Origin of the sequence: Empedobacter sp. UBA6745, from assembly GCF_002453775.1 — a bacterium.
Lineage (GTDB): Bacteria > Bacteroidota > Bacteroidia > Flavobacteriales > Weeksellaceae > Empedobacter > Empedobacter falsenii_C.
The window spans coordinates 187,534-235,833 of record NZ_DKHL01000032.1; the positions used below are offsets into that span (position 1 = coordinate 187,534).

A 48,300-nucleotide genomic window follows, 5' to 3' on the forward strand; every position below is an offset into this window, starting at 1 on the left:
TAAAAGAATTGATTTACTATCAGGATTAGGCGAAAATTGGTCTTATTTAAAAAATAGATTTCCAAACGCAGAATTTTATGCGTTAGATTTTTCAGAAGAAATGGTTGACAAATCAAGAAAAAAAGGTAAAATAATTTTCCAAAATAAGATAGAAATCTTTCAAGATGATATTTTAAAAAATGAATTAAAATCAGAAGAATATGATATTATCACGTGTGCTTTCGGTCTGAAAACTTTCAATGAATCTCAAATTGATTTATTAGCGAAACAAGTTTATCGTTTGCTAAAAAAAGATGGACAATTTACATTTATAGAAATATCAAAACCTCAAAATAGTATACTCTATTTCTTATATTCTTTTTACTTAGGTAAAATAATTCCTATTCTTGGCAAACTATTTTTAGGAAATCCAGATGATTATAAAATGTTATGGTTGTNNTGTAAAAAAGTAGAAGCTATTTTTAAGAAAAATAATTTAAATGTTCAATACAAAGAATACTTTTTTGGATGCGCTTCTGGAATTTATGGAGCAAAAAAAGCTTAGATAATTCTAAGCTTTAGTTATTATTGATTATCCTTCCAATCTATTATTTTATCACGGATAAATTCTGCTAATTTCACTTTACTTTGATGTGTCCAACCAGCAATATGTGGTGCTAAAACAACATTATCTGCTTGAATTAAATACTGAAATTCTTCTGGTAATTCAGATGCAACTAATTTCTCGAAACTCGATTTTTCAAATTCTAAAACATCTAAAGCAGCGCCTAAAATTTTTCCTGTTTTAATTGCTTCGACCAAATCTTTTGTTACAACAGATTTTCCACGAGCTGTATTCACAAAATAAAATGGTTTTTTGAAGTTAGAAATAAATTCTGCATTAATCATTTGCATCGTTTCCGGCGTTTGTGGCGTATGTAAACTTACAACATCAGCTTGCTCAAAAAATTCTTCTAACGAAACTTGTTTCGCAAATTCATTTCCTTTGTTTGGCAAAATATCATAGCAAATCACATTGACTTCAAAGCCTTGTAAGCGTCTCGCAAAAGCATTTCCCATGTTTCCGTAACCAATAATTCCAACCGTTTTTCCTTTCAATTCATCTCCACGATTTTCTTCGCGTTTCCAAATTCCATTACGAACTTCGTTATCAGCTCTACGCAAATGATGCATCAACATCAACAACATACCAATCGCATGTTCACCAACAGAATCACGGTTTCCTTCGGGAGAATTAAATAAAACAATGTTATTTTCGGCAGCAAACTCTTCGTCAATATTCTCCAAGCCTGCCCCTACTCTACCAATAAACTTTAAATTCGTTGCTTTTGCCAAAAAATCTTTATCAATTGGAAATCTACTCCTTACAATCATTCCATCATATTCATTGATCTTTTGTTCGATGATTTCTTTGGGCGAAGTATAATCTTCATCAACAATAAAACCTACTTCGCGAAGTCCATTATTCAGACATTCATGATTAGAATCGATTGCTAAAATTTTATAAGGCGTATTCATTGCAAAAATTTTAATCAAAGTTACAACGAATGCGAAGATTAATAAATAAATTGATGATGAAATTGGTTACAAACAAATCGTTTATAACTACGTTAATAACATTTTAATTGATTGAAAATGTACAATTTATATTGTTAATTAAATAGATAATTAAGGTTTAAAAAATGATTTTTAAAGCATTTGGTAATACCTTAACTTTTACTTGAAGTGAATCGGTTTTATGAATCTCTCCATCAAGCTGATACGTAATCGGATTATGATCTAAACTTTCAATCTTAAATTTCTTAACTTTTCGATACTTTGCTTTGTTCAAAAAATCAATCTTTTTGGCTAAAACCAATACCGAAAAATAAAACTGCTCGAAAACATCTAAATCTTCTATCATCAATAAATCCAATTCACCATCAGACAAATCAGCTTTGGGTGTAAAAGAGATCCCATAACCAGCAATGTTAGAATTAGAACAGAAAAGATAATAAAAACTCTTCTCGATAATTACATCATCTATATAAAGACGAAACAATTTCGATTTATAATTCAACAAGGTTTTCACAGAAGCATCAACATATCCAGTAATCGTACGCTTTTGATTCTCTTCATACGTTTTGATGACTTCTGCATCAATCCCAAAACCTAAATTGCTAAAAAAATACTTGTCCTCTACTCTACCAACATCAATTTTGTGAATAGCATTTGATTTGATAATTTCAATCGCTTTGTTAGCATCTTTCGGAATATTAAGATTTGTTGCCAAACCATTTCCAGATCCAGCAGGAATTATTCCCAACGGAATATTTTTTTTCACCAAAGCACTCGCCACTTCATTGATTGTCCCATCACCACCACATGCTACAATCACATCCGAATTTTCTGCAATCGCCTCCTTCACCAATTCTTTTGCATGAAATTGATAAGCAGTTTCTTTCAAAACAATTTCGTCTGAAGAATCAAATTTTGATTGTAAAAAATCGAGCGAAATATCGTGTTTTGCGTTTCCAGAATTTGGATTAACAATGAAAGTGTACTTCATTTTTTGGGAATTGAAATTTATCAAAACACAAAAATAAGAAATCTAAAAGAATCAAGCTATTTAACGTCTTTTTTTGAGGAAAAACTATCAAAAACTTTCTAACTTTGTAGTATGAAAATTAAAGAAATTCAAAACGAAATAGTAGACGAATTCTCATTTTTTGAAGATTGGGAACAACGCTACGAATATTTGATCGAGTTAGGAAAAAGCTTAAATACTTTGCCAGAGGAAGCAAAAACAGATGATAAAATCATCAAAGGTTGTCAATCTTCTGTTTGGTTAGATGCAGAATTGGACGGTGATACAATCGAATTTAAAGCTGATTCTAATGCTATTTTACCAAAAGGAATTGCGGCATTATTGGTGAGAATGTACAATCATCAAACGCCAAAAGATATTTTAGAATCGGATACAGATTTTATCAACGAAATTGGTTTATCAGAATTTTTATCTCCAACACGTGCAAACGGATTATTGGCGATGATAAAACAATTCAAATTTTATGCGATTGCATTTCAATCAAAACAAAATAATAGTTAGACGCATCATCTAATCAACCTTATAAAATAATGAACGACTTTTTAGGCCAAGCATTTATTTTTCTTTTTTCCGCTGTAATCTGCGTTCCTATTTCCAAAAAATTAGGAATGGGTTCAGTTTTAGGTTACTTAATTGCAGGAGTTTTAATTGGACCTTATGTGCTGAAATTTGTTGGCAATGACGGAACAGACATTATGCACGCCACAGAATTTGGTGTAGTAATGATGCTTTTTTTGGTCGGATTAGAACTTGATCCAAAGGAATTCTGGAAGATGAAAAATAAAATCATCAACCTTGGTGGAATGCAAGTTTTGGGGACGATAATTATTGCAACTTTAGTCGGAATGTTTGCCTTGAAAATGGATTTTTCTTTGGCTGTTTCTATAGCTTTTGCAATAACCATGTCTTCAACAGCCATTATTATGCAAACACTTAGCGAGAAAGGATTGACCAAAACAAGCATTGGAAAATCAACTTTTTCTGTTTTGTTATTTCAAGATATTATGGTAATTCCAATCTTGGCAATTATTCCACTTTTAGTCGGAGATTCTTTGATTCAATCCATTGGAGATGATTCTAAAAGTTTGTTAGTTGGTGGACCAGCATTCATGAAAACCTTAGTTATTGTTGGTGCAATTACATTTATTTACGTAATTGCAAAGTACATTATTACACCTTATTTTAAGTATGTTGGACAATTACAAGTTCGAGAAATTTACACCGCTTCTGCCCTACTTTTAGTGATTGGAGTTTCAATTTTGATGCAAAAAGTTGGAATTTCTCCTGCTTTAGGAGCATTTATAGCAGGTGTTGTTTTGGCGAATAACGAATACAAACATCAATTAGAAAGTGATATAGAGCCGTTCAAATCATTATTATTAGGAATCTTTTTTATTGCGGTTGGATCGACGATTAACTTCAAATTAATTGCAGATAAACCTTTTATGATTCTTGGATTAACATTTGGAATAATGTTAATAAAATCATTAGTTTTATGGTTTATTGGAATCAAACATAAATTTGATTTTGATCAAAAATGGCTGTTCATTTTACTTTTATCGCAAGTCGGAGAATTTGCTTTTGTTATCTTATCATTGACTCGAAATTTAGATATTCTAAACAAAGAATGGTACGATCTGATGTTAGCAACAACAGCTATTACAATGGTGATTACGCCTTTACTTTTAGTATTGAATGAGAAATTAATTCTAAAATATTTTGGTGTAAAAACAAAAGTAAAAACAATCATTGAAAACGATAAAATAAATCCAAATTCAGCTGATGGACAAATTATCATCGCAGGTTTTGGAGATTTTGGAAATACAATTAGCCGTGTATTGAAAAGTACTGGAATAAAATCAATTGTTTTGGATAACGATAGCGAGCGTGTAGAGAAAATGCGCAAACAAGGTTTTAATGTATTTTATGGTGATGCAACAAATGTTAACTTACTAAAATCGGCTGGTGCTGAACATGCAAAATATTTTGTAGCTGCTTTGGATCCTCCAGAAATTAATCAAAAATTAGTTTATATTGTTCGTAAAAACTTTCCGAATTTAGAAATTATTGTTCGTGCAAAAAATCGTAGTTATGCGTATAATTATTTGAAAGATGGTATAGACGAAGTTTATCGAGAAAACTTTTTCTCATCTGTTTACGTTGGTAGACAAATCTTAATAAAATACGGTTTTTCTCATGAAGAAGCATCTAAAATTGGTGAAATTTTCATAAAAAGTGACCGAAAGTCGTTACGTAAAATTGCAAAACATGCCGAAAATTCTGATCAATATTTTGAAGCATCTAAGCAAGAATTTGAAAAGCAAATGAAAATGGTTGCAAAAGAAATTAACAATAGGAATAATGGAGAAAACGAATCATAAAAAACTATTAGTTTTACGTTTTTCTGCTTTGGGCGATGTCACAATGATTGCTCCTGTTTTACAAGAGTTTATTGAACAAAATCCTAATGTCGAAGTTTATGTTGCTTCGCGTCCTTTTATGGGAAATATTTTCAAGCAATTTCCTCAAATCAAATTTATTTCAGTTGATTTGAACAAAAAATACAAAAGCTTTTTTAGCTTGTTCAAATTATACAAAGAATTAAAACAATATAATTTTAATTATGTTGCTGATTTTCATAATGTAATCCGATCAAAAGTAATTACAACATTGTTTCAACTTAATGGAACAAGAACCGCTACTTTAGACAAAGGTCGTACAGAGAAAAGAGCTTTAATCAATCAAAAAAATCGCGTTTTTAAGCAATTAAAATTAACAACTGAACGCTATGCTGATGTTTTACGTCAACTTGGTTTTAACGTCGATTTAAAGCATAAAATCGAACCAAAATCGATTAAGGAACCAAAATCAATTGGAATTGCTCCTTTTGCAGCCTTTACAAGTAAAATGTATCCAATAGAAAAGATGAAAATCGTAGCGAAGAAATTAACTGAAAATGGGTACAAAATTTATTTGTTTGGCGGTGGAAAACCTGAAATTGATGAATTAAAAACATGGGAAAATTTCAATCCAAACATCAAATCTTTAGCTGGAACCATCTCTTTTGAAGAAGAATTACAAGCAATTGCTAAATTAGAAGTAATGATTTCTATGGATAGCGCAAATATGCATTTAGCTTCGTTGATGGGAACGCGCACGATTTCTATTTGGGGTGGAACGCATCCGTTTGCCGGATTTTTGGGATATGGACAATCTATGAATGATGTGATACAAGACGAATCGATGAAAATTCGTCCGACTTCTATCTTCGGAAAAGATCCAAAAAAGTTTAAAAACTATGATTATTTTCAAAATTTGAGCGCCGAAGAAGTTTATCAACAAATCGTTGATAAGTTAGAAAAATAATATTTTTAAAAGCATCATATCGATGCTTTTCCTATTTTTATAAGAAATTAAAATCACATGAAGTATACATTTCTTATTCTTGCCTTCTTCTCAAATTTTTTATTTGCTCAAGAACCGAAAGTTATTTTGGTTACGTTGGATGGTGTTCGTTGGAAAGAAGTTTTTCGTGGAGTTGAAAAATCAATTTTAAATGATAAAAAATACAACTCACTTATTGTTCAAACTAATGAAAAATATTGGACAGAAGATTCTATAAAACGTCGCGAATTATTGATGCCATTTACATGGAAAACAATTAAAGAAAAAGGAGTTATTTTAGGAAATCGTGATGAACAAAATTTTGTTAATCTTACCAACAAAAGATTATGGTCTTATCCTGGATACAACGAAATAATTACAGGAAAATCTGATGATGAGCGAATTAAAAATAACAAAGATATTCCGAATCCTAATGTTTCAGTTTTTGAAATTGCAAATCAGCAAAAGAATTTAAACAATAAAGTAATGGCTTTTGGAAGCTGGAGAATGTATACTAATATTTTCAATCAAGAGCGTTCTAAATTGTTTGTAAATGCTGGATATCAAAATAGTTTTAATCAAAATAAATCTGAACGAGAATTGCTTATCGAACGTTTTCAGTTAGAAACGCCAAAACAATGGTGGGGAACTAGATTTGATATTTTTACGCACGAATTTGCCTTAGAAGCCATGAAAAATCAGAAACCTAAATTACTTTTTATAGGTTATGGAGAAGCTGATGATTACGGACATGATGAAGATTACGATCAATATATCACTTCGATAAACCGCAACGATCGTATGATTGAAGAATTATGGAATTATGTCCAAAGCGATCCATTCTATAAAGATCAAACAACTATTATTATAACAACTGATCACGGGCGTGGAAATGGAAACGAGTGGACTGATCACAATGATGAAGTAAAAGGTTCTGACGAAGGATTTATTTTGCTGATTGGAAACGGAATTAATCCTAAAAATTTCAAACAAAAACAAACTTATCTCAATCAAATTGCCTCTACAATTGCTGATTTAATGAAAGTAAAAACATGGAATTATAAGGATTCTGGTAAATCATTACTATAAGGAAAATATAAATACAGAAAGATAAATTAGTATTAATACTTCTTTTAGCATTCCTAAAATTAAATGTTAAATGAAGTATTAATAATGAATCTTCACGTTTTCAAATAAACGATAAAAAAACATCGAAAGAATTCTAAAATCGAAAAATCAGAAAAAGAAGATAAATTTCTTGTGAAAATTGTAAACGATTTTTTAATATTCTATCTTTTTTAATTGATTTTGTAATTACCAACAAACAAATCTTTTAAAAGAGAGAAAAAAGTAGCTAATAAAATTATGTTGAGTAACCGAATTTTATGTTAATATTTTCTTAATTAAGAACCTTTGTGTAAATTTTATTCATTTTAAATCAACTACATAGGTTTATTCTCTAAATTAATACCTCACTATTTTTTTTATAATTTTTAATCTTAATTTAGATAAACATTAAAACATTAAAAATGAAAAAAAAATTACTCGCTACAAGCTTAGTCTTCGGACTATTTTACACAAATGCAAATGCACAAAGTAATTCTCTAAATGAAGTTTTAACGGCAGGTTTTCCTACAAGCAAAATCAAAACCGTAAATCTATCAAGATTAGAAACTCAACTACAAGGTACGTTACAAAACAAATCGAAATCTTTCGAAGTAAGCATCCCTGGTTTGAACAAAACGCAAAAAACTTTTACTATTGTTGAAAATCAGGTATTATCTCCAGAATTACAAGCAAAATATCCTAACATCAAAACTTATGTAGGATATTCTTCAGATAATTCTCAAGACAAAATTGTTTTATCTTATTCTCCTTCTAAAGGAGTAACAGCATTAGTTCTTTCTCCTAACAATAATTATTCTATTGAAAAAAAGAATGGAAATTACGAAATTCTAACATCTAAGGAAAGTAGTATTTTAGGAAATTTTGAGTGTGGTTCTGAAGAGAATTTAAAAACATTCTTAGCAGCAAAAACAGCTAACTCTAGCAACAACAATCCTCTAGGAGTAAGAAAATATAAAATAGGTGTAGTTACAGATTTTGATTTTAATAAATCTCAAGTAGCAGAAGGTGAAATACCTACTAAAGAAACTTCTATGCTAGCTATCGCAAATGTTCTTAATGTTGTGAATTTTGTATATGGTATAGATTTAGCCATAGAATTAGAATTAGTTGATGGTACAGATGAACTTTCTATTCTAACAAAAGAAGATGATAAATATTATTTTTTCAATTTTCTGGGAATAGAAGTAACAAACTTAAATGATTTGACCCAAAAAATATTAGACGACAAAATAGGTTCTGCAAATTATGACGTAGGGATTGTTTTGACAGGAAAAACAAATGGCGGTAAAGCAGGATTAATAGGAAGTGTTTGTAATAATAGTGTAAAAGGTTCTACTTACGCAGGAAATGTAGGTCATTCAGCGTACAAGGCGGCTATGATAGTTGCACATGAGTTAGGTCATCAATTTGGAGCAAATCACGTTCACGCAAGAGCAGAGGAAACTGGAGCTAATGTAGAAACAGGAAGTGGCGTTACTGTAATGGGATACCCAGGTGTTACTGGAACTCATGATGTTGTACCTGATTTTGTTTCTCAGTTTAATCACCATAATCTTAAACAAATTAATGATTATTTAGCAACAACTTCTTGTGGTGTTTTTACACCTAATAATAATACACCTCCTGTAGTTACAGTAGAAAAAAGCGAATATAATATTCCTAAAGGAACAGCATTTAAGTTAAAAGGAACAGTATCTGATGCAGAAAGTCCTGATTTTCTTATTTCAAATTCTTGGGAACAATCAGACCCTTTATTAGGAAAATATACAGGTAATTGGGTTGATACAAGCAGAAACAACACAGAAGGAGCAAACTTTAGAGTTTATCAACATCAAAGTTCACCAATAGCTTATTTCCCACCAATATTAAATGTTGCAGAGGGACAGTTATATTCTACTTGGAATACAGTATCTGATATTGCAAGAGATATGAATTTTACATTACAAGCAAGAGATCTGATAGATTTTGGCACGTCGAAGCTTAAAGGACAAATCGCATCTGAGAAAGTAAAAGTTTCTGTAAAAGAAGAAGGACCTTTTAAAATTACAAATATTGACCTTAATCAATCTATAAAAGCAGGAACTCCTTTTGAAGTGAAATGGGACGTCGCAGGAACAGACAGTGGTAATATTAATGTCAAAAATGTAGCTATTAAATTACTTAATTTTGAAGCGAATGTTAACACAATAGAAGATGCATATACAATATTAGCAAGTAATGTACCTAACACAGGTTCTGCAATTGTAACAATTCCTGAAGGAACTGAGACATCTAAAGCAAATATTATTGTAGAAGCTGTAGATAATATATTCTATGCAGCAAGTCCTAACGTTGCTGTTAATAGATCAATAGAATTGGTATGTAAAACATATGATGTAATTTCTTCTCCATTAACAATACCTGATATGACAGGGCAAAATGCAGGAATTCTAAATTTACCAGCTCTTACAATTGACAATTATAATGGAAATATTGAAAATTTCTCTATCCACACAGATATTACACACGCAAACCAAGGTGAACTTGCTTTTTTGATGGGAAAAGAAAATGTTGATAAAGGATATCAATTCTTGAATTATGCGAATTGTTCAGGAAAGCCAAATATGACTTATGAATACAATAGCTATGGAGGAAACACTTTCGAAAACTGTGGTGTAGCAGGTGCAAAAATCACAGCTATTGGAACAGATTTAGCGAAGTATTATAATGAACCAGCAAATGGAACATATTATTTTAGATTAGCAGATATATCACCTTCTAACCAAGGAACAGTTAACAAATTAAGTGTTGAATTTTGTACAATAAAATCTGAAAAATTAAGTATTTCTAACATTCAAGCGAATAATGAAGTAAAAGTTTATCCTAATCCAAGTAATGGAAATTTCTACATTCGTTTAAGTGCTGGTGCATCAAAAGTAAATGTAAATATTTTAAACATTATAGGACAATCTGTATATAGCAAAGATTACACAACAAACTTCTCTAATGAGATAAAAGTAGAAGTAGGACATTTACCTAAAGGAGTTTATATTGTAAAAACTGATGATGGAAAACAACAACAAACTAACAAAATCATCATTAAATAATAATTTTTAACCAAACAACTTAAATCCAACTGAAAATAAATTTCAGTTGGAATTTTTTATCATATTTAGCTATGAGAAAAATATTTTTTTTACCAATATTGATAGTTCTTAATTTATTATCTTGTTCTGTAAACACTAAACAACAAAATTTTCAACAAAAAGAAATTCAATATGAATTAATTTTAATGCTCAAAGAAAATTCATTACAAACAGATCAAGAAATAGAAATTATAACTGACATACAAGATTTTACAAAAATTTATAAACAATTAAACTTAACCAGGTTTCCCGGAATTCCTATTCCTAAAATAGATTTTGAAGAAAATAGTATTCTCGTTATCAATAAGAAATTATCTGAAGATATAGAATTTACAGACATTGCGTTGGATAAAATTATTCAAAATAAAGAATGTATCAAGGTTTCTACCAAATTACACAATACAACTATGAATATTAGTAATAAAAATAGAGTATTAAAATTATATAAAATCCCTAAAATAGAAACATCTATTTGTAACTAAATTTAAACCAATATAAAAAATCATTTATTAAAAAATTACCTTTACAATTGCTGACTTGATGAAAGTAAGAACATGGAATTATAAGGATTCTGGAAAATATCTTCTATAAAAAAATCCGATCAAGAATCTCGATCGGATTTATATTTCTAACTTGTTTGTTCTTGGTTAATAAGCTGATTTTCTATTTTTTGATCGATTTCTTTAAAGAATCCGAAACCTTTTAGGATAATGATTAATCCAAAGATTAAAAGACAAATTCCGACTCCTTTTCGTACCATAAATACTTTTTGATCGGTAAAACGTTTTTGAAGCTTTCCTGCCAAAAATATTTTTCCCAGATCTATTACAAAATAGGTGGTCAAAACAACTCCCATATAGAGCATAAAATCGCTTGGATTTGGATATTGAATCATAATTGAAGAGACAATTACAAACCAAAAAACAATGACACCGATATTCAACAAATTCATGATAAATCCATTGATAAACGTTCTCAAATAATTGTTGCTTACAAATCCCGCTTCGCCTTCTATATGTAGCTTTGGTTTAGAGAAATACATAAAAATTCCGTAAATCAATACAAAGAAACCTGCAATGATATAAATGCGGTAAAACTTTGGATGATTGGTCACATAATCTGTAAAATCTTTACTTCCGTAATAGGCTGCTGCAATACACAAAATATCAGCTGCAATAACTCCTAAATCTAGAACTACAGCGGTTTTCCAACTTCTACGCAAACTGGTTTCAATAAGTAAGAAAAATACAGGTCCAATAAGAATTGTACTTAACAAAAAACCTATTAGTATGGCCGAAAATATTATTTCCATAACATAATTAAGGTCTGCAAGATAAGTCTAAAATATGAAACTTAAGCATCAACCAATTCAAAATCTAATTGCTTCTTGATTAAATCTGCATTTAAAACTTTGATTCTAACCGGACTTCCTAACTGATACTTCACTTTAGTTCTTTTTCCAACTAATGCATGATTTTTTTCGTCAAAAACAAAATGATCACCTTTCATAGCACGAGAACGAATCAAACCTTCGCAACGCGTTTCTGGAATTTCAACAAAGATTCCATAATCTTGTACACCTGTAATAAATGCATCAAAAGTTTCGCCAACAAATTGCTCCATGTATTTTACTTGCATGTATTTGATTGACTCACGTTCTGCTTCTGCCGCTATTTTCTCACGAGATGAACAGTGTTTTGCTTTGTCTTCGTAAACAGCCGCTGCAGGAGATTTTTTACCATCTAAATAATCTTGCAATAAACGGTGCGCCATCATATCTGGATAACGACGAATTGGCGATGTAAAATGTGTGTAATAATCGAACGCCAAACCGTAATGTCCAATATTTTCTGTTGTATATTTTGCTTTCGCCATTGTTCGCATAGCCAAAGTCTCAACCATATTTTCTTCTGGTTTTCCTTTCACTTCTGCTAACAATTTATTCATCGAATTAATAGTTGTTTTACGATCTCCAATTTCTAATTCGTAACCAAATTGACGAATAAAATTCTTAAGATCTAATAATTTATCTGGATTCGGATCATCGTGAACACGATAAATGTACGTGTTCGCATTTTCTTTTCCGTGTTTATCTAAACTGATGAATTCTGAAACTTTTTTGTTACATAACAACATGAATTCTTCAATCAATTTATTCGAATCTTTCGAAATTTTGAAGAAAATTCCTTGCGGATTATGCGCTTGATCTAAATCGAATTTTACTTCAACTTTATCAAAATTAACCGCTCCATATTTCATACGTTTTTGACGCATTGTTTTTGCTAATCGATCTAAAGTCAAGATTTCATCTTTAAAATCTCCGTCTTTTCCTTCGATAATTTCTTGTGCTTCCTCGTATGTAAAACGTCTGTCTGAATGCGTTACTGTACGGCCAAACCACGTTTTTACAATCTTCGCATTATCATCCATTTCGAACACACCGGAAAATGTATATTTATCTTCGTTTGGACGTAAAGAGCAAGCTACATTCGACAATACTTCTGGCAACATTGGCACTACTCTATCCACTAAATAAACAGAAGTTGCACGTTTGTATGCTTCTTGCTCAATCAACGAACCTGGACGAACATAATGCGTAACATCGGCAATATGAACACCAATTTCCCAATTTCCATTTTCTAATTTTCGGATTGATAAAGCATCATCAAAATCTTTGGCATCTTTCGGGTCGATTGTAAATGTCGTTACATTTCGCATATCTCTACGGAGCGCTGCTTCAGCTTCATCTATCGAAGTATCCAACTGATTTGCCTCTTCTTCTACTTCTTCTGGAAATTGAGCTGGCAAATCGTATTCTAACAAAATAGCATGAATTTCTACATCCGTATCATCTGGACTACCCAAAACTTGCGTGATTTCACCAAATGGTGAATTAGATCCTTCTGGCCAATTTGTTAATCGAACCACAACTTTTTCTCCTGGTTGAGCATTTTTAATTTTCTCTTTCGGAATAAAGAAATCATGATTACCATTTTGCATCGTTACAAAACCAAAATTTCCGTTTTTTCCTAACTCGAAAATACCAGTAAATTCAGTTTTATTACGCTCGACAATTTCTACAATTTCTCCTTCTGCTCTCGATTGATTGGCATGTTTTTTTGGATAAACATATACGCGAACCGTATCGCCCATTAAGGCATTTCGCGTTTTTCCTTTTTGTACAAAGACATCTTGTTCAAGACCATCAATCATAATATAAGCGCTTCCCGAAGAAGTCAAATCCGCAATCCCAACCATATAATCATTGGTCGCATTGATTTTGTATTTTCCTCTTTCTACTTCAGAAATCTTTTTGTCAGCTAATAAAACATTCAAATTCTTAATCAATAATTCTGTATCAATTCGATTTGTTAGGTTTAAAGCTGCTGCAATTTGTTTATAATTTAAAGGTTTATTCGGATTTTGAAATAAAACTTCGATGATAGACTTCGTAAACTTTGTTATGTTTTTGTCTTTTTTCGCCTTTGTATTTTTAAAATTTCTTCTTGGCATAATTTGTTTTCTGTAAAATCTCTTCTTGTTTTTTCGAGATTTATTTTAAAATAGTTAATAAATAAACATCTTAATTATTTGATTATCAAATTATTTTTAATAACTATTGATAAGATGTTAATAAACAACATAACCACTGCAAAGGTAATATATCCTTTTTCTAAAATAACAATTTACAGCCAATTCTATGTTACGGAAAGGATAAGATTACTTGTAACGTTTTGATTTATTGCGAAAATTGAGCCAAAAAAACTATTTTTGCATTGATAATTAATTGAATGAAAACTAAACCATTATACCAAACCTACTTAATTAACCTTGATCGAGCTATAGATCGGCTTGAATTGATGCAAAAAGAATTCGAAAAATGTGAGATTACTTACGAAAGAATTTCTGCTGTAGATGCCAAAACTTTGGATTCGTCAACCTATAAAGTAAAAAATAAATATGACCGCGATTTAGTTCCTGGAGAAATTGGTTGTTATTTGAGTCATGTGAAAACGCTAGAAACTTTTTTGACTTCTGAAAATGATTTTGCTTTGATTATAGAAGATGATGCAATTTTGGTTGATGATTTTAAATCTGCTGTAGAAAAAGCGATGAATCAATATGATGATCTAAAAGTAAAAGATCATTGGGATGTTTTGAAGTTGTTTAATAGAAAACGAAAACATATCAAAATAGCTGATGTTGACCAAAAATATATAATTGCAGCTTGTGGAACAAGTATTCCAATCACAACAATTGCTGCAATTTGGACAAGAAAAGCAGCAGAAAAATTTCTGAATAAAATTAAAACGCCGCTTCCTACAATTCAACGTCCTATTGATTGTGATTTACAGCATGCTTGGGAATTTGATTTAAGAATATATAATCTTCTTCCATCGCTTGTTAAACCAGCTCCAGTAGAAACGCAAATTCAGATTGATCGCAGTTTAAGAAAGTCTAAATTTCCAAGACAAATTCAATACGAATTGAATCGATTATTTCCTAAATATTTCTATTTAATCAATCATCATGGTTTCAAAAAATTCTATGATAGTTTTATTGCAAAGAAAAACGAACGTATTTCTTAGTTAACAATTTAAATGAAGTATAAATATTTTATTTAAAGTGAATTAACAACCATTATAAACAGTTATAAACATTGTTAATTTCAATATAAAACACAAAAAAAGCAGTTTCAAGACTTTGAAACTGCTTTTTCATTTATAATAATTCGATGCTTTCTTCTTTTAATTTTTCTTTTACTTTTCCGTCCCAAATACTTGCTTGTACTTCGCCAATATGTCGAGATTTTAACATAAACATACACATACGAGATTGTCCAATTCCACCTCCAATTGATTCTGTTAACTGATCATCTAACAACATTGAGTGAAATAATAAGTTCTTGCGATCCGAAGAATCTCTAATTTCTAATTGTTTCGTCAAAGCTTCTTTATCCACACGAATTCCCATCGAGGATAACTCGAAAGCAGATTCTAAAACAGGGTTCCAAACTAAAATATCACCGTTCAAACCTCTAAAACCAGCACTGTTTTCTGTACTCCAATCGTCATAATCAGCGGCACGTGCATCGTGTAATTCTCCATTACTCAATTCTCCTCCAATTCCATAAATAAAAACAGCTCCAAATTCTTTACAAATTGCATTTTCACGTTGTTTCGGCGTAAATGTTGGATACTTTTGTAGTAAATCTTCAGACGAAATAAATGTAATTTGTTCTGGTAAAACAGCTTTCAATTGTGGATATTTCGCCTCTACATTTTGCTCCGTTTGTTTAATAACTTCATAAATTGATTTTACTGTCGAAAAAAGATAATCCAATTGACGATCTTGTGGAACAATTACTTTTTCCCAATCCCACTGATCAACATAAATAGAATGAATTGGCGAATAATCCTCGTCCGGACGCAAAGCGTGCATATCTGTTATAATTCCTTCGCCTGGCTCAATTTCCAATTCTTTCAAACGAATACGTTTCCATTTTGCCAAAGAATGCACAACCACCGCATTTTTATCATTCAAAGATTTTATAGGGAACTTTACAGGTCTTTCGATACTATTCAAATCATCATTAATACCTGTTCCATCCAAAACTACCAATGGTCCAGAAACTGGAATAATGTTTAATTCTTTTTGTAATCCTTTCGAAAATTCTTCTTTTACAAAAGAGATTGCTTGTTCTCTACGTAATAATGCTCTGCTCATCTTTTAATCTTTAAATGATTTGTTTTTTTAACTGATGTAAAAGTAGAACAGCTACAATCAATAAATTTACTATTGACTTAAATTGGTTTAAAAATATTTAATTTAAAATCTAAAATATTATTTATACTTAACAATTTAAACTTTATAATAGTTTTAAATTTAATTTTTAAAATAAAAATCGGTCAACTCTTACGAATTGACCGATTTTGTATCTTATTATAGATGTATAAAATTATCCGTTGTATGAACAAGCAATTTTATCTACACGCCCTTGGTGACGACCACCTTCAAATTCTGTTGCTAAAAATGTATTTACAATTTCTTCTGCATATTCATACGCAATAAAGCGTGCAGGTAATGTTAACACATTTGCATTATTGTGTTGACGAGCTAACTTTGCAATATCAGTCATCCAACATAATGCAGCACGAATTCCTTGGTGTTTATTTGCAGTCATTGTAACGCCTTGCGCACTACCACAAATCAAAATTCCGAAATCTGCTTTTCCATCTTCTACAGCTTGTGCCGTTGGGTGTGCAAAATCAGGGTAATCAACACTCGCTGTTGAGAACGTACCAAAATCCTCAACCTCAAATCCTTGACTTGTTAAAAAGGGTACTAATTTCTCCTTATAATCGAACCCAGCATGGTCCGCTCCGATTGCAATTTTCATTTAATTAACAGGTGTTTTTGTTGTTTTTGTTTAAATAATTGTAAATCAAATGTTAAGTAAAAGTAACAACTTGTTAAAAGATGATTGAATAAAACTAATAACTTTTCGAGAGAAAAATTTGGAAATCTGATTCAAAAAATCAATTAGAAATAAATCAATACAAGTCAAGTAAAAGTTTTCATTTTGGCATAAAAGATTTACACACCGTTATGAATAGTTTTCACAAAACTTCTTTTTAACAAAAGTTGTTTATCAACCAAAATGATAAATTGTTGATAGAATATCTAACTCTTTCATTACAAAACAAAATTACAAATAATAGCTTGTTAATTGCTATTAAATAAAATTTATCTCACTTTAGTTATCCACATATTAACAGTGCTAATAATAATAACATATTTTTCTTTTTTAAAAATTTAAAAATTAATTAAACTATATATATTATTATGAATTGTTAATAGTTGAAAATTGTGTTGAATGATTTTAAGTCTCAAAATGAAAGTTTGATTACTTTTGTGTAGTTCAAAATTTCAAATCAAAATATGAAAACAATCAACGACTACAATTTCGAAAACAAGAAAGCATTGATTCGTGTAGATTTCAATGTTCCGCAAGACGAAAACTTAAATGTGACAGATGATACACGTATTAGAGCTGCAAAACCAACGATCGACAAAATATTGAAAGATGGTGGCGCTGTTGTATTAATGAGTCATTTGGGACGTCCAAAAGGCGAATTCAATGACAAATATTCATTAAAACATATTGCATCAAAAGTTTCAGAAATTCTTGGCGTTGAAGTAATCGTTGCAAATGATGTTATTGGCGATGATGCGAAACAAAAAGTTAGTAATCTAAAACCAGGCCAAGTTTTATTATTGGAGAATGTTCGTTTCCACAATGAAGAAGAAGCAGGTGATAAAGATTTTGCTAAAGCATTGGCTCAATTTGGAGATATTTATGTGAATGACGCTTTCGGAACTGCACACCGCGCACATGCTTCGACTGCAATTATTGCTGAATTTTTCCCGGAAAATAAATGTTTTGGTTTGTTAATGGAACAAGAATTAACAGCTATTAATAAAGTGTTAGCAGACGGAGAAAAACCTGTAACAGCGGTACTTGGAGGAGCTAAAGTGTCTTCTAAAATTACGATTATCAACAATATTTTACCAGTTATTGATAACTTGATTATTGGTGGTGGAATGACGTATACATTTGTAAAAGCAAATGGAGGAAAAATCGGAAATTCGTTGGTAGAAGATGATAAATTAGATTTAGCGAAAGAAATTTTGGCTGAATGTAAAAAACATAATGTAAAAGTTTATTTACCAGTTGACAATGTAATTGCTGATAATTTCAGTAATGATGCAAATACACAAACTGTTCCTTCTGATCAAATTCCTGATGGATGGATGGGAATGGATGTTGGTGTAGAATCGTCAAAAGTTTTTGCAGATGTAATTAACAATTCGAAAACAATTCTTTGGAATGGTCCTTTAGGTGTTTTTGAAATGTCAAATTTTGCAAAAGGAACTATTGCTTTAGGTGATGCAATTGCTGAAGCTACGGCAAACGGCGCTTTCTCGCTTGTTGGTGGTGGAGATTCTGTTGCTTTCGTAAAACAATTTGGTTACGATGACAAAGTAAGCTACGTTTCTACAGGAGGTGGCGCAATGTTAGAATCGTTGGAAGGTAAAGAATTACCAGGAGTTGCTGCAATTTTAAAATAAGAAAGGGAAAAAAATACTTAAAATAGTAGAAAAATTAAGCCGAGCATTTGCTCGGCTTTTTTTGTGACTTTTAAAGTCATCCTGAACTCGTTTCAGGATCACACCTTATAAGAAACTGAGTTTATTTCATTTTGATAATTGTTAATAGTAATTACTTGTTATTTAATAAATTAACTACTTTTCAACTGAGTTATAAAAAAAATGTTTATTGCTTGATTAATTACTCAAATTGTTAATAGTAAACTATTCAATATAAATGAATTAAAAAGTTATGAATAGACTTTATTAAAACTTGTGAATAATGATGATTTTAGAACTAAATTGATTTAAGAAAATTAAAATTGTTAATTATAAAATATTGCTAAACAATAAATTAAAAAGTAATTAAGATAGTTTATCAAAAATTGTTGAAACTGAAATCTCCCTACAATTAGCCATTTTATTTGTAGAAAAGGATTGTTATATTCGTAATGATTTAATAATCAATCTATGAATGAATTTAACCAACGACTAAACGAAGTAGAAAATCATTTGCAACACAATGATCTTGATTTGGGCTATCGCCGATTAATTGATTGTGTGTTGGATTTGGGTGAGAAATCTTTTTACAAAGAGATTATCTCCTATTCGGATCTTTATTATAACGAGAATTCTACGAACGAAAATAAAACAACGCAAGCTTTACAATTGGTGGTAAAGCTGAAACAAGCTCCTCCTCCGCCCTTTCAGAAAGAAGAAACGTTGATATCAACCAACAATGTTGAAAAAGCTTATCATCGTCGGAATTTTAAACTTCATCCGATTACTTTTGATTTGAAATCACGAGAAGTTGTTGGATTAGTTGGAGAAAATGGAAATGGAAAAACAACTTTATTACGTTTGATTTGTGGTGAATTGAAACCAACTTCTGGCGAAATAAATTATCATTTTTCTAAAGCAAAACCGTTTAGTTTCGAGCTGAAAACTAAGTTGGTTTATGTGCCGCAACGAATTGAGGTTTTATATGGTTCGTTGATGGAAAATCTACAGTTTACCTTGACATGTTATGATATTTACAGCGAAGAAAATTGGTTGTTGGCGAATGTGATGTTAGCGCGTTTGGGGCTTTGGCCGTACAAGGATTTGCAATGGCGACAATTGTCGTCTGGTTATAAAATGCGATTCGAGTTGGCGCGAACGTTATTGCGTCGTCCAAAAGTGTTGTTATTAGACGAACCTTTGGCGAATTTGGATATTTTGGCGCAACAAATTGTTCTCGAAGATTTGAAATTTTTATCACAATCTATTCGCAATCCTTTTGGTGTTATTTTGAGTTCTCAACAATTGTATGAAGTTGAAAAAGTATCGACAGAAGTTCTCTTTTTGGAGCAAGGAAAGCTTAAAATACAAGGAGATACAAATGATTTGGAAGGTGATTTTACGATTGTTGAAATTGATGTTGAAAACACAAAAGAAGAGTTATTAACAGCTTTATCTAATATCGAAATTAAGCAAATAAAATTCAATGGAGGTTCGTATATCGCGTATTTTGATGATAGAATTTCGATGAATATGATTTTATCCGAAATCGGAAATTCATCATTGAAGGTAAAATATATTCGAGATATTTCGAAATCAAGTCGTCGCTTTTTTGTCAATTAAAACTAACCAACTATGTTCAAAAAAATAAATCAAACTTTAATTACAAAATATCCGCTGATTTGGAATCTAAAATTTATTTGGATTTTGTTGACAGTTTTAGTTTTTAACTTGATTGCATTTATCAACGGATTTCTATTTTTTACTAAAAAATCTCAACTGCAAGAAAGTGGACTTTATGAAGTGTTTTTCAACTCAGGAATTATTATTTATTATCTATTAATTGGTGTCATTATTGGCGTTATTTGGCTGTATTTCTATATTAAAAATAATCGTTTCAAATCAAATTATCCAACCTCGAGAAATTATTTATTCAAAGAATTTTTGGCCGTTTTCTTCATCATATTTTTGATGTTTTATGTGCCAAATTCATTCAAAACTGGTCTTAAATTTCGAGTTTCAAATTATATGAGCGAAGAACAATATTTGAAAGATATAGACATTATCAACAGAACACAAGGTTTTACACTTCGATCAGAATTTGGTTACGATAATTATTCGAGAAATTTGCCTGTTCCAGCTTTTGATTCGTTGGTTTCGGAGAAAGAAACAAAAGAATTGTATGATAAAAATAAGAGAGAATATTTAAGAGAAAATCCACATGATTCGTATAATGTTTTTTTAGAACCGTATTTCAGAAATCCTGAATTTGAAACCTTATTAAGAGATTATTTTCCCGAGCGATTTAGTTATTCTAAAATTAATTTTAATCAAACATATCAACCTCTAAAAAAGAATAATTCGTCTACAAATCAGCTTTATGAAGAAGCGGCGTATCCCGATGCAGCAGCTGTAGATATGGCTTATGCAACAAGTATAGATTCTGTTTCGTATGCAAGTCCTGTAAACGCTTCAGAAAAACCACAAACGTATTTTAACTTAGCAAGTTTGTATAATTATAGTGTTTTGGCTTTTAACAACCCGAAAGATTCTACTTTAAATCATCAATTTTACGATGAACAATGGATTGCTTTGTTGCAAAAAAATGATCGAAAAGCAATTGAAAATCTATTGAATAATTATACCGATCTACTAAAAAAACAAGAAATTGGTTATCAATTCAAACATAAAAATTGGATTGATTATTTGCCTCATTATCCGTATTATTTTATTGATTCAAATTTAAATTACAAAGAAATAAATTATAAAAAACAAGATTACATCAACCAATCAAGTTTAAATAGAGTGTATGAAAATATTGAGCTTGCTAAATACAGTTCCACTTGGTTAGAACTTATTCAGTACTATTTACTCATTGCTTTAATCATTACTGTTTTGATTATAACGTTCAGATTTAGTTCGTTCAAAGTTTGGTTAATTTCATTAATTGGCGCAGGAATTTTGGCAATCTTAGGAAGCGTTTTCGGAATTTCTATCAATGCAAGTATCGGTTATACACAATTTGCACCTTATATTATTTTATTTGTTTTTTACATTGCATTTATAGCGATTACACTAATTGGTTTGCGTTCCAAAAAATATAAAGTTTTAACTGGTGTTAATCTTAATTGGTTTGTTGCTACTAATGTTTTTATTGGAATTGTGATGCTTAGTTTTTACACAGATTTACGTGCAGAAATGTTGTATGATCCAACCAATCAAATAAGTGTTTATGATTTGAGACAAACAAATAAAGAATTGTTGATGTTGCAAGAATTTGCAGAAATTTTTCTATACATCAATCCAATTTTATATTTAATAAGTTTTTATTTCATCATCAATCTTTACAAAAAATGGCAAGCAATGCCAGAAGAATAAAAAAGAAAAGCGAGCTAAATCGGCTCGCTTTTCACTTGATAATTGAATGAAAATGAATTTTAAAAACTACTTTAAAAAAACTTACTTATGAAATGAAATAACACATTGTGTTATTCAATAATAATTTTTAAACTCACACAAATTTTAAAATATTCTTTCAAAATTTAAATTAATAGAGGTTAACCTACAAAATTTGTAGGTTAACCTTATTCTTTATGATTTTATGCACTTTTAGACGAAAGTCTATTTCCTTTCGCATCACGTTTTTTGTGCATACTAAATTTATCAGATTTCATACGTTTTTCACGATCTTGTTTGTATTGATTGAACTGATTTTTGTCTAAAATTTTCTCTAATTTAGTATCAAAATCGTTTGTACCTTTTTCTGGTCGAGAACCTCTTTCTCCTTTTTGAGTAGAATTTTTGTCTCTGTTTGCAAACTCTTTTTTCATGTCAGAATCTCTACTTTCTAACAACGATTTTACTTTTTTCTTTTGAGCCGAACTCAAATTGTATTGATCAAACTCTTTCAATTGCTGATCTACAGTCGGGCGTTCTCTTTGCTCTTTTCTGTTTCCAGATTTTTCACCTTGTTGTGGTCTTTCCTGTGCCGATAATGTCATTACCATCATCATGCTTGCTAATAAAAATACTTTTTTCATTTTGTTTAAATTTTATTGTGTTTATTATTTATGTGTTTTTCTATTATCTGTTGATTTAGATTTTTGAGAAACATTTGGTTTGTTCGATGTATTTTTTTGATCTTTTATATATTGAGCATATTGTTTTTTACTCAAGATTTTCTCTAATTTTTTATTGAAATTTGATGTTGATAAATTACTTTCTAACAGAGATTTTACTTTCTTTTTCTGAGAAGTTGTTAAATTATATTGATCAAATTTTTTTAACTGTCTATCAACAGAATTTGTTTGCGTATGTTCTACTTTATCCTTTTGTTGTTGATTATTTCCTTGTGGTCTTTGTTGAGCAGAAACTGCCATCACCATCATCATACTTGCTAATAAAAATGCTTTTCTCATAATCTATGTTTTTGTTTACAACTAAATGTTAGAATTATATTCTTTTCATTTTTCTTGAAACAAAGTTGCAACACAAAAAAAAGACGTCAAAAATATTGAGGTAAACGAGTGTTAAGTATCGGTGAAATCAAGGATTTATTAAAGTTTTTAACAAAAATGTCAAATTTATTGAATAAAAAAATCCATTCTTTATCGAATGGATTTTGATATATTTTTTTGAAAGATTATTTCAATTCTTTTCCTAATAATTTTCCAGTTGATTCGTACGCAGAAGCAATTCGACCGTATTCCATAACAAAATCATTTTTACCAGAAGTTCCTTTTACTTTATCCGATTTTATAGAAAGTAAAATGTTAGAAGGATTTGCGGTTTCAACAAAATTTAAAGTTGTGCTTAGTTTTGCTGGCTCTACAACTATACCTGCATGATATCCAGGATAAATCCATTCAGAATTGATAATCAAAGTATATTTTGCAGCTGGATTTTTTACAAAATTTAATTTTTTAGATTTAGTAGTTCCTTTTATAAATTTATCCAAAAAGGTAACATTTCTATTTTCATTCCAATCTGCAAGCCATTGTTTCCAATAATTTTCTCCTCTTTTCGGATTATCTAAGACATCTTTTTCACGTTTCTCTAAATATTCAGTTTCAGTTTTATTTTCATCATAAAATTTGACATCATCAAATAATAGTTGAACATTAATTTCTTTTTGATCTTTTAAAAAATCAGTGTTTCCAGATACAACCTGAATCTTTTGAGCAAAAGTTAAAATGCTTGTCATAAAGCAAATCATCAGTAAATAATTCTTCATACAGTATTGTTTTTCAGTAAAAATATAAATATTCTTTAAATAGTTATTGTATAATGATTTAAAGAAATATTATTTAGAAACGTTTATTGTTTATAAATAGTTTGTAAGTCTTGGAAAAATTTTCCTGAAAATAATAATCAAATCGTTTGGTACACTACTTTTGTCTTAACAAAGTTTAACAATATTGTATGAAAGTTTTAATTTCTAAATCAATTGTATTTGTTAATTTTAGAGGAAATTTGAATCAATAATATAAACATTAATTTCAACGAAATTTTGGATATACAACAACTAAACCAACAAATAGAAGCAAAAAGCGAAAGCATTGCAAGGTTGACATCGGAAATCAATAAAGCGATTATTGGACAAGAAAAAATGATTGAAAGTCTATTAATCGGATTACTTGGAAATGGACACGTTTTATTAGAAGGTGTTCCTGGATTAGCAAAAACATTAGCGATTAAAACATTATCTGATGCTGTTGATGGATCTTTTTCTCGTATACAATTTACACCAGATTTGTTACCTGCAGATGTTGTGGGGACGCTTATTTACAATGTAAAAGAAAACGATTTTAGAATCAAAAAAGGGCCAATCTTTGCGAATTTTGTTTTGGCTGATGAGATTAACCGTTCGCCTGCAAAAGTGCAATCTGCCTTGTTAGAAGCGATGCAAGAGCGTCAAGTAACAATTGGTGATGAAACGTATCCGTTACAAAAACCTTTCTTGGTTTTAGCTACTCAAAATCCGGTGGAACAAGAAGGAACTTATCCTTTGCCAGAAGCGCAAGTTGATCGTTTTATGTTGAAAACTGTAATTACTTATCCAGAATTTGAAGCAGAACGTTTGATCTTGAGAAATTCGATTAATCAATCTTTCCCAAAAATTGAGAAAGTAATTTCTATTCAAGAATTGTTGGATGCGCGCGAAATGGTGAAACAAGTTTACATGGACGAAAAGATTGAAAAATATATTTTGGATATTATTTTCGCGACTCGTTTTCCCGAAAAAGTTGGATTAGAAAAATTGGTTCCAATGATTTCGTTTGGTTCTTCACCTCGTGGATCAATCAATTTGGCACAAGCTTCAAAAGTGTATGCATTTTTACGCAAACGCGCTTATGTTATTCCAGACGATGTACGTGCAATGGCAAAAGATGTGTTGCGTCACCGTATCGGAATTAGTTACGAAGCAGAAGCAGAAAATGTTACGCCAGAAGAAATTATCGACAATATTCTTAATGTTGTTCCAGTTCCTTAAACCATTATTCAAAATCATTTAAACTTTGGATGCAAAAGAAATCATCAAACGTGTAAAACGTATTGAGCTAAAAAGCAAGCGTAAAGCGAGCAACCTTTTTATGGGTGAATATCACAGTTCATTCAAAGGAAGAGGTATGATTTTTAGTGAAATTCGTCCTTATCAATACGGTGATGACGTTCGTAATATAGACTGGAATAAAACGGCTCGATATAGTGAACCTTATGTAAAAGTTTTTGAAGAAGAACGAGAATTAACCATGTTTTTATTGGTTGATGTTTCGAATTCTGAAAACTTTGGAACACGAAAACAAATTAAAATGGAAACGATTGCTGAATTGAGCGCTACATTGGCTTTTTCGGCAATTACCTATAATGATAAAGTTGGTTTGATTTTATATTCGGATCAAGTGGAGAAATTTATTCCGCCCAAAAAAGGAAAACAACATGTGTTGCGTTTGGTAAGAGAAATTGTTTCTTACGAACCCAAAAGCAAGAAAACTGATTTGGCAGCGACGTTGGAAACATTTATGAATTTGGTTCGCCGAAAATCAAATGTTTTTATTCTTTCAGATTTTATTGATTCTTCTGATTACGAAAAAGCGTTGCGAATCGTAGCAAAAAAACATGATGTGACTGGAATTAGAGTTTATGACGAAAAAGAGCAATCTTTTCCAGATGTAGGTTTGGTTCATGTGCAAGATAACGAAACAGGAGAAATCCGTTTGATAGATACTTCATCGAAGAAATTGCGTCAACAATATGCGCAATATTATCGTGATTTAGATCAACGTTATCAATCTATTTTCAAGAAAAATCATTCAGGCGCAATCAGTATTCGTACCGACGAAGATTATGTACGTCCATTGTTAAACTACTTTAAAAGTCATAAAGCCTAATGAAGAATTTATTGCTTTTAGTAAGTTTTTTTATCCTTCAATTTTCGTTTGCGCAAGAAATTACGCCAAAATTGGATCGCACGACAATCAAAATTGGCGAGCCAATTCAATATGAAGTAAAAATTGATTACAAAGAAGGAGATAAAGTTGTTTTTCCTACGATTTCAGATTCAATTAATCATCACATCGAAGTTTTAGGTCAAAAAATTGACACGGTAAAAACGGATGGAAAATCTGAAATTGTTCAACATTTAGAATTGACTGGATATGATGCAGGGAAATTTAATATTCCGTCATTTATTATTCAGAAAAATGGAAAAGATTTAAAAACAAAACAACTCGAAATTGATATTCAAGATATTGCAGTTGACACAACGAAAAATGCAATTTTTCCGATAAAACCTGTGATGGAAGAAGAATATTCTATTGGAGATTATTGGAATAAATATTGGTTGTACGGCATTATTGCCTTGATTTTATTTATCATCGGAATTGTTTTGGTTGTGTTATATGTTCGTGCAAAATCGAAATTATCTGGCAAAGATTCATACAAAACACCTTATGACGAAGCGAAAGCAAGTTTGAAAGCGTTGGATGCCAAAAAATATTTAAAACGTGGCGAACAAAAAGAATATTACACGCAATTATCATTTATTGTAAGAAGATATTTAGGACGTATTTATAACTTTTCGGCATTAGAAATTTTGTCGGATGATTTGGTAAAATATGTTGCGACAAAGCCAGATGTTTTGCCAGAAGATGTACAAAAATTTAAACAATTTTTGTTCGATGCTGATTTGGTAAAATTCGCAAAACAAGAGTTTGATGAACCGACAAATACTTCGCACCGAAATTGGGTAGATGAATTTGTAGATCGTGTAAAACCATTAGAAATTCCAGAGAATGAAGATTTGAAAAAAGATCAAGTGACGGGAGAAAAATATAAACAGTTTAATAACAATTAGGAATGCTAAATTTTGAGTTTCAAAATCCTTGGATCTTACTCTTATTGCTTGCTTTGCCTTTCTTTATTTTCAGAGAAATTCGCAAAACGAGCCAGAAAAAAGCATCCTTAAAATTACCTTCGCTCAAAGCATTTGGAGGTGCAAAAAGTTCGTTAGCGACGTACAAACCACTTTTATTTTTGATGCGAATTATCGCAATGGCTTTGTGCATTATAGCCTTGGCTCGTCCACGTTATGTAGATGTTACGACAAAAGTAAAATCGGATGAAGGAGTTGATATTTTATTGACTGTAGATACTTCGTTGAGTATGTTAGCGCGCGATTTGAAACCAGATCGTTTAACAGCGTTAAAAGAAGTTGCAAAAGACTTTTCACTTGGAAGAAAAACGGACAGAGTTGGTTTAGTAGAATATTCTGGTGAAGCTTTGACACGTGTTCCATTAACAACAGATCGTGATGTTTTGACGCAAGAAATCGAAATGTTACATTCAGGTAGTTTAGCTGATGGAACAGCAATTGGAGTTGGTTTAGCAACAGCTGTCAATCATCTCAAGAATAGTAAGGCAAAATCTAAAGTCGTTATTCTGATTACAGATGGTGTTGAAAGTGTAAATCCTTCTGGAGATTTGATGTATGTTTCGCCAAGACAAGCCGCTGATATTGCAGCAGAGAAAGGAATAAAAGTATATACAATTGGTATTGGAACAAATGGAATGGCGCCTATGCCTGTTGGTTACGATATGTTAGGTGATTATGTTTTTGAAATGCGTCCTGTACAAATTGATGAAAAACTGTTAGAAGAAGTTGCAGATAAAACTGGAGGTTTATATTTCCGTGCAACAAACAATGAAAGTCTAAAAAACATTTATGACGAAATTGATAAACTTGAAAAAACAGAGATTAACGAAGTCAAATATTATAATTATACCGAATTGTTTGCGCGATTCTTATTGCCTGCATTCATCATTTTGGTATTAGAAGCCATTTTACGTAGAACCGTTTTTAAAGAATTAATCTAATGCAGTGGGGAGAATTACATAATATTTGGTTGATGATTTTATTGTTTGTCGTTATTTTTCTATCGATAACAGTATTTCAGTGGCGCGAACGTGTAAAGAAAACATTTGCAGATAAAGAACTGTTTCCATTTGTTTTTCCAATCACATCTTCAAAGCGTTATGGTTTCAAAATCATTGCATTTTGTGTGGCTTTATTTTTAATGGTAATTGCATTGATGGACCCACTTTATGGTGAACGAGATGTACAAGTAAAGCGCGAAGGAATTGATATGGTTTTCTTGTTAGATTTATCAAGTTCTATGAATGCACAAGATGTCGCTCCTTCTCGATTAGAAAAAGCAACAAAATTAATCACAGAAACATTACATCAATTAGGTGGAGATCGAGCTTCTTTGGTTGCGTTTGCAGCGAATGCTTACACAATTTCTCCATTGACAAATGATTATGCAGCGATCGAAAGTTATTTGCAAAATGTTAATACTGAGTTAATTTCGAGCCAAGGAACAAATTACTTAAATGCGATTCAGGAAGCTGCAAAAACATTCAAAGGTTCGGCGAATACAAGTAAATTAATTGTATTAATTTCAGATGGAGAAGACAACGAAAATACAGTTAATCAAGCTTCTAAAATAGCAAAAGATAACGGAATTCATATTGTATCAGTTGGTGTTGGAACAGACAAAGGAGCTCCAATTCCGATGTACTACAATGGCTACGCAGAAGACTATAAAAAGGACGAAACAGGTTCTACAGTTATTACAAAATTAGAAGATAAAAATCTTCGCGAATTGGCACAAGATACAAACGGAACTTACATTCATTTGGATAATACACAAGATGCATTATCCGCATTATCAATGTATAAAGCCCGATTAGATAAAAACGAAATTGCTAACTCTACAACAAGAGATATGAATCACGTTTATCAGTGGTTTTTAGCGGTTGCGGTTTGTTTACTTTTTGTGGAATTATTAACATCTGAATATAAGATTTTTAACAAAAAGAAATAGTAAGTTTGTATGGTAAAATGATGTACTTTTTAAAACAAATAGGATTTTTAGGAATAATGCTTTTATCCGTTTTTGGTTATAGCCAATCGAAAGCGAAAAGCTACATTATTGAAGGTAATGAGTATTATCAAAAAGGAAAATTTGATAATGCAGAAGTTGCCTACAAGAAAGCTGCCATGGAAGATCCAACTTCTGTCAAAGCAAATTACAATTTAGGAAATGCCTTATTTCAACAAAAACGCTACAAAGAAAGTATAGCGCATTACAAACGTTCTGCTGAAGTATCTAAAACGAATAATGATAAACATTTGGCTTATCACAATTTGGGAAATGCTTTTATGCAGGAAAAAGATTATCAAAATGCTGTTGATAATTACAAACAAGCCTTACGAAATGATCCAAAAGATGATGCTACACGTTACAATTATGCATTAGCAAAGAAGATGTTAGAAAAAGAACGTGAGAAGCAAAAGGATCAGAATAATAAGGATAATAAAGATCAGAACAAACAAGATCAAAATAATCAGCAAAAACAACAACAGCAGCAAAACAAACAGAATCAGCAAAACCAAAATAACCAAAAGCAGAATCAGAATCAATCTCAACAACAACAATCTGATCAGCAAAAACAGCAAAATCAAGGAGGAAATCCGAAAGCTGGTGGTGAAAATGGAAATAATAAAGGACAAGGAAATAATCAATCTCCAGAAATCAAACAAGGAAATAATGGAGACGGTAAAGAACAAGATAATGCAAAGAATAATTTGGGAGACGGTTTGCTAAAAGCATTGCAAAATCAGGAAGCCAAAACCCAACGAAAAATTATTCAACAAAAAGCAGAAAAACAACGAACAACAACATCTAAGGATTGGTAATGACAACGACAAGCGTTTTAAATAGCTTTTTAGTGTTTGCCTTAACGTCTATCACAGCGTTAGCACAACAAATTTCTTTTAAATCTGATGCAGACAAAACGCAGGTCAGTTTAGGAGAAGCATTTAGCGTGGGCTTTTTTATCGAATCTAATACAGATAGTTATTCGATTGATCAACCAATGAAATATCCTCCACATAATGGATTACAAATTGTAGGTGAACAACGCTCGCAAAATGTTTCTTATGTGAATGGAAAAGGAGTGATAGAAGAAGGAATTATCCTTGCTTTTGTTGCTGAAAAAGAGGGTAAATACCGCATTGGAGCTGCTAAGATTGTAATTAATGGAAAAACCTATACATCGAAACCTGTCGATGTTGTAGTGAAAGGAACGGGATTGACGCACAATAATTTTAGAAGTAATACTTCTCAACCAGTCTTTCTGCAAAGTAAAGTTTCGAAAACGAATCCTTATGTGAATGAACAAGTTGGTTTATCAGTAAAATTATACGTAAAAGATTTATCTTATCTTAATCGTAAACAAAACTTTCGTCAAGGAAATTTAGATGGATTAAGCCCAAAAATAGTTAAAAGTTCTCCCGAAAATATCAAGCAAGAAATTGTAGGAGGAAAACAATATTTCTCTGAAGAAATTGCACGTTATTATGTTTTTCCTCAAAAACCAGGAAAGATAGAAATTGATCCGTTTTCGGTAGATGTCGTTTTGCCAACAACGTATGGAGCTGAGCCTGTAGAAGTGCGTAGTAATCCAGTTGTGATTAATGCAAAAGCGCTTCCAGAAGAAGGAAAACCAAAGAACTTTAGCGGCGCAGTTGGTCAATTTAAAATGAATGCTTCGGTTGATAAAAAAGAAGTTGCTACCAATGAAAGTGTAAATTTTGATGTCGAAATTATTGGAACAGGAAACTTTAATACCATTAATTTACCTGAAATTACAACGCCAAAAAATTTAGAAAAATTTGCGCCGAAAAAACGTGATGCATATAAAACATATGATACAGGAATGAAAGGAAAAGTTGCTGAGCAAACAGTTCTTGTACCAAATTTTGGAGGAGAATATACGATTTCGCCTGTAGAATTTAGTTATTTCGATCCTGTTAAAGAGAAATATGTAACCTTGAAATCAGATTCGATTAATTTGTCTGTTTCAGGTTCTAAAACTTCTTCTGCAACTGCTATGGCATCTAATTCACCAGATTCGACAATTTCTGATAAAATAGAAGAAATGACGAATGATGTAAAAGAAGGAAAAAGCGGTTGGTTGTGGTTAACTGGTGGTGTAATTGCATTGAGTGCCGGAAGTTTATTTTTGATGAGAAAGAAAAATAACCCGACACAAAAACAAAAAATTGAACCAAAAATAAAACCTCTTAACGAGCAAAATAATTTTGAATCATATCAACCAAAAACAGAAACCCAAAAGTTTACTTTGGTTGAAAAACCAACGATAAATTCTAGTCAAATTTCTGCTGAATTAGATGAGTTGAAGAAAAAAATAAACGCTGAAGACCAAAAAGATTTTTATCAATTACAAGAAAATATTTTGTGTAATGCAGCGCTATTAAAAACAAATACAGATTTAGCTCATTTTTCTGACGAGATGATTGCAAATAAATTGATTGAAAATGGTGTAAGCGAATTAGCCGTAGAACAATGGAAATTGTTGCTGAACAACGCACGACAAGCGAAATATGCCTTTGGTGGTTTGCATCAAAATTTAGAAGAAGTTTTCGAAGCAACGCAAAATATTTCCGAAGAATTATTACGAAAATAAATTTCAAGTTTTTTAGATAGTAAAAGGGACAATCTCAGTTTTTGAGTTGTCCCTTTTATTTTGAATATTTTTAAGCTTTACGTCCAACATATTGTATGCCAGAAAGCAACTTTTTTGCATCAACTTTCACTTCACTTCCTTTGATTTCTACTCCGTTTGTTGAGATTTTTCCGTTCGATCCAACTTTAGTTTTCCCTACAGAAACACCATCTTTTCCAACCGAAATATTTTCATAATCTTTTTGACTAATTCCAATGCAATCAACAGGATTATTCGCCGAAATTGTCAATTGATTTTCTTCGTTATCATATATAACACAACCTGTATTGATTTGATAATTCCCGACCAATTGTTTCGGAATTGTATAGATTACTTTTTCGTCACTTGCTAAATAAGAAATCGCATAAATACGCTTGTTTGGAATCAAATGATCGATCCAAATTTTCTTCGAAGATTGTTTGTCTTTTGTTATTTGCACATCATTTTCACTATCGCGCAATTCGTCTGGCGCAGTCAACGCAACTTGGCTGTAACGCCCTGTCACTTGCGCTTTCGTATTACTTGCAAAAGCCGTTACAAGTAAAGTAGCTAAAAAGAGTTTTTTCATATTCGATTGATTTAGTTTTGATTATGTTAATCCAAAAATGAAACCATTTTACAATTCGTCCTCGAAAATTGACAATTCGGTAACATATAATTTCAAACGAAAAGTGTTTGTAAGAACTTTGACTCAACAAATTAAAAAAAAACAAATGATGAAAACAATTTTCTTAACAATCGCAATTTTATTCGCTGTATCAACTTTTGCACAAAAGAATTTTGAATCAGATATGAATAAAACTTTAACGGAATGGAACAAAGGAAATCATTCTTCTGAAGCTAATTTTAAGCAATTAATAAATGATTATCCAAATGAATGGTTGCCTAAATATTACTTGACTTTTTCTGAAGTTTTGAAAACTTTCGAATCAAAAGATGTGGATAAAAACGAAGAAATTCTTTCGAATGTAAAAACTCAAATCGATGATCTAGTTAAAAATAATCCATTAAATATAGAAATTCTCAATTTGAAAGCGTTGTATTTAACAGCAGAAATTGTGCAGAATCCAATGCAAAATGGTGCAATTTATTATCCAGAAGTAGTACAAATCTATCAAAAATCGTTGATGTTAAATCCTAGTAATCCGCGTTCTGTTTTAGGTTTGGCTGAGTTTAATATCAATGCTGCAAAATATAGCGGAATGGATATTACACAAGATTGTAAAAATGTAAAAAAATCTTTAGCTTTATTTAATGCTGAAAAGCCAAAAAATAATGAACCGATATGGGGAAAAAATCGTGCCGAAGCCTTGTTGAATAACGAATGTAAAAACGTACTATAATGATAGCTTTAGTTGCACAATTTATTCACGAAATTATTTTTTGGTTAATTAATTTGATTGCTTGATATGGATAAGTATTATAAAGGATATTTGAGATTATTTTCATTTGTATTTTCATTTGCAATTTTAGTATATGTATTTGATTTTAGTACAATTAATTTTCAAAATAATTCAAATTTTGATTTAGGTGTAGAAGTAGGCTTGTTAACAGGAAACTTTCTAAAATTTGTTGCTTTAGGGTTGGTCTTTTTAAAATTCTTAGAAGGAATTATTGTTTCTGACAAAAAGTTAATTGTTCGTAATATTTTGATTCTATTTGTAATCAATGTTTTGATTTATAGCGTGATATTTTTTACATCTCCAAATGTATCATTCAATCAATTTTTTCATCCAGAAGCTATCAAATATTTTATCGGATATTTTTCGTTCAGTGTTGCAGCATCTTTTGTGAATACAAGCATTTTTAATGAATATAGAATAGATGTACCAGATTCGCCTAAACCAGAAAAAGTTTTAAGAAAGTATTTTTTACGTTCTATTATTTATACGTTGGTATTGTATTATGTATTCGTGGAGTTTGCGAATCTCCTTTTGCAGAAATATATTTTTTACGATCAATCGATCAATTATCTTTTAGTTGCAGTTATCACGGTTTTCTTTTTGTTTTTATTCTTTATTATCGATCGAAAGAAAAATAAATTAGAACGTAAAATTGTTATCGAATCAACAAAAGCAGAAACAGCAACTGCACAATTCGAAACCTTAAAAAGTCAATTAGACCCACATTTTTTATTCAATAGTTTGAATGTTTTAACTGGTTTGATTGAAGAAAATCCAGATAATGCGATAGATTTTACAACATCGCTTTCTAAGATTTATCGATATGTTTTAGAACAAAAAGACAAAGAAGTTGTGTCGATTCAAGAAGAAATAAATTTTGCAAAAACCTATGTCAACCTTCTAAAATTAAGATTTGAAAATAGCATCGATTTCGAAATTGAACAAATAACTTTCTCTGAAACCGAATTTATTGTGCCACTTTCTTTGCAGATTTTATTAGAAAATACAATCAAACACAATATTGTATCTGATCAAAAACCTTTGAAAATTAAAATTTATAAAAAAGATAATTATTTGATAATTGAAAATTCTTTCCAACCAAAAGAAACCATTAAAGATTCGACAGGAATTGGGCTGAAAAATATTATTAATCGTTATCAATTAATTTCTAACCGAGAAGTGAACATCGAAAAAAATGAACAACTATTTCGTGTAGAACTTCCCATATTAACACAAAAAAATACAACTATGAATACACAAAATTTTGACGAACAACAAGCTTATTTACGTGCAATAGAGCGTGCAAAAGAATTGAAAAAGTTTTATGCGCATTTAGGAACTTATGTTGTAATGAGTTTATTCTTTTTTATTCTGAATTTAGTTACAAATAATGGACATTGGTGGTTTTATTGGCCAGTTTTAGGTTGGGGATTGGGCGTTGCACTAAATGCTGTAAAAGTTTTTGCGTATGGTTCTGGTTGGGAAGAGAATAAAGCCAAAGAAATCTTGGAAAAAGAGCAAAATAAAAAGTGGCAATAAATGAATTTTATAAATCAAATAAAGCAAACAAATTGGGTTAGAATAATTATTTTTTATGGATTGATATTAATCGGAACTTTTCTGATTCGTAAATGTCCTAATTTTTTACAATTGATTTTTGGAGGTTTAGTCGATTTTCAACTGCCTTGGAATATGAATCATGGGTTGATTATTTTTCTAATTAGTTTACTTTTCTATAAATTCTCTAAAGTTAAAAAAGAAGTCTCTCTTCTAGGAAAAGAAGGTTTCAAAACATTGATTTTTCCATTTATATTACTCGTTGGTTATTCAATTTATGGGATAAATAACGATTACGGAATTAATAAACATTTGTGGGCAGCGATTTTTATTTCTGTTACGTTGCTTTATGATATAATGGAAGAATATACTTGACGAGGTTATTTGAACGATGTTTTAGGAAATATATTTTGGATAATAAAAAGCATTGTAACAGGAGTATTTTGGGCTGTTTGGCATTTACTAATTTTTAAAGATTTCGATCAATTTGGAGGTTTTGGAATTTTCATGTTATTGTGCATTGTTTTTTCTTTTGTATTAACCTTTTCAACGATTCGAACAAAATCGATTATTGTTCCAGCAACAATTCATGCTTTAATGGCAAAAACAAATCTCGCAACATTGATCATTTTTGTCATTATACTTGCTTTATTATTTGTTTGGAATAAAATTTTTATGAGAAAACCGACTCGTGAACTAACTTAAAAAAAGATGAAAATATTAATTATAGAAGATGAAAAGCCTGCTGCGCGTTTATTAAAGCGACGTGTAGAAAAATTGGGTTATCAAATACATGAAATGTTGCATTCTGTAGAAGAAAGTGTAGCGTGGTTGAAAACGAATCCAAATCCAGATTTAATTTTTCTGGATATTCAGTTATCAGACGGTTTGTCGTTTGAGATTTTTAATCAAGTTAATGTTTCGTCTGCGATTATTTTTACGACGGCTTATGACGAATATGTATTGAAAGCGTTTAAATTAAATTCGGTTGACTATTTGTTGAAACCTGTTGATGAAGAGGAATTGAAGTTTGCAATTGAAAAATTTGAAAAACAATTTCAGCAAGCATCTTCAAGTTTTAATCTAAATGAATTGAAAAATTTTTTTTCAAATAATCAAACCGAAAAATTTAAAGAACGTTTTTCGATTAAAATAGGAACATCAATCAAAATTATAGAAATCGATAATATTGAATGTTTTTTTAGTGAAAACAAAGCAACGTATATTCATACAAAAGAAAACCGAAATTATTTGGTAGATTTTTCGTTGGATAAAGTGGAAGAACAAATCGACCCGAAAAAGTTTTTTAGAATTAATCGTAGTCAAATTATTCAAATCGATTCGATTAAAGAAATTACAATGTATTCTAATTCTAGATTAAAAATAATTTTAAATACTTACAACGAACAAGATATGATTGTGAGTCGCGAAAAAGTGACAGATTTTAAGAATTGGTTGGATTAAGATTGATTTCTTGCTTTTTTATGAAAATTTGTTCATAAAAACTTTTATTTTTGCATCAACCAATTAATTATCACTAAATACGAATGGAAAATATAATATCATTTTTTCAGAAATTCTCTTTCAATCAAATCGGAACAACTTTCGCCGTACTTTTTGCAGTTATCGATATCTTAGGAAGTATTCCAATTATTGTAGGAATTCGAAGCAAAGTTGGGCATATTCAGTCTGAAAAAGCGTCTATCGCAGCAGGAATCTTGATGATTTCGTTTTTATTTTTCGGAACAAAAATTTTGAAATTAGTTGGTGTTGATGTTCAGTCGTTTGCCGTTGCTGGAGCTTTTGTGATTTTTATCATCGCTATCGAAATGATTTTGGGAATTGAAATCCAGAAAGGAGTCGAATCCAACTCTGCATCCATCGTTCCTATTGCGTTTCCGTTAGTTGCGGGTGCAGGTTCGTTGACAACTGTACTTTCGCTTCGTTCGCAGTTTGCAGATATTAACATTGTGATTGCGATTATATTAAATATGTTAATCGTATATTTGGTGCTGAAATTCGCAGGAAAACTCGAAAAATGGATGGGACCTGGCGTTTTATCGGTGCTTAAAAAAGTATTTGGAGTAATTTTATTGTCAATCGCAATCAAATTATTTACGTCAAATATCGGTGCATTGTTTATGAATGAAATTAAAATTTAAAAATTCATTATCTAATGAAAACATATATTTATATCGCGACAATCGTTTTGTTGATAGGTTTAGGTTACAACCTATATGAGATGGATTATAAAGCTGGTTTTATGGCTGAGGAAAACTTTCGTAGCGTTTTAGGAATTGGAGCATCGGTTTGTGGATTAATTTTAGTATCTGTATACTTTAGTTTTTTCAGATTGCAAACAAATCTTAAGAAATAAACAGTTTTACAACTTATAATAAATGAAAAAGATTAATCCTAGGATTAATCTTTTTTTGTTTGTATCGCTTCGTTTAATTTTTCTAATAAAGTTTTGACAGATTGTTCGATTACTTCAAAAGGTTGATGTTTTGTAGAAGTATAAATCATCACTAAATCAACCGAATAGTTTTCATTAGGTTCAAGTAACAATTTATTTAATCTGTAAGCTTCTTTAGCACGGCGTTTCAATAAATTTCGGTCAACTGCGTATTTAAATTTTTTCTTTCCAACACTTACTCCTACCCTTATATTGTAATCCGCTTTCGGCTTGATTTTGTAGACAAATCTAATCGGATGAGAAACAAATGTTTTTCCATCAGAAAACAATTCATCGAATGCTTTTCTGCTTTTAAGTTTCTCATTCTTACCAAAAGTCAATTTCATATTGCAAAATTCTATGTAAATTTGTTGCTGCAAAAGTAAGTATTCTAAAAAGTTTTAGAATTATGTAACTTTGAAAATAATTTATTTTTATTTAAAACAAAAAAAGAACAATATGTATCCAGCAGAAATAGTAATGCCAATGAAGGCTCAGTTGACTTCTAATGGTTTTGAAGATTTAACTACTCCAGAACAAGTAGAAGCAGCAATAAAACAAGAAGGAACAACTTTGGTAATGGTAAATAGTGTTTGTGGTTGTGCTGCAGGTGCTGCAAGACCAGGAGTTGTAATGTCATTAGATAATGATAAAGTTCCTACACACTTAACAACAGTTTTCGCAGGATTTGATAAAGATGCTGTAGCAAAAGCACGTGAATTTTTTGCTCCATTTCCTCCAAGTTCTCCAGCAGTTGCTTTATTCAAAGATGGTGAATTAGTACATATGTTAGAGCGTCACCACATCGAAGGGCACTCTGCAGCAGCTATTGCAGAAAACTTAAAAGCAGCTTACAACGAGTTTGCTTAAGACTAAATTTGAAGGTTATTTCAAAAATATTTTAAAAAGTGGAGCAATTTGTTCCACTTTTTTTGTGTTCAAAATTCTTATAAAAAAGAGTTTTATAAATTTTAATTCGAGGAAAAGTTTAAAAACCTGAATTAACATCATAACATAAAATATATCATATCAAATTGATTGCTAAACCTATGAAATAGAGAAAAATGTATCAAAATAATCTGTAAATTAGCAATTCGAAATTTTTTAATATATTATTTAATAAACAAATGAGAATAGCAGTCGTAGGCGCTACCGGAATGGTCGGCAGAGTTATGCTCCAAGTTTTGGAAGAAAGAAATTTTCCAATCACTGAAATTATACCAGTAGCATCAGAAAGATCAATAGGAAAAACTATTGAATACAAAGGAAAAGAATACAAAATTGTATCAATGCAGGATGCTGTAGAAATGCGAGCTGATATCGCAATCTTTTCAGCAGGTGGAGAAACTTCCAAACAGTGGGCGCCTAAGTTTGCAGAAGTCGGAACAACTGTAATTGACAATTCATCGGCTTGGAGAATGGATCCAGATCGTCCGTTGATTGTACCAGAAATCAATGCAGATATTTTAACAACAAATGATAAAATCATCGCAAATCCTAACTGTTCTACAATTCAGTTGGTAATGGTGTTAAATCCTTTGCATAAAAAATATGGAATTAAACGTGTTGTTGTTTCTACGTATCAATCGGTTACAGGAACTGGTAAAGATGCAGTTGAACAATTGAATGGAGAAATTGAAGGACGTGATGTTGCGAAAGTTTATCCATATCAAATCTTCAAAAATGCATTGCCTCATTGTGATGTTTTTGATGAAGAAACAGGTTATACAAAAGAAGAATTGAAATTAACGCGTGAGCCTCGTAAAATTATGCGTGTGGACGAAATGAATATCACTGCTACTGCGGTTCGTGTTCCTGTGCAAGGAGGACATTCGGAGTCGGTGAATATTGAATTTGAGAATGATTTTGATTTAGCCGAAGTTCGCAAATTATTAGCAGAACAGGAAGGTGTAACAGTACAAGATAATCCAGACACAAATACTTATCCAATGGCTTTCTATTCAGAAGGAAAAGACGATGTTTTTGTAGGACGTATACGTCGTGATTTATCTCAACCAAATGCATTAAATTGTTGGATTGTTGCAGATAATTTACGCAAAGGTGCAGCTACAAATGCAGTTCAAATTGCTGAATATCTAGTAAAACATAATTTAGTTGGATAAAAAAATCAATTAAAAATGAATATAAAGTCGCTCTTGTAGCGACTTTTTTTTATGTTTAATGAATAAGTTTTCAGAACTTTAACAAATATTTTACGCTATCAAAGCAACCAGAAGCGTAATTTTCGCATCTAAATAATAAGAAAGAAAAAGTATTTTGGACGAAAAACAACTCATAAAAGCTTGTATCAGCAATGATTCGAAAGCACAGCGGCTGCTTTATGAAAAATATGATGCGCGATTTTTTGCGGTTTGTAAACGTTATTTTACCGATATACAACAAGCGGAAGATGCGTTGGTAAAAGGATTCTTGAAAATTTTTCAGAATCTTGAGAATTATTCGTTCGAAGGAAGTTTTGAAGGATGGATGCGAAGAATTATGATTAATGAATGTTTGATGGAGTTGCGGAAAAATAAAATTTTTCATCTCAATGTTGACGATTACTCCTCTTCCATTTCATCTAACCAAGAAGCTTCGCAACAAATAGAAGAAGATGATGTGATGAAACTCCTCGATTATCTACCCGAAGGCTGTCGTCTCGTGTTTACCCTCTACGTTATTGAGGGGTATAAACACAAAGAAATTGCCGAAAGTTTGGGCATTACAGAAGGAACATCGAAATCGCAACTTAATTTAGCGAAGACGAAATTGAAGGAAATGTTAAGTAAGAATGAAAATATAAAATCAAGTTTATCGTGAACACAAACGATCCAATAGAAGATTTATTTCGATCAAGAAGAAACGAAACTGTCGGCGAAAAACCAAGAGATTTGGTGTGGAAACGTATTGAATCTGGTTTGCAGAACGAGGAAAAGAAAAAGAAACCTATTCGCGAATTTGTTTCGAGTGTATGGTTTTCTGCTGCTGTTTTCGCGTTGATTGCGATTCCTTACTTTGTACTTTTTATCGAGAATATTAATACTGAAAATAGAGAAAATTCACTTGAAATTGTTAAAACAAATGTCCCAGTTATTGAGCAATCACCTCCTGAACAAGAAGAAATAGTGGTTTTAGAATCGAAAGATAAAGATTTGGAAAAACCTCTAGAAATAGTAAAGAATGATAAAGTTACAAAAGAGCCTGTTTATAAAGTAATGGAAGGGCATTCTGCTGGTGCAATTGATGATAAAGGATATTTTCCTCAATTATCTAAAGCGTCCGCTCCAAATGCTCCAGTTACTTTATCAGCACCGCAAGCAATGGAAGCTCGTTCTAAGGTTTTAGATTCGATAGAAAAAGAAGGTCAATATGCTAAAGCAAATAGTCAAAATTTTGGCTATACAAAAGATTCAGTCATTTCGGATAAGTTAGCAGGAAAAGCTTCAGGTGTCGTGATTAGGGGTGTTTCTAAAATGAAAGATACTTCTGATGTGATGAAAATGACGGTTGTTGCAGAAACACGAGCTGCAAATGCATCATTAGAAACAGCTTCAGTGGTGGATGTTTCTCCAAAAAAATCTGAAATTGACAAATATGCAATTGTTTATAAACCTTTAAAGTTTACAGTAAAATCGGATATTCTACGTACTAATTTTAAATTACAAAAGAAATCAAAAAATAAAATTTCGTTTGAAAGTACAACGAATAATCTTGTCATTACATTCGAAAAAGTAAATGATAAAATTGTTTTAACAACAAACGAACCAAAGGTTGATGCAACGCTTTTGGGAGTTTTGGAAAAGAATAAGAAAGAAATTTTTACTTATTATCAATCAAAGTAAAATAAAATGTTAATTTAGTCGTATTGAACGAATTAACATTTATGAAAAAATTTTTATCTCTAACTTTAATATTACTTGGCTTTACTTTTTCTTTGGCTCAAGATTTATACTTGGTCAAATTAAAACCAAAGGAAAATACATCAAATTTTTTATCAAACCCTTTGCAGATACTTTCTCAACGATCATTAGATAGAAGAGAAAAGTATAAAATCTCGATCACTGAGGAAGATGTTCCTATATCTGAGTATAGAATTAATGAACTTAAAAAATTATCATTAAATTATATTGGGCATTCGAAATGGTTGAATACTATGATGGTAGAGATTTCTGATGAAACTATTTTGAGTAAATTAAAAGCATTAAGTTTTGTTGAAACTGCAGAATCTTTGGTTCGTAATTCAGTTCCTAAATCATCAAATAAAAATTTGTCAAAATGGAAAGATCTAATACATAATTCAGAAGAGTTTAATTATGGTTATGCTAATGATTTTATTGACCAAATTAATTTAAAACCACTTCACAATAATAATATTTTAGGACAAGGAGTTTTGATAGCAGTTATTGATGCTGGCTTTCCTAGAGTTGATAAAATTTCAGCATTTGATATATTGCGTAAAGAGAATAGAATTCTTGACACCTATGATTTTGTAGATAAAAAAGAAAATGTATATGATGCAGATAATCATGGAACAATGGTTTTATCTACAATGACAGCAGAAGTTGATGGAAAATATGTAGGAACTGCACCAAAAGCTACATATTCGTTATATCGATCAGAAGACAATACTTCAGAAACTCCAAAAGAGTTGATGTATTGGGTTCAAGCTGCAGAAAGAGCAGATAGTGTAGGTGCTGATGTAATAAATACCTCTTTGGGATATTATGCTTTTGATGATGCGAGATACGATTATACATTTGATAATATGGACGGAAAAACGACATTAATTTCTAAAGGAGCTGAAATAGCTGCTAATAAAGGAATTTTTGTTGTGGTAGCAGCTGGTAATGAAGGAAATGATCCTTGGAAAATGATTTCAGCACCTGCAGATGTTAAAAATGTGTTTTCAATTGGAGCAAATGATATATACAAAAATCCCGCAGCATTTTCGTCTTTTGGATCAAACGCATTAGGGGAAATTAAACCAAATGTATCAGCTTTAGGACAAAATATTGTAGTTTATTTGCCTGATGGAAGTTTAACTTATTCGAATGGAACTTCATTTGCATCACCAGTTTCAGCAGGAGCTGTAGCATTAATGATTCAACAATTTCCTAAAATTAAACATGATATTTTAAAAGATAAAATTCAAGAATCTGCTCATCTTTTTTCCTTTCCTTCAAATCAATTAGGTTATGGCGTACCAAATTATTATAAGGCATCTCAAGATTTATTGAAAACAAATGAAGTAGAGAACTTAAAATCAATAAAGATATATCCGAATCCTTTCCAAGATGTTATTCATATAAAATCTAAAGAAGAAATCGCAAAAATAGAATTATATAATTTGATTGGACAAAAGATCATTTCGATGAATAATCGAAATTCTATTTCAACAAATCAATTACAATCTGGAGTTTATTTAATTCATATTACAGATTCTAAAGGAAATGCTTTAGTAGAGAAAGTTGTTAAGAAGTAAATTATTTCCGAAGTCAAATGATTAATTTTTGACTTCGGAAATTTTATTTTGAATAATGTTTTATTGCATTTTCTTTGTCTTGATTCATCGCGGTGATTAAATCATCTAAAGAATCAAATTTCTTTTCATCTCGCAAATGACCTAAAAATTCAAGGCGAATTGTTTCTCCATAAATTTCTCGATCAAAATCCAATATATTCACTTCTACTCGATGTTCGCGAGAATTGGTAACCGTTTCTCTAAATCCGATACTTAATAAACCTAAATATTTTTGATTATCTACAAAAACATCAACCGCATAAACACCATCTTTTGGAATCAATTTATTAGGATCAACTTGTAAATTAGCGGTAGGAAAACCAAGTGTACGCCCAATTTTATCACCATGAACAACTTCTCCAGAAAGTGGATAATGATAGTTTAACGCTTTGTTCGCATATGCGATATTTCCTTCGATAAGTGCATTTCTAATTTTTGTAGAACTCACCGCCACATCATTTTCTTCGACAGCTTGCAATTGAATCAAATTGAAACCATATTCTTTCGAAAGAACTTGTAATTGCTCAAAATTTCCTTCTCTATTTTTCCCGAAATGATGATCGTAACCAATCACTAACGTATCAATATTGATTTTATCAACCAATAAATTCTTGACAAATTCGACAGAAGTTACTTGGGAAAAATCTTTTGTAAACGCTTGAATAATCAAATGTTCTAACCCAAATTGACGTAAAACATTTTCTTTTTCCTCTAAAGTATTCAAGAATTTAAGATCACAATTTGGTTGTAAAACCATTCGAGGATGTGGATTAAAAGTAATCAGAACACTTTCCCCATCAATTTCATTTGCAATTGTATTGAGTTGTTTTAGAATAGATTGATGTCCAATGTGTACACCATCAAACATGCCCAAAGTAAGGACGGGACGTTTGATAGGTTTGATTTCTTCTAAGGATTGATAAACGTTCACTAAAAATGATTTTGCACAAAATTAAGGCTTTCAAATCGAACTTCAAATCTATTTTTAATTTCCTTTGATTGTAATATTCTGATTACTAATCAAAATATTATGACAAAAATCTTAAAAAGTATATAAATTATACAATGTTTTTAACTTACCTTTGCACCCAAATAAAATAAACTAAATCATTTCATATAATGGCAAATCAAAAGAAAGGTAAGATTGCACAGGTTATTGGACCTGTAATTGACGTTATTTTTGATAACGCAGAAGGCCTTCCAAATATTTATGATGCATTAGAGGTTCCTCGTCAAGGAAAAGAAACATTAATTCTTGAAGTCGAGCAACACATCGGTGAAGATACTGTACGTTGTATCGCAATGGATAGTTCTGATGGTTTACAAAGAGGTCAAGAAGTTATCGCTTTAGGAAAACCAATTATGGTTCCTATTGGAGAAAACATCAAAGGACGTGTATTTAATGTAGTTGGAGATGCTATTGATGGTTTAGGGAATTTAGACAAAGAAAACGGTTTACCTATTCACCGTCCAGCTCCAAAATTCGAAGAATTATCAACATCTGCAGAAGTTTTATTTACAGGGATTAAAGTAATTGACTTAGTAGAGCCATACGTAAAAGGTGGTAAAATTGGTTTATTTGGTGGTGCCGGAGTAGGTAAAACAGTATTAATTCAGGAGTTGATGAACAACATCGCTAAAGGACACGGAGGTTTATCTGTATTCGCTGGTGTTGGTGAGCGTACTCGTGAAGGTAATGACTTAATGCGTGAGATGATTGAAGCTGGATTAATTAATTACGGTGAAGATTTCATGCACTCTATGGAAGGTGGATCTTGGGATTTATCTAAAGTAAACAGCGAAAACATGAAAGAGTCTAAAGCTGCTTTCGTTTTCGGACAAATGAATGAACCTCCAGGTGCACGTGCTCGTGTTGCTTTAACAGGTTTAACATTAGCTGAATATTTCCGTGATGGAGATGGACAAGGTCAAGGACGTGACGTATTATTCTTCGTAGATAATATCTTCCGTTTTACACAAGCAGGTTCTGAGGTTTCTGCCTTATTAGGACGTATGCCATCAGCCGTAGGTTATCAGCCAACATTAGCAACTGAAATGGGTGCTATGCAAGAGCGTATTACATCTACTAAAAACGGATCTATTACATCTGTACAAGCAGTATATGTACCTGCCGATGATTTAACTGACCCTGCGCCAGCTACGACTTTCGCGCACTTAGATGCTACAACGGTATTAGATCGTAAAATTGCTTCATTAGGTATTTACCCAGCGGTAGATCCATTGAACTCTACATCTCGTATCTTATCACCAGCAATTATTGGTAAAGAACATTACGAAACAGCACAACGTGTAAAAGAAATCTTACAACGTTACAATGCTTTACAAGATATCATCGCGATTTTAGGTATGGAAGAGTTATCAGAAGAGGATAAGTTAGTTGTACACCGTGCACGTCGTATCCAACGTTTCTTATCTCAACCATTCCACGTTGCAGAACAGTTTACAGGTATCCCAGGTGTTTTAGTAGACATCAAAGATACAATCAAAGGATTCAACATGATCTTAGATGGTGAAGTTGACCAATATCCTGAGGCTGCATTCAACTTACGTGGTACAATCGAAGAAGCGATTGAAGCTGGAGAAAAAATGTTAGCAGAAGCTAAATAATATAGTTTAACCATACAAAGAGTGCTTACGTTTCTTTTCTTTTTGAAAGTTGCTAAGTACTCTTTTTTTTAAAAACAATAGGATTATGCACTTACAAATTATTACGCCAGAATTCGTAGTTTTCGATGCAGAAGTAGATGCTGTTACTTTACCAGGGAAAGATGGTGAATTTCAGTTATTAAATAACCACGCTCCTATCGTTGCAACTTTAGGTGAAGGAACAATCAAAATTAAAGTTCACACAAAAACTTTCGAAGATTTCGATAATCAATCTGGCAAAGTTTACAGTTCTCCATCTAATGAATCTACATTATTGTTAGATATCAAAGGAGGAACAATAGAAATGAACAATAATAAAGTAATAGTTTTAGCAAACTAATTACTTTTTTATCATAAAACTTAAAAGGAGATCAATTTTGATCTCCTTTTTTTATATTTTCTACTTAATATTCTCTTTTTTACTTCAAATTTTATTCTGTTTAAATGCTTTTTATAGATTTCGAAAGAAATATTTTTAACTTTTTGGTGTAAATATTCTTTATAAATTGATTTTGTAGATTTATTTTCTGAAAACTTATTATAAATTTTATTATTTAGAAAATTATTCTAATTTCACATCTAATATAAAACTACAAAGTGTAGTTAGAAATGAATAATTTTTTTAAAGATGAAGTACAATTCTAAAAAACATTCTTTTGGACACGGCGTCCTGCTTCACAGCATCTATAATTGTATCAATAGTAAAATTCGAATGTGCAGCTGCTAATTTCAGCTAACTAACCTACCCTACTATTTATTAATCGTAGTCACATTCAAAACAATTTTATTATGTCAACAGAAAAACAATTACATTTCGATACTTTACAAGTGCACGCAGGTCAAGAAGTAGACCCAACAACAGGCTCTCGCGCTGTTCCAATTTATCAAACATCTTCTTATGTATTTAATGATGCCGAACACGGAGCAAATTTATTTGCTTTGAAAGAATTTGGTAACATTTACACAAGAATTCAGAATCCAACAACTGACGTTTTCGAAAAACGTATTGCTGCGCTCGAAGGTGGTGTTGCGGCATTAGCTGTTTCATCGGGACAAGCGGCACAATTTATTGCTTTAAATAATATTTTAGAATCAGGTGATAATTTTGTTTCAGCTTCTAATCTTTATGGCGGAACATATAATCAATTCAAGGTTGGTTTTAAGCGTTTAGGTGTTGATGTTCGCTTTGCCGAAGATGCAGATCCAGCTAAAATTGAATCATTAATTGATGAAAATACAAAAGCGATTTATGCAGAAACGATAGGAAACCCGAGTTTTAATGTTCCAGATTTTGAAGCAATCGCTGCAATTGCACAAAAACACAACATTCCATTTATTGTGGATAATACGTTTGGTGCGGGCGGTTATATTTTCAAACCTTTAGAACATGGAGCAAATGTTGTCGTTGAATCTGCAACAAAATGGATCGGTGGACATGGAACTTCGATCGGTGGAGTTATCGTGGATGGCGGAAATTATGATTGGGGTAATGGTAAATTTCCACAATTTTCTGAACCATCAGAAGGTTATCATGGTTTAGTTTTTTCCGATGTCTTCGGGGTGAATGGACCTTTTGGGAATATTCAGTTTATTATTCGTGCTCGCGTAGAAGGTTTGCGCGATTTTGGTCCCGCAATTTCACCTTTCAATTCTTTCCTATTGTTACAAGGTTTAGAAACGTTGTCGTTAAGAGTTCAGAAACATTTGGACAATACGTTAGAAATTGCGCATTGGTTAGAACTTCATCCGCAAGTAGAAAAAGTGAATTATCCTGGATTAATTACTTCTCCAAGTCATCATTTGGCAAAAAAATATTTGAAAAATGGTTTTGGGGCTGTTTTATCGTTCCAAATTAAAGGAAATGCAGACAAAGCGAATCAATTTATTGATAGTTTAGAATTGATTAGTCATTTAGCAAATGTTGGTGACGCAAAATCGTTAATTATTCATCCTTCCGCAACAACTCATCAACAATTGAGCGATGGTGAACAAAAATCTGCTGGAGTTTTTCCAGGATTATTGCGTCTTTCTGTCGGAATCGAATATATTGATGATATCAAAAATGATCTTCAGCAAGCTTTTGATAAAATTAAATAAACAAAGTATTTTAGCTATAAATTAATTCAGTGAATTTTCATCAATATAATTATACAAAGCCATTTCAATTAGAAAATGGTCAAATTCTCGAAAATTTAACCATTGCTTATCATACAGCGGGAACATTGAATCCCGAAAAAAACAATATCATCTGGGTTTGTCATGCTTTAACGGCAAACTCGGATGTTTTCGATTGGTGGGCTGGTCTTTTTGGAGAAAATGAATTGTTCAATCCAAAAGATCATTTTATTATTTGTGCAAATGTGATTGGTTCTAATTACGGAACAACAAATCCGTTGTCTACAAATCCTGAAACAAATTCGCCTTATTATAGAGATTTTCCTACAATTACGATAAAAGATATGTCAAATGCGCATCAATTGTTAGCAGATCATTTAGGAATTTCAACTATTCATTTATTAATTGGTGGTTCACTCGGTGGTCAACAAGCGTTAGAATTTACGTTGCTGAATCAAGTTAAAGTGGATAATTTGGTTTTGTTGGCGACAAACGCGATACATTCTCCTTGGGGAATTGCGTTCAACGAATCGCAGCGTTTAGCTATCGAAGCCGATTCAACTTTTAATGATAAAACTGAGAATGGAGGAAGAAATGGATTGATTGCAGCACGTACAATTGCGATGTTGTCTTATCGTACCTATATTATATATGAACAGAAGCAAAAAGACGAGGATTCTGTTTACAACGATTTCAAAGCTTCTTCTTATCAAAAATATCAAGGTGAAAAATTAGCAAACAGATTCAATGCTCATTCTTATTGGACACTTTCGAAAGCCATGGATTCACAAAATCTGGCTCGAAATAGAGAATCTTTAGAGAAATCTTTGTCTCAGATTTCTTCGAACACTTTAGTGATTGGAATTTCCTCGGATATTTTATTTCCACCAAGTGAGCAAAAATTTATAGCGAATCATATTCCAAATGCAAAATTCATCGAAATAGATTCTATTTTTGGACACGATGGTTTCTTGGTCGAATTACAAGAATTAAATACAATTTTGGAACATCTCGTATAATATTATGAAATGAATAATTATATGAAGCTCGATTTATTCGAGCTTTTTTTATTTATAAATAGATTCTACTTCGTAGAATTTCTCCCGAGTCGCTCC

The 48,300-nt window shown here is 31.2% G+C and carries 46 protein-coding genes; 34 read left to right on the forward strand and 12 right to left on the reverse strand.

Going from position 1 to position 48,300, the window contains the following annotated elements; translation table 11 throughout:
• The first annotated feature begins 7 nt into the window (after positions 1-7).
• Positions 8-544: a class I SAM-dependent methyltransferase gene (locus B4H69_RS09760; RefSeq protein WP_422653367.1), complete on the forward strand. Its 537-nt coding sequence runs from the start codon at positions 8-10 to the stop codon at positions 542-544.
• A 20-nt stretch (positions 545-564) separates the two neighbouring features.
• Here the strand turns inward: B4H69_RS09760 and B4H69_RS09765 are convergent, their stop codons facing one another.
• A complete protein-coding gene (locus B4H69_RS09765; protein ID WP_280045938.1) occupies positions 565-1,518 on the reverse strand; it encodes a 2-hydroxyacid dehydrogenase in 954 nt (317 codons plus the stop codon).
• A gap of 157 nt (positions 1,519-1,675) precedes the next feature.
• Entirely contained in the window at positions 1,676-2,548 is an 873-nt protein-coding gene (locus B4H69_RS09770; RefSeq protein ID WP_125349113.1) for a diacylglycerol/lipid kinase family protein, read from the reverse strand.
• 111 nt (positions 2,549-2,659) lie between these two features.
• Between B4H69_RS09770 and B4H69_RS09775 the strand changes: the two genes are divergently transcribed.
• The 6 genes from B4H69_RS09775 (at position 2,660) to B4H69_RS09800 (ending at position 10,706) form a co-directional block, all read left to right on the forward strand.
• Positions 2,660-3,088: a SufE family protein gene (locus tag B4H69_RS09775; protein WP_038336207.1), complete on the forward strand. Its 429-nt coding sequence runs from the start codon at positions 2,660-2,662 to the stop codon at positions 3,086-3,088.
• A gap of 29 nt (positions 3,089-3,117) precedes the next feature.
• Positions 3,118-4,968 carry a monovalent cation:proton antiporter-2 (CPA2) family protein gene (locus B4H69_RS09780; protein WP_180905541.1) on the forward strand — a complete coding sequence of 617 codons (1,851 nt, stop codon included), beginning with the start codon at positions 3,118-3,120 and terminating at the stop codon, positions 4,966-4,968.
• Complete coding sequence (locus tag B4H69_RS09785; RefSeq protein ID WP_180905540.1) at positions 4,949-5,953, forward strand: glycosyltransferase family 9 protein; 1,005 nt, start codon at positions 4,949-4,951, stop codon at positions 5,951-5,953. The genes B4H69_RS09780 and B4H69_RS09785 overlap by 20 nt, the downstream gene beginning before the upstream one ends.
• A 57-nt stretch (positions 5,954-6,010) precedes the next feature.
• A complete protein-coding gene (locus B4H69_RS09790) occupies positions 6,011-7,060 on the forward strand; it encodes an alkaline phosphatase family protein (protein ID WP_180905539.1) in 1,050 nt (349 codons plus the stop codon).
• Positions 7,061-7,500: 440 nt separating this feature from the next.
• Positions 7,501-10,185, forward strand: a complete 2,685-nt coding sequence (locus tag B4H69_RS09795) for a reprolysin-like metallopeptidase (RefSeq protein ID WP_180905538.1) — start codon at positions 7,501-7,503, stop codon at positions 10,183-10,185.
• Positions 10,186-10,256: 71 nt separating this feature from the next.
• Positions 10,257-10,706 carry a hypothetical protein gene (locus B4H69_RS09800; RefSeq protein ID WP_291093762.1) on the forward strand — a complete coding sequence of 150 codons (450 nt, stop codon included), beginning with the start codon at positions 10,257-10,259 and terminating at the stop codon, positions 10,704-10,706.
• Positions 10,707-10,852: 146 nt separating this feature from the next.
• On the opposite strand, the gene B4H69_RS09805 is transcribed toward B4H69_RS09800, so the two are convergent.
• Both B4H69_RS09805 and rnr read right to left on the reverse strand, forming a co-directional pair.
• Complete coding sequence (locus B4H69_RS09805; RefSeq protein WP_180905536.1) at positions 10,853-11,536, reverse strand: LysE family translocator; 684 nt, start codon at positions 11,534-11,536, stop codon at positions 10,853-10,855.
• Positions 11,537-11,577: 41 nt separating this feature from the next.
• Positions 11,578-13,737 (reverse strand): ribonuclease R, encoded by a 2,160-nt coding sequence (rnr, locus tag B4H69_RS09810; protein ID WP_180905535.1) that lies wholly within the window; start codon positions 13,735-13,737, stop codon positions 11,578-11,580.
• A gap of 278 nt (positions 13,738-14,015) precedes the next feature.
• Between rnr and B4H69_RS09815 the strand changes: the two genes are divergently transcribed.
• Positions 14,016-14,813 (forward strand): glycosyltransferase family 25 protein, encoded by a 798-nt coding sequence (locus B4H69_RS09815; protein ID WP_180905534.1) that lies wholly within the window; start codon positions 14,016-14,018, stop codon positions 14,811-14,813.
• A gap of 133 nt (positions 14,814-14,946) precedes the next feature.
• On the opposite strand, the gene asnA is transcribed toward B4H69_RS09815, so the two are convergent.
• Entirely contained in the window at positions 14,947-15,951 is a 1,005-nt protein-coding gene (gene asnA / locus B4H69_RS09820; protein ID WP_180905533.1) for an aspartate--ammonia ligase, read from the reverse strand.
• Between the two features lie 232 nt (positions 15,952-16,183).
• Positions 16,184-16,624, reverse strand: a complete 441-nt coding sequence (gene rpiB, locus B4H69_RS09825; RefSeq protein ID WP_180905532.1) for a ribose 5-phosphate isomerase B — start codon at positions 16,622-16,624, stop codon at positions 16,184-16,186.
• A 542-nt stretch (positions 16,625-17,166) separates the two neighbouring features.
• Between rpiB and B4H69_RS09830 the strand changes: the two genes are divergently transcribed.
• The 3 genes from B4H69_RS09830 to B4H69_RS09840 all read left to right on the forward strand — a co-directional run bounded on the left by B4H69_RS09830 (position 17,167) and on the right by B4H69_RS09840 (position 21,753).
• On the forward strand, positions 17,167-18,357 hold the full coding sequence (locus B4H69_RS09830; protein ID WP_180905531.1) for a phosphoglycerate kinase: 1,191 nt from the start codon (positions 17,167-17,169) through the stop codon (positions 18,355-18,357).
• A gap of 489 nt (positions 18,358-18,846) precedes the next feature.
• Positions 18,847-19,998 carry an ATP-binding cassette domain-containing protein gene (locus tag B4H69_RS09835; RefSeq protein ID WP_291093767.1) on the forward strand — a complete coding sequence of 384 codons (1,152 nt, stop codon included), beginning with the start codon at positions 18,847-18,849 and terminating at the stop codon, positions 19,996-19,998.
• Between the two features lie 12 nt (positions 19,999-20,010).
• Positions 20,011-21,753 carry a hypothetical protein gene (locus tag B4H69_RS09840; RefSeq protein WP_291093769.1) on the forward strand — a complete coding sequence of 581 codons (1,743 nt, stop codon included), beginning with the start codon at positions 20,011-20,013 and terminating at the stop codon, positions 21,751-21,753.
• A 221-nt stretch (positions 21,754-21,974) separates the two neighbouring features.
• Here the strand turns inward: B4H69_RS09840 and B4H69_RS09845 are convergent, their stop codons facing one another.
• The 3 genes from B4H69_RS09845 to B4H69_RS09855 all read right to left on the reverse strand — a co-directional run bounded on the left by B4H69_RS09845 (position 21,975) and on the right by B4H69_RS09855 (position 23,608).
• Positions 21,975-22,415, reverse strand: a complete 441-nt coding sequence (locus B4H69_RS09845) for a hypothetical protein (RefSeq protein WP_291093771.1) — start codon at positions 22,413-22,415, stop codon at positions 21,975-21,977.
• 24 nt (positions 22,416-22,439) lie between these two features.
• A complete protein-coding gene (locus tag B4H69_RS09850) occupies positions 22,440-22,793 on the reverse strand; it encodes a hypothetical protein (protein WP_291093774.1) in 354 nt (117 codons plus the stop codon).
• A gap of 224 nt (positions 22,794-23,017) precedes the next feature.
• Positions 23,018-23,608, reverse strand: a complete 591-nt coding sequence (locus tag B4H69_RS09855) for a hypothetical protein (RefSeq protein WP_291093776.1) — start codon at positions 23,606-23,608, stop codon at positions 23,018-23,020.
• 258 nt (positions 23,609-23,866) lie between these two features.
• On the opposite strand from B4H69_RS09855, the gene B4H69_RS09860 reads away from it, so the two are divergent.
• The 7 genes from B4H69_RS09860 to B4H69_RS09890 are packed head-to-tail and all read left to right on the forward strand — an operon-like array spanning position 23,867 to position 31,428.
• Positions 23,867-24,868, forward strand: coding sequence for an AAA family ATPase (locus B4H69_RS09860; RefSeq protein WP_038336178.1), 1,002 nt, complete (start codon positions 23,867-23,869; stop codon positions 24,866-24,868).
• Positions 24,869-24,893: 25 nt separating this feature from the next.
• Positions 24,894-25,766, forward strand: coding sequence for a DUF58 domain-containing protein (locus B4H69_RS09865; RefSeq protein WP_286478586.1), 873 nt, complete (start codon positions 24,894-24,896; stop codon positions 25,764-25,766).
• Positions 25,766-26,731 carry a BatD family protein gene (locus B4H69_RS09870; RefSeq protein ID WP_291093778.1) on the forward strand — a complete coding sequence of 322 codons (966 nt, stop codon included), beginning with the start codon at positions 25,766-25,768 and terminating at the stop codon, positions 26,729-26,731. Before B4H69_RS09865 ends, B4H69_RS09870 begins: the two co-directional genes overlap by 1 nt.
• Before the next feature lie 2 nt (positions 26,732-26,733).
• Positions 26,734-27,750: a vWA domain-containing protein gene (locus B4H69_RS09875; RefSeq protein ID WP_180905523.1), complete on the forward strand. Its 1,017-nt coding sequence runs from the start codon at positions 26,734-26,736 to the stop codon at positions 27,748-27,750.
• Positions 27,750-28,760, forward strand: coding sequence for a vWA domain-containing protein (locus tag B4H69_RS09880; RefSeq protein ID WP_180905522.1), 1,011 nt, complete (start codon positions 27,750-27,752; stop codon positions 28,758-28,760). The genes B4H69_RS09875 and B4H69_RS09880 overlap by 1 nt, the downstream gene beginning before the upstream one ends.
• Positions 28,761-28,777: 17 nt before the next feature.
• Positions 28,778-29,635, forward strand: a complete 858-nt coding sequence (locus B4H69_RS09885) for a tetratricopeptide repeat protein (RefSeq protein ID WP_180905521.1) — start codon at positions 28,778-28,780, stop codon at positions 29,633-29,635.
• Complete coding sequence (locus tag B4H69_RS09890) at positions 29,635-31,428, forward strand: BatD family protein (RefSeq protein WP_291093782.1); 1,794 nt, start codon at positions 29,635-29,637, stop codon at positions 31,426-31,428. Before B4H69_RS09885 ends, B4H69_RS09890 begins: the two co-directional genes overlap by 1 nt.
• Before the next feature lie 70 nt (positions 31,429-31,498).
• On the opposite strand, the gene B4H69_RS09895 is transcribed toward B4H69_RS09890, so the two are convergent.
• The gene (locus B4H69_RS09895) at positions 31,499-32,035 is read right to left on the reverse strand and encodes a hypothetical protein (RefSeq protein ID WP_180905519.1); all 537 of its coding nucleotides are present in this window, start codon (positions 32,033-32,035) and stop codon (positions 31,499-31,501) included.
• 37 nt (positions 32,036-32,072) lie between these two features.
• Here B4H69_RS09895 and B4H69_RS09900 point away from each other — a divergent pair, with 37 nt between their 5' ends.
• From B4H69_RS09900 to B4H69_RS09930, 7 genes are all read left to right on the forward strand, one after another.
• A complete protein-coding gene (locus B4H69_RS09900) occupies positions 32,073-32,810 on the forward strand; it encodes a tetratricopeptide repeat protein (RefSeq protein WP_180905518.1) in 738 nt (245 codons plus the stop codon).
• A gap of 66 nt (positions 32,811-32,876) precedes the next feature.
• Complete coding sequence (locus B4H69_RS09905) at positions 32,877-34,409, forward strand: histidine kinase (protein WP_180905517.1); 1,533 nt, start codon at positions 32,877-32,879, stop codon at positions 34,407-34,409.
• Positions 34,410-34,802: a hypothetical protein gene (locus B4H69_RS09910; protein WP_244957985.1), complete on the forward strand. Its 393-nt coding sequence runs from the start codon at positions 34,410-34,412 to the stop codon at positions 34,800-34,802.
• 9 nt (positions 34,803-34,811) lie between these two features.
• Positions 34,812-35,132, forward strand: a complete 321-nt coding sequence (locus B4H69_RS09915) for a type II CAAX prenyl endopeptidase Rce1 family protein (RefSeq protein ID WP_244957984.1) — start codon at positions 34,812-34,814, stop codon at positions 35,130-35,132.
• A 6-nt stretch (positions 35,133-35,138) separates the two neighbouring features.
• A complete protein-coding gene (locus B4H69_RS09920) occupies positions 35,139-35,891 on the forward strand; it encodes a LytR/AlgR family response regulator transcription factor (protein ID WP_114998638.1) in 753 nt (250 codons plus the stop codon).
• 83 nt (positions 35,892-35,974) lie between these two features.
• The gene (locus B4H69_RS09925; protein WP_114998639.1) at positions 35,975-36,589 is read left to right on the forward strand and encodes a MarC family protein; all 615 of its coding nucleotides are present in this window, start codon (positions 35,975-35,977) and stop codon (positions 36,587-36,589) included.
• Positions 36,590-36,603: 14 nt separating this feature from the next.
• Positions 36,604-36,804 carry a hypothetical protein gene (locus B4H69_RS09930; RefSeq protein ID WP_038336158.1) on the forward strand — a complete coding sequence of 67 codons (201 nt, stop codon included), beginning with the start codon at positions 36,604-36,606 and terminating at the stop codon, positions 36,802-36,804.
• Positions 36,805-36,848: 44 nt separating this feature from the next.
• On the opposite strand, the gene rnpA is transcribed toward B4H69_RS09930, so the two are convergent.
• Positions 36,849-37,229, reverse strand: coding sequence for a ribonuclease P protein component (rnpA, locus tag B4H69_RS09935; protein WP_038336156.1), 381 nt, complete (start codon positions 37,227-37,229; stop codon positions 36,849-36,851).
• 112 nt (positions 37,230-37,341) lie between these two features.
• On the opposite strand from rnpA, the gene B4H69_RS09940 reads away from it, so the two are divergent.
• The 5 genes from B4H69_RS09940 to B4H69_RS09960 all read left to right on the forward strand — a co-directional run bounded on the left by B4H69_RS09940 (position 37,342) and on the right by B4H69_RS09960 (position 42,364).
• On the forward strand, positions 37,342-37,752 hold the full coding sequence (locus B4H69_RS09940; protein ID WP_038336154.1) for a BrxA/BrxB family bacilliredoxin: 411 nt from the start codon (positions 37,342-37,344) through the stop codon (positions 37,750-37,752).
• A gap of 257 nt (positions 37,753-38,009) precedes the next feature.
• On the forward strand, positions 38,010-39,005 hold the full coding sequence (locus B4H69_RS09945) for an aspartate-semialdehyde dehydrogenase (RefSeq protein ID WP_038336152.1): 996 nt from the start codon (positions 38,010-38,012) through the stop codon (positions 39,003-39,005).
• Between the two features lie 154 nt (positions 39,006-39,159).
• A complete protein-coding gene (locus tag B4H69_RS09950; protein WP_038336150.1) occupies positions 39,160-39,702 on the forward strand; it encodes an RNA polymerase sigma factor in 543 nt (180 codons plus the stop codon).
• Entirely contained in the window at positions 39,699-40,724 is a 1,026-nt protein-coding gene (locus tag B4H69_RS09955; protein WP_291093787.1) for a hypothetical protein, read from the forward strand. The genes B4H69_RS09950 and B4H69_RS09955 overlap by 4 nt, the downstream gene beginning before the upstream one ends.
• A gap of 41 nt (positions 40,725-40,765) precedes the next feature.
• A complete protein-coding gene (locus B4H69_RS09960) occupies positions 40,766-42,364 on the forward strand; it encodes a S8 family peptidase (RefSeq protein ID WP_291093789.1) in 1,599 nt (532 codons plus the stop codon).
• Between the two features lie 43 nt (positions 42,365-42,407).
• Here B4H69_RS09960 and B4H69_RS09965 read toward each other — a convergent pair whose 3' ends face one another.
• Positions 42,408-43,334: a bifunctional riboflavin kinase/FAD synthetase gene (locus B4H69_RS09965; RefSeq protein WP_180905514.1), complete on the reverse strand. Its 927-nt coding sequence runs from the start codon at positions 43,332-43,334 to the stop codon at positions 42,408-42,410.
• Between the two features lie 188 nt (positions 43,335-43,522).
• Here B4H69_RS09965 and atpD point away from each other — a divergent pair, with 188 nt between their 5' ends.
• The 4 genes from atpD to B4H69_RS09985 all read left to right on the forward strand — a co-directional run bounded on the left by atpD (position 43,523) and on the right by B4H69_RS09985 (position 48,204).
• A complete protein-coding gene (gene atpD, locus B4H69_RS09970; RefSeq protein WP_114998651.1) occupies positions 43,523-45,031 on the forward strand; it encodes a F0F1 ATP synthase subunit beta in 1,509 nt (502 codons plus the stop codon).
• An 85-nt stretch (positions 45,032-45,116) separates the two neighbouring features.
• A complete protein-coding gene (locus tag B4H69_RS09975; protein ID WP_038336143.1) occupies positions 45,117-45,410 on the forward strand; it encodes a F0F1 ATP synthase subunit epsilon in 294 nt (97 codons plus the stop codon).
• A 449-nt stretch (positions 45,411-45,859) separates the two neighbouring features.
• Positions 45,860-47,167, forward strand: a complete 1,308-nt coding sequence (locus B4H69_RS09980) for an O-acetylhomoserine aminocarboxypropyltransferase/cysteine synthase family protein (protein WP_280045949.1) — start codon at positions 45,860-45,862, stop codon at positions 47,165-47,167.
• A gap of 29 nt (positions 47,168-47,196) precedes the next feature.
• Entirely contained in the window at positions 47,197-48,204 is a 1,008-nt protein-coding gene (locus B4H69_RS09985) for a homoserine O-acetyltransferase family protein (protein ID WP_180905512.1), read from the forward strand.
• The last annotated feature ends 96 nt before the right edge of the window (positions 48,205-48,300 follow it).

Coding starts and splice junctions, on each gene's coding strand:
- B4H69_RS09920 (WP_114998638.1), top strand. CDS start 35,139: ATGAAAATATTAATTATAGAAGATGAAAAGCCTGCTGCGCGTTTATTA.
- B4H69_RS09890 (WP_291093782.1), top strand. CDS start 29,635: ATGACAACGACAAGCGTTTTAAATAGCTTTTTAGTGTTTGCCTTAACG.
- B4H69_RS09945 (WP_038336152.1), top strand. CDS start 38,010: ATGAGAATAGCAGTCGTAGGCGCTACCGGAATGGTCGGCAGAGTTATG.
- B4H69_RS09960 (WP_291093789.1), top strand. CDS start 40,766: ATGAAAAAATTTTTATCTCTAACTTTAATATTACTTGGCTTTACTTTT.
- B4H69_RS09830 (WP_180905531.1), top strand. CDS start 17,167: ATGAAAACAATCAACGACTACAATTTCGAAAACAAGAAAGCATTGATT.
- B4H69_RS09885 (WP_180905521.1), top strand. CDS start 28,778: ATGATGTACTTTTTAAAACAAATAGGATTTTTAGGAATAATGCTTTTA.
- B4H69_RS09815 (WP_180905534.1), top strand. CDS start 14,016: ATGAAAACTAAACCATTATACCAAACCTACTTAATTAACCTTGATCGA.
- B4H69_RS09900 (WP_180905518.1), top strand. CDS start 32,073: ATGAAACCATTTTACAATTCGTCCTCGAAAATTGACAATTCGGTAACA.
- B4H69_RS09770 (WP_125349113.1), bottom strand. CDS start 2,548: ATGAAGTACACTTTCATTGTTAATCCAAATTCTGGAAACGCAAAACAC.
- B4H69_RS09835 (WP_291093767.1), top strand. CDS start 18,847: ATGAATGAATTTAACCAACGACTAAACGAAGTAGAAAATCATTTGCAA.
- B4H69_RS09905 (WP_180905517.1), top strand. CDS start 32,877: ATGGATAAGTATTATAAAGGATATTTGAGATTATTTTCATTTGTATTT.
- B4H69_RS09840 (WP_291093769.1), top strand. CDS start 20,011: ATGTTCAAAAAAATAAATCAAACTTTAATTACAAAATATCCGCTGATT.
- B4H69_RS09940 (WP_038336154.1), top strand. CDS start 37,342: ATGTATCCAGCAGAAATAGTAATGCCAATGAAGGCTCAGTTGACTTCT.
- B4H69_RS09870 (WP_291093778.1), top strand. CDS start 25,766: ATGAAGAATTTATTGCTTTTAGTAAGTTTTTTTATCCTTCAATTTTCG.
- B4H69_RS09980 (WP_280045949.1), top strand. CDS start 45,860: ATGTCAACAGAAAAACAATTACATTTCGATACTTTACAAGTGCACGCA.
- B4H69_RS09850 (WP_291093774.1), bottom strand. CDS start 22,793: ATGAGAAAAGCATTTTTATTAGCAAGTATGATGATGGTGATGGCAGTT.
- B4H69_RS09780 (WP_180905541.1), top strand. CDS start 3,118: ATGAACGACTTTTTAGGCCAAGCATTTATTTTTCTTTTTTCCGCTGTA.
- B4H69_RS09930 (WP_038336158.1), top strand. CDS start 36,604: ATGAAAACATATATTTATATCGCGACAATCGTTTTGTTGATAGGTTTA.
- B4H69_RS09975 (WP_038336143.1), top strand. CDS start 45,117: ATGCACTTACAAATTATTACGCCAGAATTCGTAGTTTTCGATGCAGAA.
- rnpA (WP_038336156.1), bottom strand. CDS start 37,229: ATGAAATTGACTTTTGGTAAGAATGAGAAACTTAAAAGCAGAAAAGCA.
- B4H69_RS09910 (WP_244957985.1), top strand. CDS start 34,410: ATGAATTTTATAAATCAAATAAAGCAAACAAATTGGGTTAGAATAATT.
- B4H69_RS09785 (WP_180905540.1), top strand. CDS start 4,949: ATGGAGAAAACGAATCATAAAAAACTATTAGTTTTACGTTTTTCTGCT.
- B4H69_RS09925 (WP_114998639.1), top strand. CDS start 35,975: ATGGAAAATATAATATCATTTTTTCAGAAATTCTCTTTCAATCAAATC.
- B4H69_RS09875 (WP_180905523.1), top strand. CDS start 26,734: ATGCTAAATTTTGAGTTTCAAAATCCTTGGATCTTACTCTTATTGCTT.
- B4H69_RS09795 (WP_180905538.1), top strand. CDS start 7,501: ATGAAAAAAAAATTACTCGCTACAAGCTTAGTCTTCGGACTATTTTAC.
- B4H69_RS09775 (WP_038336207.1), top strand. CDS start 2,660: ATGAAAATTAAAGAAATTCAAAACGAAATAGTAGACGAATTCTCATTT.
- B4H69_RS09845 (WP_291093771.1), bottom strand. CDS start 22,415: ATGAAAAAAGTATTTTTATTAGCAAGCATGATGATGGTAATGACATTA.
- B4H69_RS09805 (WP_180905536.1), bottom strand. CDS start 11,536: ATGGAAATAATATTTTCGGCCATACTAATAGGTTTTTTGTTAAGTACA.
- B4H69_RS09880 (WP_180905522.1), top strand. CDS start 27,750: ATGCAGTGGGGAGAATTACATAATATTTGGTTGATGATTTTATTGTTT.
- rnr (WP_180905535.1), bottom strand. CDS start 13,737: ATGCCAAGAAGAAATTTTAAAAATACAAAGGCGAAAAAAGACAAAAAC.
- asnA (WP_180905533.1), bottom strand. CDS start 15,951: ATGAGCAGAGCATTATTACGTAGAGAACAAGCAATCTCTTTTGTAAAA.
- B4H69_RS09895 (WP_180905519.1), bottom strand. CDS start 32,035: ATGAAAAAACTCTTTTTAGCTACTTTACTTGTAACGGCTTTTGCAAGT.
- atpD (WP_114998651.1), top strand. CDS start 43,523: ATGGCAAATCAAAAGAAAGGTAAGATTGCACAGGTTATTGGACCTGTA.
- B4H69_RS09765 (WP_280045938.1), bottom strand. CDS start 1,518: ATGAATACGCCTTATAAAATTTTAGCAATCGATTCTAATCATGAATGT.
- rpiB (WP_180905532.1), bottom strand. CDS start 16,624: ATGAAAATTGCAATCGGAGCGGACCATGCTGGGTTCGATTATAAGGAG.
- B4H69_RS09790 (WP_180905539.1), top strand. CDS start 6,011: ATGAAGTATACATTTCTTATTCTTGCCTTCTTCTCAAATTTTTTATTT.
- B4H69_RS09800 (WP_291093762.1), top strand. CDS start 10,257: ATGAGAAAAATATTTTTTTTACCAATATTGATAGTTCTTAATTTATTA.
- B4H69_RS09855 (WP_291093776.1), bottom strand. CDS start 23,608: ATGAAGAATTATTTACTGATGATTTGCTTTATGACAAGCATTTTAACT.